Raw genomic sequence first — 56,358 nt, forward strand, 5'->3', positions numbered from 1 at the left:
GAGCACTGAGATACTGCTGTTGAATAATTTCCACAGCATGACAAAAGCGGTCTCCCTGCATTTCACCAAGACATTCCTCCCGCAGATAATCCACCATCGCCTCCCCTATCATAGTGATTATCATTTTGCGATTGTAGAAAGGCAGGCTGCTTGCGTAACCCAGAGCAAACTGCCTGAGCGGATTGACTATGCAGTCATAGGCAGCCCCGCAATAAAACCCCTCCCCGGTCTGAGCATCTGAGGCCATTTCAGCCAAATTACCCACCACTCCCTTAAGATCTTCACGCACATAGACTGGCTCACCAAAATCTTCAATGGTCTCCGCCAAGTCCACCAGGTAGATCCGATCAGATTCCTGGTCATAGATTTCATTATTTCCATTTCGGTCCGGCAAGTGTAAACGAACCATCCGGCGCCACATTTCAGCAATGTTTTTAGCGGGTCGTTTTGGATCAAAATGAGCCAGAGCCAATACCTGCCCGTAACGGTAAAAAGCTTTGCTCAATAAAGCTTTCTGTCTGGTATTCAAGGAATAAGGGGAGGCATGGTAATATTGATAATAGATGTCTCTCAAGTTCATACCCGGAACCAGAGGATAACTCAGGATATAATGCTGCTTGCGATTGAGTATGAAAGTAGCAGCACGATCCGGTAGAACCAGTTCAGCATTCACGCTGAACAACCAAGTGTAGAGCGGAAGCTTCTTTTTCAGCAGCCATTCAGACTCAAAGCGTATCTGTTCACATCCAGAACAATCTTCTCGAAAGATCTTGATAAACCATTGAGTACCATCAAACAAAGCGGTGTAAGCCCGATCAAGCTCGCCACCGGCAGTTCTGATCATTTCAAAGTTTTCACCCTTACCCTGGAACAGCCGGTGTATGGCCTCTTCATGGGTTTGCAACTCTGAGAAGTCCGGCACTTTTGGTAATTCGACGAACTCAGCCTGGACGAGATGACTGAGGACAAGCATCAGGGTCAGAAAGAAAGATCGGAGGACGGTCATTGCAAAAAAGCCTCATATAGCCTAATAACCGTTTTATCGACCTTTAGCCCTGCTATTTAATAAGTCAGGCAAGCCAGAGTAGCAGAATGACACTACTCAGAATCAGAGCCATACCACAATATTCACGAGGCGAATGCTTTTCCCTGAACAGACGACTGGAGATAATCAGCGTGAAGAAGAATTCAACCTGCCCCAAGGTTTTGACCAGGGCCGGGTTTTGCAGACTGAAGGCTGTAAACCAACCGATGGACCCCACCAGACTGAGAAGTCCGACAGAGCCACTTAGCTTCCATTGCTGAATGAGCTTTCCAAGAGTCTGGGGCTCTTTGAACCAGATAAAGCCACCCAAAAGCACCGTTTGCATAAGAATTGTGACGGTAAGTGTATAGGCTGAAGCCACGAGCGGATCATCATCCAGCGACAAACTCGCCTGTCTGACCCAAAGGGTGGTCAAGGCTAAAAGAAACCCTCCGCCGAGGCCAAAAGCAGCGGATACCGAAAACAGGGATCGCCATCCTTGCTGCCCGGGTGGGTTCAAAAAGATCAACCCGACCGTCCCTAGCAGAACACTGACCCAGCCAGCCCAGCTAAGCTCCTGGGAAAAAATAATGGCGCCCAGCACAGCCACCAGAACAGTCTCAGACTTGGAATAAATAACCCCAATCGCAAAGTTTCTCAGGTGGAAGAGCTTGACGATTACAACCGTAGCAGCGATTTGAGCCAATCCTGCACCCAAACTGTAAAGCAGGAACGTGGAAGAGATTTCGGGTAGTTCAGAATCCTGCCAGTGCAGCTGCAGATACAAATAGACCCAAACCAGGGGAAGCGAGAAAGCATATCGTGCAAATGTGGTGCCCCAAATACTGACTCGCTCAGAAAGTGTTTTTTGACCTGCTGTGCGAAATGCCTGAGCAACAGCGGCCATCAAAGTCAGCCAGATCCAGGTAGACACTGTTTTCTCCTCCCTGAAAAAGATAAGGCACACATCATACCCATTAGACTTGGTTTGGGTAAACGACAGACTTGATATGTGCTCCAAAACCCCAGTGTTGATCACTAAAGTTTCGGAACAGAAGAAAACAGAATAGACCTCAGTAGCACAGCTGGTCGAATTGAACCCTTTCTACCAGCAATTCTACCAGGGCCTCCAGACCTTTTTGGTCTTCTTCATCAAAACGGGAAGTGACCGGGCTGTCGATATCCAGAACCGCTTTCACCTCACCCCCTTCAGAAAACGGAATTACGATCTCGCTCTGACTGGCTGAGTCACAGGCAATGTGACCAGGAAATGCATTCACATCATCCACTACCTGGGCGGTTTGCTCCCGGATAGCAGTGCCACAGACACCTCGGCCAAACGGGATGCGAACACAAGCAGGATTACCCATAAAAGGCCCCAGTACCAACTCATTGCCACGAGCGATATAAAACCCGGCCCAGTTTACTTCAGCCATGGTCGTAAACAACAGGCTGGCAACATTGGCGAGATTGGCTACGGCATCAGTTTCACCCTCGGTCAATGCCTTTGCCTGGGCCACCAGTACTCGATAAAAGCTGGCTTTATCTTCCGGCATTTCAACGATTTCAAACATAATTGTACCCATCCAGAAACAGCACGATACAGCCGTATGTTAATAGCATAAGAAGTAATAATCTTGTGAGTGCTGCATTGATGTTCAGTTAGCTGCTCAATCACTGCCTCGGATTCACCCTGAGCCTGCCTGACAGAGCACAAATCTACATCGATATCAGCTGAAGACACTGAAAAATCATCGACTCTTTTTGCGCAATGGGTTGATCAGCAGAGTACGTAGCCACCGCCATTTTTGTCATCATCAAAGCCACTTTATATACGACTTCACAGGCTCCAAGGGGAACTTATGCCTCTAAAGTCACTCTAACTAATTATAAGGCTAACCGTGCACTTTCCCGAAGCCCGTCTAAGCTGGACTAGTGTTAAGGGGGGGGGTGTGTTCAAAAGCACAAAAAACCGAGAGGCTGTAATGTTCAACTTACATCGAATTCTTGAAGAAATGTCGACCACCGGATGGATCGTCATGGCTTTCTGCCTGGTGGCATGGATTGCCGCAACCTACCTGATGGGAGAGGTCTCCGACAAACATTGGGGCGACAGGGAATCCGGCGCTTTGGTAGGCTTCTTCGTACCCGGCATTCTCTTTGTGATCGGTCTTTATATGCTCTGACATTTCTGTCTGGCTGATTCAGTCTGCATCAGGTATCAGACAGCTCACTTGCAGGCTGACCGGCCATGACAAACAGACTAATGAAAAGAATTCTGCACATTTAAAACGGAAGAAGGGAATCGGCGCCAGGGAAAGGAATTATCTGACTGCGATGAGTGATCGAATCACCTTTTCAATCATCTTAAATTGCTCATCACTTGATAGTGGCATCCCGTAGGGGACTCGAACCCCTGTTACTGCCGTGAAAGGGCAGTGTCCTAGGCCACTAGACGAACGGGACAAAATTTTTTGCTAACACCAGGAAGTAGTTAAATTGGTGGAGCTAAGCGGGATCGAACCGCTGACCTCAACACTGCCAGTGTTGCGCTCTCCCAGCTGAGCTATAGCCCCATAATCTGTTGGGTATTATGCAGTTATTTTCTCAACGATCAAGTAGTAGATACTACCGACATCTCCAAAAGCTGATTAAAATTCACAAAGAACTCAATCAAACTTTATGCAGACATGAAAAAACCAGTCGTTTGACTGGTTTTTTATGAACATTATTTTGGTGGAGCTAAGCGGGATCGAACCGCTGACCTCAACACTGCCAGTGTTGCGCTCTCCCAGCTGAGCTATAGCCCCAATATGGCATCCCGTAGGGGACTCGAACCCCTGTTACTGCCGTGAAAGGGCAGTGTCCTAGGCCACTAGACGAACGGGACACAATCTTTTGTGTCTGTATGCTTGTGCATACAGCCTTTAATCTGGAGCGGGAAACGAGACTCGAACTCGCGACCCCAACCTTGGCAAGGTTGTGCTCTACCAACTGAGCTATTCCCGCAATGAAGATTTTTAATGACTTCTTCAAAGTCCGGAGCAGGAAACGAGACTCACTCTTTAACTCTGAGGCGACCCCAACCTTGGCAAGGTTGTGCTCTACCAACTGAGCTATTCCCGCATTTTAAATGGCATCCCGTAGGGGACTCGAACCCCTGTTACTGCCGTGAAAGGGCAGTGTCCTAGGCCACTAGACGAACGGGACACAATCTTTTGTGCCTATATGCTTGCGCATACAGCCTTTAATTTGGAGCGGGAAACGAGACTCGAACTCGCGACCCCAACCTTGGCAAGGTTGTGCTCTACCAACTGAGCTATTCCCGCAATGAAGATTTTAATGACTTCTTCAAAGTCCGGAGCAGGAAACGAGACTCACTCTTTAACTCTGAGGCGACCCCAACCTTGGCAAGGTTGTGCTCTACCAACTGAGCTATTCCCGCAATGAAGATTTTTAATGACTTCTTCAAAGTCCGGAGCAGGAAACGAGACTCACTCTTTAACTCTGAGGCGACCCCAACCTTGGCAAGGTTGTGCTCTACCAACTGAGCTATTCCCGCAATGAAAATTTTTAATGACTTCTTCAAAGTCCGGAGCAGGAAACGAGACTCACTCTTTAACTCTGAGGCGACCCCAACCTTGGCAAGGTTGTGCTCTACCAACTGAGCTATTCCCGCATTTTAAATGGCATCCCGTAGGGGACTCGAACCCCTGTTACTGCCGTGAAAGGGCAGTGTCCTAGGCCACTAGACGAACGGGACACAATCTTTTGTGCCTATATGCTTGCGCATACAGCCTTTAATTTGGAGCGGGAAACGAGACTCGAACTCGCGACCCCAACCTTGGCAAGGTTGTGCTCTACCAACTGAGCTATTCCCGCAATGAAGATTTTTAATGACTTCTTCAAAGTCCGGAGCAGGAAACGAGACTCACTCTTTAACTCTGAGGCGACCCCAACCTTGGCAAGGTTGTGCTCTACCAACTGAGCTATTCCCGCAATGAAGATTTTTAATGACTTCTTCAAAGTCCGGAGCAGGAAACGAGACTCACTCTTTAACTCTGAGGCGACCCCAACCTTGGCAAGGTTGTGCTCTACCAACTGAGCTATTCCCGCAATGAAGATTTTTAATGACTTCTTCAAAGTCCGGAGCAGGAAACGAGACTCACTCTTTAACTCTGAGGCGACCCCAACCTTGGCAAGGTTGTGCTCTGCCCACTGAGCTATTCCCGCTTGATCAGAACATTTGATAGTGAACTGAGCGACGCAGTTTAATGACTTACCCGGTCAGAGTAATCAGTAAAAATACTATTTACTGATCTTGAAAATGGCATCCCGTAGGGGACTCGAACCCCTGTTACTGCCGTGAAAGGGCAGTGTCCTAGGCCACTAGACGAACGGGACACAATCTTTTGTGCCTATATGCTTATGCATACAGCCTTTAATCTGGAGCGGGAAACGAGACTCGAACTCGCGACCCCAACCTTGGCAAGGTTGTGCTCTACCAACTGAGCTATTCCCGCAGTGAAGATAATTTGGGACTTCTTCAAAGTCCGGAGCAGGAAACGAGACTCACTCTTTAACTCCGAGGCGACCCCAACCTTGGCAAGGTTGTGCTCTACCAACTGAGCTATTCCCGCAATGAAGATTTTTAATGACTTCTTCAAAGTCCGGAGCAGGAAACGAGACTCACTCTTTAACCCCGAGGCGACCCCAACCTTGGCAAGGTTGTGCTCTACCCACTGAGCTATTCCCGCAGTGAAGATTTTTAATGACCTCTTCAAGGTCTTAAAATGGCATCCCGTAGGGGACTCGAACCCCTGTTACTGCCGTGAAAGGGCAGTGTCCTAGGCCACTAGACGAACGGGACACAATTTTTGATTCAAAGACTCACCCGAATACAAAACCCGGCTTTGAAAATTTGGTGGAGCTAAGCGGGATCGAACCGCTGACCTCAACACTGCCAGTGTTGCGCTCTCCCAGCTGAGCTATAGCCCCAAAATGCTTCTTACACTCCAGTTCACCCCTGTCTTTCTAAGAAGATGCTTGGCTGCCCCGAAACGCAGGGCGAATGATATGGATGCCCCCCTAACCTGTCAAGCTCACTTATGAAAAAATGTTTAATTGAAGCAGATAGTTATATAGTTTTTGATCGCTGAATGCTTGACCGCTCAGGCTCTTCACAAAGCTTCAACCTCTGATAAAGAAAAAGCCGGAAAAATCCAGCCTTTTCTAAGGGGAGGGATGAGTCAGGTTTACTCAGATCCAGTTCCCAGTAACCTGAACTCTTTTTCAAAACGCTTGGTTTCTTTCTTGGACAATCCACCCAGAACATTGACCGCGTGGCGCAAACGGGCACGAGTCATGTCGGCACCAAGAATGGCCATAGAATCCATTACCGACCAGGAGTTTGGTGTCCCAGCGATGGCGATAAAGATTGGAGGATTAAAATCTCCCAGCTTCAATCCCATCTCCCCGGCAAGGGTTTTCACTTCAGCAAAGATGTTTTCTTTGTTCCAATGCCTGAGCTGTTCCAGTCTCCAAAGGGTGAACTGCAGCACTTTCTTTACCTCAGCAGACTCAAGCTTTTTATGTATAAAGTTTTCTTCTGTCAGCTCTAACATACCGGAGAACATGAAGCTGGCCATGGGAGCAAAGTCAGCCAGAGTTTCGACGCGCCCTTGGGCGAAAGGCAGGAACTTCATAATGTAGTCGCTGTTGAGCAACCACTTATGAAGACGATCGGCAAACTGCTCGGTGCTCAGATCCTCACGAATCCAACTGGCGTTCAGCCACGACAGTTTTTCCTGATCAAAGATCGGTCCACCCGGGGAAACGCGTCGGATGTCGAAGTTTTCAACCATCTCTTCCAGGTTAAACTTCTCACGTTCATCCGGCATCGACCAGCCCATACGAGCCAGGTAATTCAGCAGTGCTTCGGGCAGGTAACCGGCATCCCGATAATAGGTAATACTGGTTGGATTCTTGCGCTTGGATAGTTTGCTCTTGTCCGGATTTCGCAGCAGTGGCATGTGGCAGAGCTTTGGCATATCCCAGTCGAAGTATTGATAAAGCAGCTGGTGCTTTGGTGCAGAATTAATCCACTCTTCACCCCTGATGACATGAGTAATGCCCATCAGGTGATCGTCGACCACATTAGCCAGATGGTAAGTCGGCATACCGTCCGCTTTGACCAGAACCTGCATATCCACCTGAGACCATTCAATCTCGATGGTGCCACGCAACATATCTTCTACTTTACTGCTGCCTTCAGAAGGTACCTTCATGCGAATAACATGGGGCTCGCCTGCGGCCATTTTGCTCTGTACTTCTTCTTCAGACAAATGCAGACAGTGACCATCATAACCTGAGCCCTGTTTGGTTTCAGCCTGTTCTGCTCTCAGGGCATCCAGACGCTCAGCGCTACAGAAGCAACGAAAAGCATGTCCCTTATCAAGCAACGCTTGCGCGTGTTCGTCGTAAATTTCACGTCTTTCACTCTGACGATAAGGACCATGAGGACCACCCACGTCAGGGCCTTCATCCCAGTTCAGCCCCAGCCAGCGCAAAGAGTCCAGAATCTGCTGTTCAGATTCAGCGGTACTTCGCGCCTGATCGGTGTCTTCTATGCGAAGCAGAAACTGCCCACCCTGACTTTTGGCGAAAGCCATATTAAACAGGGCAATATAGGCCGTTCCCACATGGGGATCGCCGGTAGGTGAGGGAGCTACGCGAGTACGAACAGTCATGATCTACTAATGAGTAAAGTTTTAAGTGGCCGCTAGTCTACACCTTGCAGGGCCTCATCGACAACGAATCAACGATCGGTTAAGACTTGAGGCCAACAATCCTTTCATTAACGTTGCTGCTTATTACCGCTTTCACTATTTAAAAGGGTCATCCCCCCAGCTTTTTCATAGCTTCTCTTACAATGATGTAGTTTTGATTAACACCCAGCTTGCTCATCAGCCAGTTGACTGTAGTGCCCTGAATCAGTAGAGAGAACAGAATCACAGCCAGAGTCATGTCCATAATCAGTTTTTTCTCGGGAATACTGTCAGGAATCGACAGCATCAGCGCAACAGGCACTACACCTCTCAAACCACCCCAAAACATAATGGCTTTGATTTTGTTATCCACCGGACGCCCCACTGGCAGGCGGTTAGATATCGGCAGGAGCAGGTAGACGACGACCAAACGACCAATCAGAACAGCTGCAATGGCGATCAACAGATAAGGGTAATAGTACTGTAAGTGGTCCAGATTTCTGAATAACAGGTTTTCTTTCATCCCCAGAAGCAGGAAAATCAGGCTGTTAGCAATAAAAGCCATGAACTCCCAAAAAGGCGTAATAAAGCTGCGCACCTGATCGGACAATACTTTTCCTGACTTGGATCGAGTAACGATACCCGCAGCAATGGTTGACATAACACCGGATACTCCCAGAACGTGATCAGCAATAATAAAGCTGCTGTACGCCAGAATAGTGGTATGAGCAATCTGCACAAAGGGCTCGTTTCTGCCCAGCCTCAATAGCCAGTCCATACAGATACCCATGACTGCACCAACCAGTATTCCGCCAAAGAAGATTTCAATAAATGACCAGACTCCGCCGAACAGAACACCAACGCCGAGACCGCCACCGGCCTGAATAACCGCCAGAACAATACCGAAAATAACGATTGCTGTGGCATCATTAAACAGACTCTCTGCATCCATCAGCATGGACATTCGAGCCGGCGCTCCTACTTCCCTGAACAGGGCAATAACGGCCACAGGGTCCGTTGCAGAAATCAACGCTCCGAACAGCATAGCTCCAGCGAGACTGAGAGGAGTCAGCACATTCATGATGACCCCAATCACCAGCATAGAAACGATTACGCCAAATATGGCCAGATTCAACACCGAAGTCATCTCACGAAACAGATGCGGAGGCTTTATGTTGATAGCCGCATCAAATATCAACACCGGAAGCAGGATATACATGATCAGATCATGAGACAGATCGACCCTCAATAAGGGTTCCAATGCGTCAGTGTATCGCGCCAGAATCCCCAGAGCCATCCCGATTACTACCAGACCAATGGTATAAGGAAACCGCAATTTTTTTAGTAATATGGCTGAGCTGGTCGCAAGTAGCAGCAGACCAGCCAGTATCAGGACCTGTGTAGCAAGGCCGGTTTCATGCATGTCAAAACCTCTGGAAACGATTCAATGAGACATCAGGATTATGTCAATTTGGGTAGACCAGGAAGAACAATTGCGCCTGAGGTACCGACAGAAACATAGCAGCCCACAGAGGAATTGACAGCTCAACCAGGAGAATGGTGCAGAGCTTACATCAGCCCTTAACTCTATGGGTTATAAGAATTTTCACTAAAAGCCATAAGCAAACCTTATCTCTTACTTTTGTTTTAACAAACATGCCAGTCAATCTTGAAATGCTTTGAACGGCCTTGATATTAAACCTGTGGTTCCCTCGTGCTCCGCGGGCGCATCCACTAGAACCACTTCTTAGATGGCGTATTGTTTGCCGCGAGGTTGTTGACGATCTCGACAAGAAGCCGTGTCACAGCAAACAATTGAGGCTGACACAAAGACACCTGACATAGCCAATAAAAACGAAGATAACGCCTTCTGCAAAGGAAAATCGGCTAGCAGCCTGTCGGACTTAAGCGTCCGTAGCGAGGATTGCAAGAAATTGAGGATAAAAATCTCTGTTTCTGAGGAGAATAGCGAGCTATTTGACGAAGAAACAGGGATTTTTAGACCAATTTATTGCAACCGCAGTAGGACAGTCTTAAGTCCGACAGGCTGCTAGCCACTCCAGCCAGGAGGAGGATATTGCCAGCAATTGTTATGCATACTGTCTAATGTGTTATGAACTTTAAACGTGATGATAACTCTAAATAGTACAAATAAAAAAAGGAGCTTCATCATGAGTTCACCGATCAAAAACAGTTCAAATTGTGGATTGCTCTCAACAACAGATATAGCCACAAAAAAGGACACTTGTGATTCGCAAAAGGCTGGAGCAACATACTTCAGCAAGTCAGTGAAATGTGAAGAGCCATCAGTATCTATTAAAATTGATACTTCTATTAAAAGAGAGGTTAAGCTGACTGGTGCACTCCAGAACGGGGTGAAGAAGGTAGCAATATTAAAACATCTTCCATTTAAAATAGATGACACTCTTTTTAATTGTATCGATGGAAATGAAAGAGATAATGATTTAGCCAATAAAATTGGTAACAACATGCCAGGAAAAACCCTATCTTTTAATATTAAAACACAAGATACTCATCGCGAGTACAAACCTTCCAATGAATGGCAAGAACAATTTATAAAATGTGTAAATCAAGGCTTGCAAGATATTTTTGATGACTTAGCACCAGAAACAGCTGTTCCTCTGGCAGGAAATAAAACTATTGGTGAATTTTATAAAAATAAAAAAATTCCAGCAACTTGCGCTCAATTTGTGAGCTTTATAGAAATAAACTCAACCTCATTTTATGATAATCATCTAATTTATCTTACCCCTTTGAAAAGCGCAGAAATCAAGAATCCATTCACCCCTCTTGCAATTATAAAAAACAACAACATTGTTCATATGTTTTTTTATATTGGCAACAATGTTTGTATTGGCAAATTAGGTGGTGATAGTATTTTTTTTCATACTATTGAAGACATATTGAGTCATTATCAGGAGTTTTTTGAAACTCCTCTGAATTTAGCCATTGCACATATAAGACCTTCACAGCACTTGTATGGGACCTGACGACTCTGCAAAAAAGAAGATAAAGCCGCAAAGATGAAGACAATCAGACATCTTAAGATTCAGTATTGTGCCCAACCAGTTTAGAATACAGGCGTTACCCTAATCAGAACCTCAACATGCACATCACACTGAAACAGCTCAAGACATTCCGGGCTGTCGCAAGTCTCGGACAGGTTCGCCTTGCTGCCCAACAGCTTAACCTTTCTCAACCCGCTACCAGCATGGCCCTTGCCGAGCTTGAGAATCAGCTGGGCTGCCAGCTTTTTGACCGCACTGGCAACAAACTCCTGATCAATCACCAGGGCGAGCTGCTGATGCCTCTGGCCTCCGAGTTACTGGATCGGACGTCTGAAATAGAAACTCTGTTCAGAGATCTGCAAAACACCGAATCGGGTCATCTTCGAATCGGTGCAAGTACCACAATTGGCAACTATTTGTTACCCGATATTCTGGTCAGGTTCAGTGCCGACTTTCCCAAGATCAGCTTAAACATGGATATCCGTAATACCGAGACCATCATCAACCGGGTAAACAGTTTTGACCTGGATATTGGCTGTGTAGAGGGCCCCTGCCAACATGAAGATATTGACGTCATCCCCTGGAAAGAAGATGAACTGCTGGTCATCTGCAGCCCTGACAACCCTATAGCTAAACGGGGGGAAATTTCACTGGAGGAACTCAATCAGCAGCAGTGGATTCTCAGGGAACCAGGCTCCGGCACCCGAAATATTTTTGATCAGCAACTGAGCCAAAAGCTGACCGACCTGCGTATCAAGATGGAACTAAACCAGTCAGAAGCCATCAAAAAGCTGGTGCAGTGTGGTCAGGGCATCAGCTGCCTGTCCCGGCTTTGCGTCAGCCATGAACTGGATCTGGGCGAACTGGTTGCTGTCAAAATCTCCGGAATCACCATGAAAAGAACCCTCTCTCTGTTGCTTCACAGAAAAAAGTATCAGAGCCAGATCATTCAACTGATACTGAAAGCTCTTCGCTGGCAGAAACCGGAATATTGACTATTTTGAGTGAGCTACTGATGAACAGGATACAAGGATACTACTTTGCAGCTCATGCCAAAGCATTCACACTCACGACAGCTTTTTGCCAGCAAGACTATCTGGAATATTGTTTTACTGATTCTGGCATTCTGGATGGTGAAAGGTAATGCCTCCGAGTCTGAAGAGACCGAGCCTACATCGAAAATAAGCAATGCAGCGCTGGAAAAGCTGGATGTCAATGAACTGAAAATGACTGTGCTTACAGACATCTCCAGCACAATAATCGGTGACGGAGAGCTCACCAGCAGTATCAAGACCAACATCGCAAGCCTGGTCATCAGCCCCCTGATGCACTCACCTGAAGTTCAGGTTGCCGACAGTGATGAGTTCGCACGCCCAATAGCTGTCAGTTTTCAGAAAACCTTTGAGCAGAGCTTAATGAATATGCTTGATGAAGCCCTCCTCAATCATGCAATAGCGATTATCCACACCCGTAAACCGACCACCCCTCTATGCAATCCTGTAGGCAAAGCACTGAGACAAACCATGTCAGCCTCCATGCAGCACGACCCGCACCGAGTTAAAACCATTCAGGACAGGACTTTCACCCTGCGCAGAATGGCGCAGAAAGGTTCTCCTGTGGAACTTTATGTAGCGTACATTAAAGGCGGTCTGGATAAACGCTCGCCCGAAGAACAGCAGATTTATAAAAAAGAGGTCAACAACACTGCCAATTCCAGCCTCCATGATAAAGAGATGACCTGCACTGAAATGCCCGACGAAATAGTAGGTGCCTCCTATTTACTGACAACTAAACGAGGAAACACGCTCTTCTTTGGCACGAGTGGCACTCAGGCAGCCGATGCTGCTGGCAGTACTGTCTGGAGATTTTGGTTCGGAAGCTTGAAAGATGCTTCCGTCGAAAAGCGTTACAAAGAGGTATTCAAGTACCTCAAAGAAGGTGGTCTGGATATTCCTGTTAAGTAATTGTACCGAAATAGGCCAGTTGCCCCCCCTCACTCCGATGACAAAGCCCTCACAGGTGATTAGAATCCACAGACTGAAATTAGCAAACCTCCCCAGGTAACTTAAGTATTATGCATAAAGTCATTGAGACCCCGGATGCACCACCAGCCATTGGCCCATACTCCCAGGGGATTCAATTTGGCAACCTGATTTTCACCTCCGGCCAGCTGCCCATTGAGCCTGAGACCGGAGAAATGTCTGAAGACACCAAAGAACAGGCTCATCAGTGTCTGAAAAATCTTAAGTCTGTTCTGGAAGCCGCAGGCAGCAGCTTGCATAAAGTCAAGAAAGCGACTGTGTTCGTAAAAGATATGAACGACTTCACTGACATCAATGAAGTTTACAAGCAGTACTTCACTTTCCCTTTCCCTGCTCGCAGTCTGGTAGAAGTGGCTCGCCTGCCCAAAGATGTGAAGGTAGAAATTGAAGTCATTGCCACCACTGAGTAGTCAGTTTCGTCAGTAAGGGGGCCTGAACGCCCCCAGTGCTTCACCACATCAAATCGTCCGGAATTTCATAATCCGCGTACCACTCCTGCTCTTCTTTGGTCAGCTCGCTCTGACTTTCAGACTGGACAACCACAGCAGCAGGCTCACGCTCTTCAATTTTTCTGGCCACTGTTGCGGGAATCACCCTATACTCTTCCTCGTCTGCCTGACTCAGAATACCGATCGCATAAAGCCCCCGACTCAGTCTGTTTTGCATATCTTCAGAGACGTAGATCTTTTTAACCTTGCCATCCACAACAAAGTTGTAACCCACATCACCTTCTTCGCGGGGAATAGTGTTCATCTCAATGAGCTGACAAACCTGTGCAGCAAGCGCCTTTATCTGACGCTCTTCTTCCAGTTTGCGATTGAGTTCACGATCACGTTCAATCTGCTCGGCTTTCTGCTTTTCCAGTTCAATACGGCGCTTTTCCTGATCGGTCAGCTCACCACTCTTGGCAGCCTGTTTCTTCTTTTTCTTATTACTGGTTTTGGCTTTCAATGCCTGTTGTTTGGTAGCCAGACCAGCGCCCATCAGCTGGTCTCTTAATGATTTACTCATGGATTGCTCAAAATAGATGGATCGAAGATAGAAGAAATCTCAAGGGTGATATCTTAGCAGCCGAGTGATTTCGGAACCAGCCAAACTACGGTAGATAAGACACATGTCTTCAACAGAGGACTTGCAGTTGAGCATTCAGGTGTTTGAAAATAGGCCACTAAACTCTGGAAAGCAGTCACGGGTGACGCTAACAATGAAAACCAACATCACACTGATCGGTATGCCAGGCGCAGGAAAAAGCACTATCGGCATTATTCTGGCCAAAGACCTGGCCTTTGGCTTTCTGGATACCGATGTACTGATCCAGATCAGCCAACAGAAAACCCTGCAGGATATTGTTGACGGATCAGGCTATATGTCTCTTCGAAACATTGAAGAAGCAGAGCTGCTCAAAGTTAATCTCAAGCGACACATCATTGCCACCGGGGGCTCAGCCGTTTACAGCGAAGCCGCCATGAAACATCTTGCTAAAGAATCGGTCATCGTCTTTCTGGATCTGGACCTTGAGCAGATTCGTCAGCGCATTCATAACTTTGATACACGGGGTATCGCTCGCGCTAAAGATCAAACCATTGAGGATCTGTTTGAAGAACGGGTGATACTGTACAAGAAATACGCTGATGCGACTATCGATTGTCGAACCCTGTGTCAGGATTCGCTGGCGCTGGAAATCATTGAGCAGGTTAAACCGCTTCTTCAAACTGACTGAGTCATCGCGATTATCCAAGGGAAAACGGCAGGTAACAAAAAGCCCATGACAGGTATTCTGACATGGGCTTTTTTACGCTAACAGACTGTCAATCAGTGAATGTCTTTCCAGTATTCACGCTTGAGCAGCAGAGCAACGATGAACAGCAGGACCAGGAACAGCAGGACGTAGATACCCAGCTGTTGACGTTTTTGCTTCACAGGCTCAGCAGAGTATGACAGGAAGTTGGTCAAGTCATACATCGCCTGATCGTATTCAGCCGGAGTCATGGAGCCTTTGCGCTCAGGATCCACAACCAGACCACAAACCTTCTTACCAGTCAGAGGGTCTCGTTCGGTGGGGCTTGCGCCCTGACAGCTGTCAATCTGAACACCTTGAAGCTCCATCAGCACGTGAGGCATACCCACGTCAGGGAATACCTTGTTATTCACGCCCCACGGACGCTTTGGATCTTCATAGAAAGTACGCAGGTAGGTGTAGACCCAGTCTTCACCTCGTACCCGGGTCACCATGGTCAGATCCGGTGGCGCAGCACCAAACCATACCTTGGCTTCATCCTTGCGCATACCGTTCATCATAAGATCACCGATCTTGGCAGACTTTGGTACCAGATTTTCCATCATCAGATCGTGTGGAATACCGATATCGTCGGCTACACGCTCATAGCGCTGGAACTGAGTCGCATGACAGCCCGCACAAAAGTTCTGATAGTACATGGCACCACGCTGCAGCGATGCCTTATCAGAGTGATCAGTTTCGATCGGATCCAGAGGATAACCCGAACCACCCGCCGCAAATCCAAGCACTGGGACCAGCGAAAACAACAGGGTAATTATTGTTTTTTTCATTATCCGGTCACCCTCTCCGGTACAGGTTTGGTTTTTTCCCATCGTGTATAAAACGGCATTAACAGGAAGAATGCGAAGTAATACAGGGTGCAAAGCTGTGCAATCAGTGTGTAGGTTACTGTCGCCGGCTGAGTCCCCAGCCAGGTCAGCACCGCAAAGACAATAGCAAACAGGAAGATGCCAACCTTGCTGATAATACCCTTGTAGCGCCAGGATCTGACCCGGCTGCGATCCAGCCATGGCAGGACAAACAAAATAGCAATCGCTGCCCCCATCATGATGACACCACCGAGCTTGGAGTCGATCGGACCTATATCAAAGGTGATCGCACGCAGGATGGAGTAGAAGGCTCCAAAGTACCATACCGGTGCAATATGCGCTGGAGTCTTCAGTGCATCGGCCTGTTCAAAGTTGGCGTACTCCAGGAAGAAGCCCCCCATTTCAGGGAAGAAGAACATGACACTACAGAACACAAACAGGAAGACTGCAACCCCTACCAGATCTTTCACGGTGTAGTATGGGTGAAATGGAATACCATCCAGAGGTACGCCGTCCTTGTCTTTCAGCTTCTTGATATCAACACCGTCAGGGTTGTTGGAACCCACTTCGTGCAGGGCAATGATGTGCAGAACTACCAGACCCAGAATAACGATAGGCAGAGCCACAACGTGCAAGGCAAAGAAACGGTTCAGGGTAATGCCAGAGATCAGGAAGTCACCGCGGATCCACTGCTGCAGGTCTGGACCAATAACAGGGATAGCACCGAACAGGGAAATGATAACCTGGGCACCCCAGTATGACATCTGACCCCATGGCAGCAGGTAGCCCATGAAGGCTTCAGCCATCAGCGCCAGATAAATCGCCATACCAAAGATCCACACCAACTCCCTTGGAGCGCGGTAAGAGCCGTAGATCAGACCACGGAACATGTGGAGGTAGACAACGATAAAGAAGAAAGATGCGCCGGTAGAGTGCATATAGCGAATCAGCCAGCCGTATTCCACATCACGCATGATGTACTCAACGGAAGCAAAAGCCTGCTCTGCACTGGGCACGTAACTCATGGTCAGCCAGATACCGGTCAGCAACTGGTTAACCAGAACCAGCAGCGCCAGAGAGCCGAAGAAATACCAGAAGTTAAAGTTCTTTGGTGCGTAGTATTTACTGAGATGATCTTCCCAGACCTGGGTGACAGGTAGCCTGGCATTAAGCCAATCCATGAAGTTGCCCATTACGCATTCTCCTCATCTTGGCCGACAATGATGACTGTGTCGCTCTCAAAGGTATAAGGAGGCACTTCCAGATTGGTGGGCGCAGGCACTCCCTTGAATACACGACCAGCCAGATCGAATTTGGAACCATGACATGGGCAGTGGTAACCACCTTTCCATTCAGGGTCAAATTCCATTGGTTTGACTTCAGGCATGTATTTGGGTGAACACCCGAGGTGGGTGCAAAGACCAACCAGAATCAGGTACTCATCCTTCACGGAACGGTACTCATTTGCTGCGTACGCTGGCTGTTCTGATTTCTCGGACTTGGGGTCTCTCAACTTGTCATCCAGAGACCGGATATTATCTAGCATGGCCTGGGTTCGTCTCACCACAAACACAGGTTTACCGCGCCATTCAACTACAATCTGCTGTCCCGGCTCCAACTTGCTGAGGTTCACCTTCACAGGAGCACCAGCAGCCTTTGCTTTGGCACTGGGATTCCATGACTTGATAAAAGGTGTAGCGACCCCAACGGCCCCGGCGGCCCCCACCACCGAAGTCGCAGCCACGAGAAAGCGGCGCCGGCTGTTATTTACGCCGTTGTCACTCATTTAACCTACTCTCCCCATCCAGGCAAATGCCCAAAAACTTCTTTTAATTCACGGGTGGGATACTAGCAGGGAGTACAAGAGTTACGTCTCTTAATAAGAGAAAAATCTTTAAATGACCTTTCTCTCACCCCCTATCAAAGCTTTGTCTGATTATTTGTCCCACCTAAGCAGCAGAGCGTAATGATACTGGTTTTAGTTTCTATACAAAAGCCTTACATGAAGTTTTCCTGATCCTCGGAATCAAACCCTTACGCCGCAGGAGCTCCAGCACCCGCAATTGTCCACTGGCATAAACTATTACATCCAGCCCGGGTCGCATTTGTCTCTCAACCAGCACTGATTAAGTTTGTTTTTATACAACCGACCTTCGCTAGCGATACAAAACACCAGCGATCGTACAGTTTTCTTTTTTCAGCCAAAAAAAAAACGCCCGCATAAAGCGGGCGTTTTCTGCAGCGTCTGAAAACAGACGCCAGCGACATCAACGCTTGGAGAACTGTGGACGCTTACGCGCTTTGCGCAGACCCACTTTCTTACGTTCAACTTCACGTGCATCACGAGTCACATAGCCAGCTTTACGCAGAGGAGAACGCAGGCTCTCATCGTACTGGATCAGCGCACGAGTGATACCGTGACGGATAGCGCCGGCCTGACCGGAACCACCACCACCGTTAACGGTGATTTTGATGTCGAATTTTTCCAGCAGCTCGGTCAGTTCCAGAGGCTGGCGAACAACCATACGAGCAGTCTCACGACCGAAGTATTCGTCCAGGCTACGGCCATTGACAAAAATATTGCCAGAACCAGATTTCAGGAAAACGCGAGCGGTAGAAGACTTACGACGTCCGGTACCGTAGTATTGAGTCACTGACATGGCTACCCCCGATTAAATGTCCAGTTTCTGTGGCTGTTGAGCGGCATGCGGATGCTCAGTACCAGCGTAAACTTTCAGCTTACGGTACATATCGCGACCCAGAGGGCCTTTTGGCAGCATGCCTTTAACAGCTTTTTCGATGACCATTTCTGGCTTGTGCGCAATCAGCTTTTCAAAACTGGCTGAACGCAGACCACCAGGGAAGCCAGTGTGACGGTAATACATCTTGTCAGACGCTTTACGACCAGTAACATGAACCTTCTCAGCATTAACAACAACGATGTAATCGCCAGTGTCAACGTGAGGAGTGTATTCTGGCTTATGCTTGCCGCGCAGACGGGTTGCAATTTCGGTAGCCAGACGACCCAAGGTCTTGCCTTCAGCGTCGACCACGAACCAGTCACGTTTTACAGTTTCTGGTTTTGCACTAAAAGTTTTCATTAAATTCGCCTCAGTAGTATTGCTCTCGCAATACCTGTTCTTACTTGGCCGCCCTTCACAGGGAACTGATCAGGGATCGAAGCAAGGCTAATAGCTCCGGCAACGACCTGTTCAAACATGGGCGCTCAATTGGGAAACGGGAGCGGTATTATATCGTCTGTTTACAGGAATGAAACCCCCTTCTGATACATTAGAGTGTTCCTACGTACCCGCTGATACAAATAATCTGCAAATACCCTTGTGAACAGTGTAAATCCGGAGTTATTCTGCCATTGAACTGAAATCTTTGGAGCTTGATTTCAATGGAATACAGAAAACTGGGGCGCACCGATATTAACGTCAGTGTCCTTTGTCTCGGCACTATGACCTGGGGCGAGCAAAATACCGAACAGGAAGCATTTGCTCAACTGGATCGAGCTGTGGACTATGGTGTCAATTTTATTGACACTGCAGAAATGTATCCCGTACCGGCCAGGGAAGAAACTTATTCCCTTACAGAATCTATCATTGGTAGCTGGATAAAGCAGCGTGGCAAAAGCAATGATCTGGTCATTGCCACCAAGGTCTGCGGTCCCGGCCTGAAATATATAGACGGTGGCCGGATGATGACACCGAAACACATCCATAAGGCCATTGACGGCAGCCTGAAACGACTGGGCGTTGAAGCCATTGACCTTTATCAGCTGCACTGGCCTGATCGCAACACCAACTTCTTCGGAAAGCTCGGTTACGCTCACCACCACGGTTTCGACGGGACGCCGGTAGAAGAAACGCTTTCAGCCCTGGATGAGTTGGTTAAGGCCGGCAAGATCAAACACTATGGCCTCTCCAATGAAACCCCCTGGGGCGTTATGGAGCACCTCCGTATCAGCGGCGAAAAACACCTGCCAAGAGCCGTCAGTATTCAAAACCCCTATAATCTGCTGAACCGTTCTTTTGAGGTAGGTCTTGCTGAAATAGCCCACCGTGAGCAGGTAGGTCTTCTGGCGTACTCACCACTGGGATTTGGTGCTCTTTCGGGTAAATACATCGGCGGTGCGCGACCCGAAAACGCCCGATTAACGCTATTCCCTCACTACCAGCGCTATGACTCGCCTCAATCTCGCAGGGCCATCGAAGCCTATGTCCAGCTGGCAAAAGATTCAGGTCTGGATCCTGCCCAGATGGCACTGGCATTTGTCACATCCCGCCCTTTCCTGACCAGCAACATTATAGGCGCCACCACTCTGGAGCAACTGGAGAGCAACCTCGCTTCCAGCGATTTGCAGCTATCAGAATCGCTGCTGGAAGAAATTGAAAGCATTCACACCCTGCAGCCTAACCCTGCGCCCTGATTTATAATGCCCTATCCATCGGGTGTCAGTCTCAATGACACCCGACACCCCTGACACAGCCAACCTCTGTCAACAAGCAACAGGTCAAAGCATTTCAAAGCTTCAGGCACTTTCTGAAAGCACGATTCAAGGTAGTCAGTCCTGCGACTTAAAGGCAAATACTTTTTTGGTTAAGAACTGACATCGGCTGGGCAAAAGTCTAAAATCCCCCACATTTCTGATCGGAACTCACCGGAAACCAAAACATGCGTGACTTTATTATCGCCCCCAGCATACTTTCGGCTGACTTTGCCCGTCTTGGAGAAGAGGTAGACAACGTCATTGCTGCCGGAGCTGACTGGGTACACTTTGATGTCATGGATAACCATTACGTGCCCAACCTGACCATTGGCCCCATGGTTTGCAAGGCCCTGAGAAAGCATGGCGTTACAGCTCCCATCGATGTCCACCTGATGGTCAACCCGGTTGACCGCATAATCGGAGATTTTATTGAAGCCGGCGCCAGCATGATCACCTTCCACCCTGAAGCCTCTGATCATATTGATCGCAGCCTGCAGATGATTCGTGAAGGTGGCTGCAAAGCCGGTCTGGTATTGAATCCGGCAACCTCTCCCGATGTGATTGAATATGTGATCGACAAACTGGATATGATTCTGCTGATGTCCGTAAACCCGGGCTTTGGTGGCCAGAAATTCATTCCTTCGACTCTGCGCAAATTGCGCCACGTTCGCAAAATGATTGACGACAGTGGGCTGGACATTCATCTGGAGGTAGACGGCGGCGTTTGTGTACAAAACATTCGCCAGATCGCTGAAGCCGGCGCAGATGCTTTTGTTGCCGGTTCAGCCATCTTCAATGCCGGGGACTATCATGATGTTATCAGCCAAATGCGGACAGAGCTTTCCAAAGCAGAATCCCTCTGAAGCTGACCTCAGGGAGTAGAGTCGCCTGACTCTATTCCCTCTATGAACTCAGCCTCTATTAATCCCACCCTCTGGATATCTGAAAACAATGAAGTTGTTTGAATTGTTGGACAGCCCCGTTCAATTAATCATGTACGATCTGGATGGCACGCTGGTTGACAGTGCCCCCGATCTGGCAACAGCCCTGGATAAAATGCTGATAGAACTCAACCTGCCTGAAGCGGGTAATGAAAAAGCCAGACTCTGGGTAGGCAATGGCATTCCATCCCTGGTCAAAAGGGCTCTGGCTGACGACATGATGGGTGATCAACCCGGTGTTGTCGAAGAAGGTATCTTTGCCAAAGCTCTGGAGCGATTCAAACACCACTACGCCATTGAAGTTGGCCAGCACAGCGCTCTTTACCCCGGCGTATTCACCTTCCTCAGCCAGATTCACAAGGCGGGCATCAGGCAGGCTGTGGTAACCAACAAATCCGAAATCTTCACCAACCCACTGTTGAAGCGTATGGGCATTGATCACTTCTTTGAACTCAGCGTAGGTGGTGACAGCCTGAACGAGCAAAAGCCCCACCCCCTGCCTCTTCAGCACACCATGAAGCACTTTGACTGTAATACGCAGAACAGCCTTATGATCGGGGACTCCAGCAATGACGTAAAAGCGGCCAGAGCTGCAGATGTAAAAGTGGTGGGCCTTCCCTATGGCTATAACCATGGAGAGCCGATTGAGTCTGCACACCCCGACCTTGTTATCGATAGTCTGACGGATTTACTATGAAATCTGACCCTGAGCCCGGCATTCAGCCAAACTGCAAAGGCTCAGTGCAGAGGCAATAAACTACACAATTCAAGAGTCCCAGCGTTTGCATTAACCCTTGCAGTCATATAGTCTTCAAATCTTATTCGTACGACTGCGCCCAAAATAATTGCGGAGCCAGCAGTGATAGCAAGTCATTCAGAGACATACATCAATACAAGAGCCACTGAACTATCAGTGAGACCTTCTACCCCTACCTCAAAGCTTTCCTCCCGGCGATGGCTTGGCTGGCCCTGCGCCTGATTAAAAAGCCCCAACTCAGCCAAAACCCTGCGTTTTTAAGTACTTTTTAAACAGCCTGATAATAAAGAGGCCAGTATGACGCCTGAAGCATTTTCTCGTCTGGCCCGCGAAGGATATAACCGTATTCCTGTAACCCGGGAAATCCTGGCGGATCTGGACACACCCTTGACCACTTACCTGAAGCTGGCCAATGGTCGCTATTCATACCTGCTTGAGTCCGTGGAAGGCGGAGAAAAGTGGGGACGCTACTCCATGATTGGACTACCGTGCAGAACCATACTCCGGGTGTCAGGCTACAGCCCTGACTGCAAGGTCACACTGGAAACCGATGGTCAGATTGTTGAAGAGCATAACCCGGAAGACCCTCTGACCTTTATTAAACAGTTTCAACAAGGCTACAAAGTGGCTGAGCTCCCTGATCTGCCCCGCTTTACCGGCGGACTGGTAGGCTACTTTGCTTACGACACGGTCCGTTATATTGAAGAACGACTGAAACGAACAGCACCAAAAGATGAGCTAAACAACCCGGACATCATGTTGATGGTTTCTGATGAACTGGTGGTATTTGACAACCTCAGTGGCAAGTTGATTCTGGTGACTCATGCTGACCCGTCAGAACCTGCTGCCCTGGAAAAAGCAGAGTTTCGACTGGATGACCTGGTGCGGAGGCTGCAAACGACCAACGTACTGCCACCGGCACAGGCTTCACTGAACCCTGCCCGGGAAAATGATTTCAAATCCGGTTTCGGTCAGGAAGCCTTTGAAGGTGCAGTAGAAACTATCAGAGAATACATTCTGGCTGGAGACGCTATGCAGGTGGTTCCATCCCAGCGCATGACCATTCCTTTTGACAGCTCACCACTCAATCTTTACCGGGCTCTGCGCAGCACTAACCCATCTCCCTATATGTATTACATGGATCTGGGTGATTTTCATGTCGTAGGCTCATCACCTGAGATTCTGGCCCGTCTTGAAGACGGTGAAGTCACCGTCAGACCTATCGCCGGTACTCGTAAACGTGGTGCTACCGAAGAGCGGGATAAGGCACTGGAACAAGAACTGCTGAATGACCCCAAAGAACTGGCAGAACACCTGATGCTCATCGACCTGGGAAGAAACGACGTTGGACGTGTAGCAAAAACGGGCAGTGTTAGCCTGACCGACAAGATGATCATTGAACGTTACTCTCACGTTATGCATATAGTGTCGAATGTCACTTGTCGTTTAAAAGACGGTATGGATGCCATGGATGTGCTCAAAGCAACACTGCCAGCAGGTACTCTCAGTGGCGCACCGAAAGTACGCGCCATGGAAATTATTGATGAACTGGAACCTGTCAAGCGCGGGGTTTACGGCGGAGCAGTGGGTTATCTGGCATGGAACGGCAACATGGATACTGCCATTGCCATTCGCACTGCCGTGATCAAAGATCGCAAACTCCACGTACAGGCTGGTGCAGGCATTGTCGCCGACTCAGTTCCCGAAATGGAATGGAAAGAAACCATGAATAAGGGGCGAGCCCTCTTCAAAGCCGTTGCCATGGCTCAGACAGGTCTGTCTGCTGCTTCCAGCAACCAGAAGCAGACAGGGGAGCGAAACTAAGATGCTTTTAATGATCGACAACTACGATTCGTTCACCTGGAATCTGGTTCAGTACTTTGGCGAACTGGGTCAGGAAGTGGTAGTGCATCGTAACGACCACATAACTCTGGAACAGATCCAAACCCTCAACCCGGAACGTATAATCATTTCACCCGGCCCCTGCACACCCAATGAGGCCGGTATCTCCATGAAAGCCATTGCTCAATTCAGTGGCAAGAAGCCCATTCTTGGTGTCTGCCTGGGACACCAGAGCATAGGTCAGGTCTTTGGTGGCAAAGTAGTCCGAGCCCGGCTAGTCATGCATGGAAAGGTTTCACCTGTTTATCACAAGGGGCTGGGTGTATTCACAGGCCTGCCCAATCCGGTCACAACAACCCGCTACCACTCACTGGTTGTTGAAAAAGAGAGCTTGCCAGACTGTTTTGAAATTACCGCCTGGACTCAGCACGAAGATGGCAGCATGGATGAGATCATGGGGATTCGCCACAAGACCTTACCCCTGGAAGGCGTCCAGTTCCATCCGGAATCCATCATGACCGACCGAGGCCACGACATGCTGGAAAATTTCCTGAAGCAATAAAGACCATGGTCACAGAAGCCATACTTTACAGACAGACATTCAGAAGAACGATTGACAACCCCGACTGGAGCCAGATTACATGAATATTAAAGAGGGCATTTCCCGCGCTGTCAGCCGTCTTGACCTGAGCCGTGACGAGATGATGAGCATCATGCGCGACATCATGACAGGCCAGTGCACCAATGCCCAGATTGGCTCATTCCTGACCGCCATGCGCATGAAAAGCGAAAGCATTGAAGAAATTACCGGGGCCACCCAGGTACTGAGAGAAATGGTTACCGCGGTTGAGGTTAACGCTGACCACCTGGTGGATATTGTCGGCACCGGGGGTGATGGTGCACACCTGTTCAATGTATCAACCGCTTCCTCATTTGTCGCTGCCGCCGCCGGTGCCTCTGTTGCCAAGCACGGCAACCGGGGGGTATCCAGCTCCAGCGGCAGTGCTGACCTGCTGGAAAGAGCAGGCATTCAGCTGGGTATCAGTCCTGAACAGGTAGCACGCTGTACTGAACAAGTGGGGGTGGGCTTCATGTTTGCTCCGGCTCACCACTCCGCCATGAAAAACGTTGTCGGTGTCCGCAAGGAGCTCGGCATCAGAACCTTCTTCAACATCCTGGGCCCCATGTCCAACCCCGCCAGTGTAAAAAACCTTGTCATCGGTGTGTTTACCCGTGAACTCTGCCGCCCTATGGCCGAGGTTCTGCGTGAGCTGGGCAACAAGCACATCATGGTCGTACACTCTATGGATGGTCTGGACGAAATCAGTATCGCCAGCGAAACTTTTGTAGCTGAGCTGAAAGACGGCGAAATTCATGAATACGTGATCAAGCCAGAGAACTTTGGCATTGAATCCCGGAGCCTGATCGGGTTGAGTGTAGAAGGTTCCGGGGACTCACTGGCGCTAATCAGGGACGCCCTGGGTAAATGGGAAGGCGAATACGCCAACAAAGCGGCAGACATGATCGCGCTGAACGCTGGTGCGGCCATTTATGTTTCCGGTGTCGCCAGCAGTCTGCAGGAAGGGATCGCCATGGCACAGGATGCTATTGCCAGCGGGCTGGGCCTGGAAAAAATGCGTGAGCTGGCCAGCTTCACACAAGTGATTGCGGAGGGGTAACAAATGTCTATGCCAACCATCCTCAACACAATTGTTGAGAGAAAACGTGAAGAAGTCGCAGAGCGTCAGGCAGCACTGTCCATGCAGGAAGTTATTACCAGAGCCCGTCACACTGAAGAGACCCGTGGCTTTGCCAAAAGCCTGGAAGCCCGGACAGAAGCCCAGCAGGCAGCCATCATTGCCGAAATCAAAAAAGCGTCTCCCAGCAAAGGGGTGATTCGCGAAAATTTTGATCCGTCCAGCATTGCCCGGAGCTACGAAAAAGCAGGTGCCAGCTGCCTGTCCGTATTGACTGACAAGGACTTTTTCCAGGGTGCCGAAAGCTACCTTCAGGAAGCCCGCTCAGCCTGTGCCCTGCCTGTTTTGCGCAAAGACTTTATGATCGACCCATGGCAGATTTATGAATCCCGCATGATTGGTGCAGACTGTATCCTGCTGATCGCTGCCTGCCTCACAGATGGTGAACTTCAGGAGTTCAGCAGCACTGCCCTGGACCTGGGGATGGATGTTCTGGTAGAGGTCCATGGTGCCGATGAGCTGGAACGTGCTTTACCGCTGGAAGGAACATTACTGGGCATCAATAACCGAAATCTGCATACTTTTGAAGTCACATTGGACAATACGTTCTCTCTGCTCAGTGAGATTCCGGAAGGCAGAAAAGTGATTACAGAAAGCGGCATCCATACAACAGAAGACGTGGATAGTATGTTCTCGAAGGGCGTGAACAGCTTCCTGGTCGGTGAAGCTTTTATGCGTCAGGAAGATCCGGGTGAAGGGTTGAAAAAACTGTTTAGTCAATACCTTTAACACCGCAGATTGAAGACCAGCAGCCAGGAGGCTGTCGCATTGCTGCCTCCAGCCCCTGGCCCGGGTTCCATCCGCTCAAACGCCCAACTATCACTACTTGAAGACCCCGCAGGCAATCCTTGAATCGACACCTTCTGGCGTGTTATTGCCAATGACAGCAGTGCCGGAGTGGATGACCAGCGAGCGTCCTTTCAAATCAGTCAGTTTCAAATTCTTGGCAACCACCGGAACTGTGGAGAAACCCTTGTCGTCTACAGTAAGCCCGGGCAAATCATCGAGAGGCCCTCCGGCTGCCAGGGCTGCCAGCATTAGGTCATTTTTGGAGCCCGGTTCGCAGCTGGGGTTTTCATGAACACGAAAACCATGCTCTCCGGGCGGCAGGTCATAAAGATTAGGTGTGAACTGCACCCCTCCTCCGGAGGCTTCAGAAACAGTCACCGTTCCCAGTTCTGCTCCTACACCGGTAGGAGAAACCTGATTCACCACGACCGTATAGCTTTCATTGGAGGTACATGCAGAAAGCATTGCTGTCACGACTACTATACCCGATAGCGCACTGACTTTATTGAACATGATTGCCAACTCCGGGAGAAATGAGGTTGTAAAACAGCAATATAGCCATGCTTATTCGGGTTTACTTAATACACTGCCTGAAAAAACAGGCTTTTTACGGTTTTGTTCCAAAAAAACTCGTTAACATTCCCGGCCGTTATTATGTTGCTTCCGACTTACCAGTATCACTGCTCTTAGGACCGTGATGGCTCCTGCTCAGAGAGCGTGACATTCACAGGATAATCCCGGTTAGCCTGACATCCTGCTGCTGAGGTAAGATAGCGGCTTGATACCCATTGGATTTGGATAAAAGACGATGGGGATATTTTTCTGGCTGCTCTTATGAAACCTCCATCACAAGCTCCCGACTTCCAAAGCTTGCGGTTTTGAGACTGAGAGCCCTGTTCAAGAAAGGAAATACGCTGTAATGAAAGCACAAGTTAAATGGGTGGATAAGGAACGTTTTCTGGGACTGACTGACAGTAATAACTCTGTTGTCATGGATGCAGATAGAAATGTTAAATCTGCACCGAGCCCGATGGAACTTATTCTGATGGGTCTGGGTGGCTGTTCATCCGTCGATGTGATCGGTATTCTGAAAAAAGCTCGCCAGAAGGTCGTTGACTGCCACGTTGATATTCAGGCTGAACGTGCCGACGCTGTACCTGCTGTCTTCACCAAAATTCACTTGAACTTTGTGGTTAAAGGCACCGCAGTAAAAGAATCCCATGTTGAGCGTGCGATAGAGCTGTCTGCAGACAAGTATTGCTCGGTTGCCAAGATGCTGGGCAAGGGTGATGTAGAAATCACCCACAGCTTTGAGATTATCGAAGCCTGAGTCACAGCCGTGGCTCGTCAGCCCGGTGGCCAGCTCATCTGACGACCACCAATCAGGTGGAGATGAATGTGGTAAACCGACTGACAGCCATGACTATTACAGTTCATCACCGTTCTGTAGCCGTCTTCGGCAAAACCTTCATCTTTAGCGATCTGACTGGCCACCAGCGCCATTTTCCCCAAAACCGCCTGATCTGCCGGAGTGGCATCGTTAAGCGTTGCGATATGCTTCTTGGGAATGACCTGAACATGAACGGGCCCCTGGGGATTGATATCCCTGAACGCAAGAACATCGTCGTCTTCATAGACCTTGTCGACGGGGACCTCCCCTTCGGCGATCTTGCAGAAAAGACAGCTCATTAATTGACCTCCGGGCCTTTGAGTCGAAAAACTGAATTAAGCCTAACACCAGATTCCTTAGCCCGAAAGGCTTCTGCACTACTCAATCCTGTCTTCCCAAAGCAGTGTCGACCCCACGACAGCAGCGGGCATGATCAGTAAGTTGATAAAAGGAATCAGCATAAACAGTGTGACGGCTGTACCAAAGCCCCAGACGTAATTTCGATCCTGCTTTAGACGCTCCAGCATATCATTAAACGACACCCCCCTGTTGTCCGCGGCATAGTCACAGTATTGGATCGACATCATCCAGCTGTTGAACAGAAACCAGAGCACAGGGGTGACGAGGTTCACCACGGGAATAAAGGATAAAATTAACAAAACCACGGCCTTGGGCAGGTAGTAGATGAGTTTTCTGACCTCCCGGCCTATGGCTCTGGGTAACAGGGTCAGCCAGTCTTTCAACTCGTATTCCGGCAGGTCTGTCTTGCCATGAAGGTTCTGAACTTTTTCGGCAAGAAGCCCATTGAAGGGTGCCGCAATAAAATTCCCGACGATGGTAAAAGTAAAAAAGACAACTCCCAGCATGGCCAGGAATAACAGGGGCCAGAGCAGGAATTCAAGGAAAGACAGCCAGTCAGGCAACCAGTTAAGCAGCTGCTCCATCAGCACGCCCATTTGCTGAAGACCGAAATAGATCAGGAATCCAAACACCAGAATATTAACGGTCAGGGGAATCAACACAAACAGGCGGATGGCCGGATCGGGAAGATAGGATATGCCCTTGAAAAAATAACCGGGTCCACTTCCCGGTGCAGGCGTCGGCATGGCAGAGTTCCTTTTATTGATGTTACACAACTGCTGACAATTGGCAGTGAAGTTGATGACGAATACAGACCAATCGCTGAAGAGATTCTGGTTCTCGTCAGCACAAGCCGTTATTATTCACACAGTTTAACGAATTATGAATCCTTTACCGACAGAGATTCTCTTTGTCTCTGACAGTCATTCCTGATCGAGGAGTAAAATGTGAGTGAAGCCAAGCACGTCAAGCTGCTGATTCTGGGTTCCGGTCCTGCAGGATACACAGCTGCGGTTTACGCTGCCCGGGCAAACCTGAAGCCGGTTATGATCACTGGTATGCAACAGGGCGGGCAGTTGACGACTACTACCGACGTGGACAACTGGCCAGGAGGCCCCGAAGGTCTTCAGGGACCCGGCCTGATGGAAGATATGCGCATCCATGCAGAACGCTTTGGTACCGAAATCATCTTTGATCATATCGAAGAAGTCGATCTGGGCAAGAAGCCATACACCCTGAAAGGTAACGATACCTACACCTGTGACTCCCTGATTATCAGCACTGGTGCCAGCGCTCGCTACCTGGGTCTGGACAGTGAAGAAGCCTTCAAGGGCAGAGGTGTTTCTGCCTGTGCCACCTGTGATGGATTCTTCTACAAAAACAAGGACGTCGTGGTAGTGGGTGGCGGTAACACCGCTGTCGAGGAAGCCCTCTATCTTTCCAACATTGCAAAGAAAGTTACACTCATTCACCGCCGCAAGGGCTTCCGTGCAGAAAAAATTCTGCAGGACAAGATGATCGACCGAGTAGAAAACGGCAACATGGAGCTGGCTCTCGATGCCACTCTGAATGAAGTACTGGGAGATAGTATGGGCGTGACAGGCGTTCGCATCAAGGATGTCAATACTGGCGAGACCCGCGAAATCAACGCTGAAGGCTGCTTCATTGCCATCGGCCATACGCCGAACACTGGTATTTTTGAAGGCCAGCTGGAAATGAAAGACGGCTACATTAAAGTCAACAGCGGTTCAGAAGGCAATGCAACACTGACTTCCAGAGAAGGCGTATTCGCTGCGGGTGACGTTATGGATCACGTTTACCGTCAGGCTATTACCTCTGCCGGCACAGGCTGTATGGCAGCTCTGGATGCCGAGAAATACCTCGACTCTCTGTCCTGATCATAGAGCCCCGCCATTGGGGCTGTCGTAAAACTCCGGTTCCCACGCTCCCGGGCCTTTTGGGTCTCGGCCCGGGAGCGGAGTGTTGGAATTTTGCGCTCGCTTCTGTTGCTGGCTTGCAGACTTTTTAAAAGAATCAGGAAGCTTTTTGGCTACTCACCGCCTCTTGAGCTTCAGTTGTTACCCTGAAGTCTTCAGACAGAGTACCTTTCTCATCCGGAGCTGTTGTCTTGGGTGCATAATCCAGTGGCTGCTCCAAAGGCTTCGCACGTTCGCTATGACGCTTGGGAATCTGACCCGACAACAGAGCTGTGCTGCTGATCAGAGAATCACTGAGCTTGTTCTTGACACTGTCATCGTTACACAGTGAATCAGCTCCGTTAGCCATATGCTCATAGACATCTTTATAGCTGTCCGTCAGCTTGTTAATCAGGTGAGCCGTTGTGTTGAAATGATCGGCTACGTTATCCTGATACTGCTTGAAATCAGCTTCCAGTTCGATCAGCTGAGCTTCCATTTTGCCTCGATCCGAACGGGAACCTGCCAGAAGATGATACAAAAGTGCGCCACCGGCCATACCCGCCAGAAATGCCAAACTGCCTAAAAACCAAAGTACATTCACATTTTCCACAGCATCGCCTCATTGGGTGGAACATTTCACGTCCTTTATTGCTGTCAAAGTTATAATCTTTTATGCGCAAAGTATAGAGCGGTTGTGTAACATCGGGATGCCAAAACATACCTTGTCCTGCTGAAGCCGGAAGGATACATTGTGCTCCGTTATTCCAGACTGCGGTAATGGTGGTAGTTCGACTTATGCCTGCCGATACAGGAATGAGCCGGAACGGTTTCAACAACCCTGGATATGACACCCGTAAACAACGGACCTAGTGAAATAACAACTGAATGACTAGCATGACCCCGGAATCTCGTTACCAGCAGGACTTAAAGAAAGACAGCTTCAGCTATGACCCGGCTCAGGAAGCAGCGGTTCAGCATCTTCAGCGTCTTTTTGATCAGCTGACCGCTGAAGCTCCGCGCACCTCCCTGCTCAAACGCATCAACCCTTTTGCAGGCAAAGAACCCCACACTGTTCGTGGACTCTACTTCTGGGGTGGCGTTGGCCGGGGCAAAACCTATCTGATGGACACCTTTTATGACTGCCTCCCGTTCTCCGAGAAAAAACGCATGCACTTTCATCACTTCATGCGCTGGGTTCACGGTGAACTGAAAAAGCTGTCCGGAGAAAAAAACCCTCTGGATAAAGTGGCAGAAATACTGGCTGTAGAAACCCGGGTCATCTGCTTTGACGAGTTCTTTGTCTCAGACATCACCGACGCTATGCTTCTGGGTGGACTCTTTGAGCAACTTTTTCAAAGAGGCATTACACTGGTGGCGACTTCCAACGTGATACCCGATCAACTCTATAAAGACGGCTTGCAAAGAGCCCGATTCCTGCCAGCCATTGCCCAGATAAAAGAACATACCCTGGTGGTCAACGTTGATGGCGGCACCGACTATCGCCTGCGTCTGCTGGAAAAAGCAGACACTTACTTCAACCCCCTGGGAGCGGAAGCTGATCTGCATTTGCAGAAAACATTCAATGACCTTGCACCGGACATCAGCCACTGCAGGGAAGCCGACGTCATTGAGATAGCGGGCCGCTCCATCAACAGCAAACGCACCTGCGAAGACATAGGCTGGTTTAGTTTCGGGGCACTCTGTGACGGTCCAAGAAGCCAGAACGACTACATAGAGCTGGCCTGCCTTTACCAAACCGTCATTCTGGAAAATGTACCCCAGATGGGCGAGAAGAAAGACGATCAGGCCAGACGTTTCATCAATCTGGTTGACGAATTCTATGACCGCAACGTTAAGCTCATTCTGACTGCTGCAACGCCCTTGCCTGAACTCTATACCTCCGGCAAGCTGAACTTTGAATTCCAGCGCACGATCAGTCGCCTGCAAGAGATGCAATCCAAAGAATACCTGTCGCAACCTCACGACCCGATTTTGTCATAAAACAGAAGGCTGGGCTCAAACGGGCCCGCCCCCGGAACCATGGGTTTTGAGCCTGTAAGCTGCCTGATTATGGCGATTCCTGGTGGCGCGGTGCTTACCGCAATAATGGGGTGGATTTCAGATAGGGCGGGGATTGGCTGGGCCTTTATTATTCCGCTGGTCGGATTGACTTACCTCGCATGATTTGGTCTCAAAGGGAGTAAAGCCTGATTTCATAGTGAAAACGTTCTGGCAGATTGCCAAGGCTGCACCTGCCAGTTTGCTGAAGCTCAGCTCAGAGTGACTCTTCGATCCCATATTGTTTTTGCAGCAGGTTCATAAATCTGACAGCGAATATACCTCACAGAACTCCTTACTTGTTTCAACCGTTTCACTGGATAAAAGCAGTAGACCTCGGTACGCTCTCTTTTCAAAACAACCCGGGTCGTGGATGGAATGTGCCAGTACATGAATCGCTGTCTGACAATATTCATGGAAGAATCTCCTGAGAGAGAGAAGGCGTCCCTTCCAATGCAACAGGCATTCCATGTTCTGCGTTTGAGAGAAACATTAGTCCTATCCCTCTCGGGAAAGCTCCTGACTAAATGCTCCCGAATTATTTACTTTTCCGGTGCTCTCGAATCTTCGAGTAGAGCTTACAAGGCAGTCAAAAGGTATCTCATAATATTTCCAATTGACTTATTTAATCGACAGACACTAGCAGCCTGTCGGACTTAAGTCTGCCCTACGCGGCAACTGCTCCTGCGTTGCTCTAGCTCCTGCATCCGTGCAGTCGTGCGGTTGCGATAAATTGGTCTAAAAATTCCTGCCTCTTCGTCAAATAGCCCCGCTATTCTCCTCAGAAGCAGAAATTTTTATCCTCAATTTCTCGCAATCCTCGCTACGGGCGCTTAAGTCCGACAGGCTGCTAGTCCGAACTATCGCAGGTAACGGTCAATTATATTCTGAATCTCACTGGCTTGAATATCTGACTGCTCTGTTTTGCTATAGAGGGTTACCAAAATAATATCTTTTTGGGCTTTCAGATAGTAGATGACTCGATATCCAACGCTTTTGCCTCGCTTCGAATCCTTGTTTCTTAACCTGACTTTATACAAAACGTCGCCGGACACCTGAAGTCTGTCGCCGGGTGTTTGTCCCGCTGCCAACGTATCTAGAAGCGGTTCCAGGTCTTCTCGAATACTGCGGTATTTTTTAAATAACCTGATCAGTGAGCGTTTGAATTCTGGCGTGTATTGAAGCTTTATCAATGCTCAAGACCTTGCCACAGATCCTCTATGGGCTTGAGGTCGTTTTCAGTAATTTCTTTCCAGCCTTTTTCAAACGAATTTTCTGCACTATCGAAGGCAACACTCTCACGAAAGCTATGAACAATAGTCAACAGTGCCGGTAAGAATTCAGGAGGTACTTGCTTTATCTCACTCAGCAACCTCTTTTGCACATCAGTTTCATTTTTACTTTCTTTCATGGTTGACCAACTCAGTGATAAGCACGACACACATTACATAAATGAAAGAATCTCCTGAGAGAGATGGCGTCCCTTCCAATACTAAAGGCAATCCATGCTCTGCACTTGAGAGAAACATTAGCCCTCTCCCTCTCGGGAAAGTTCCCTACAAAAATACACCAGAATTACTTACTTTTCCGGTGCTCTCGAATCTGGTCGTAAGCCGCCTGGATTTCCTGAGTTTTCTGCTTGGCGACTTCCATCATCTCCTCGGGCAGACCTCTGGCCACCAGCTTGTCTGGATGGTGCTGACTCATCAGCTTACGGTAGGCTCTTTTCACTTCACTGTCTGTCGCAGAAGATTCAACCCCCAGCACTTCATAAGCTTTGGAGAGACTTTTTCCGCTGTCTGGACGTGCCCAGCCGCCACCCTGCCCCCCCCCGGCATGATAATAAGCTCTCTGAGCCTGAAACCTTTTGTGAAGCAACTCAAAACTGATCTTACTGACACCCAGTTGATCACATACCTGTTTGAAAACAACCCGCTCAGCCTGAGTCAGGCTGCCATCGGCGTATGCAGCCTGCAGCTGAATTTCAAGGAACAGGGGAAGCAGGGTACTTGAACCTGCAACTCTGCGAAACTCAGCCAAGGCGGCACTAATATCTGCCGAAGGCTGCTTACCCTGGTTAAAAAGATTGATTGCAGCCTCACGCTGATCCGGTGAGAGACGCATCTGATTCATAATGGCCGATGCCATTTCAATCTCATGCTCACTGACTCGCCCGTCAGCCTTGGCCAGCTTGCCCATCACCAGAAAAGTGGCCTGAAAAAATGCACTCTGGGCGCGCTGCCGATTAAAATGCCCCCCGGGACCGCCACCGTAGCGTTGATTGGGATTAATATAATTACGGTTCAACCAGGCGCCCAGTATGCCACCCAAAAACGCCCCGAAAGGTCCTCCAAACATAAAACCGGCGAATACACCGATCAGAATTGCCGTCATGTTGCCCTGCTCTGATTTAAATGTTCTTCCAGACTCTGCAAGCGTTCCACTGTGCCGACATCAGTCCAGAGTCCGCAATAATGTTCTCCCGCCACTTTGCCCGAGGCCATCGCATCAATCAACAGAGGTGCGAGCCTGAAGGCTCCGGATTTACAATCCGCAAAGAGTTCGGGTGACAATACACTCAGCCCACTGAAAGTCAGCTTGTTCTTACCATCTTTATGAACCCGTCCAAGACTGTCCAGGGCAAAATCACCGACTTCCTTGAAGTCAGGATTATCCACCAACACCAGGTGAGCTAACCCCCTGGGTGTATCTGGTAAAGACTGGAAAGCAAAGTCAGTATAAACATCGCCATTGACCAGCAGGAAAGGATCATCCCCCAACAGCGGCAACGCCCTGAACACGCCCCCACCGGTTTCCAGAGGCTCAGACTCCGCTGAATATTCAATATTCAAACCCCAATGGCTGCCATTGCCCAGAGCCGCAACCAGTTTTTCTCCCAGCCAGGCATGATTGATCACTATGTCTGTGAAGCCACTCTCCGAGAGCCTTTCCAGATGATGCACTATCAGTGGCTTACCAGCCACTTCCACCAGTGGCTTGGGTTTTTCCAAAGTCAGCGGCCTGAGTCTTTTTCCCAGACCCGCAGCAAGAATCATTGCTTTCACTGTTCAGTCTCTTTCCGTGTAGCTGCAATACAATCGTTAAGAATCGGTGCCACAGACTGCTTGAGCCATCTGGCATGAAAATCCAGCTCCTGGTAACGTTCACAAACATCCATGACATAAGCAAAGGTCGCTGGTATCTCTGACAGGTACTGAGGCTTGTTATCCCGGAACCAGAGTCGGGAGAATATTCCGAGACACTTGAGGTGTCGCTGTAGTCCAATCCAGTCAAACCATTTAAGGCTGGTTTCAAAGTTCACATCCTTGAGCCGGGGGTGAGACTTGATAAACATCCTCAACCAACTCTCCACCTTGTCTCTGGGCCAGCTGATATAACAATCTTTCAGCAAAGAAACAGCGTCATACAACACGGGACCATGAAGGGCTCCCTGAAAATCAATGACCCCCAGGTTCCCTTTCGAAAGCACCATCAGGTTTCTGGAATGAAAGTCACGGTGAACGACTCCCTTGGGTTGTTGCAAGGCTGTCTCGGTAAGAAGTTCAAACAGCTCGCTGAGTTGCCTGCCGGTGGTACCTTCAATGCCCAACCCCAACAGTTCTTTCAGAAACCAATGGGGGTAGATTTCCAGCTCTGTCATCAACATTTCACGACTATAAGGGGGGAGTGTGTCAGGCTCACACTTCTGGATTTGCAAAATAATATCCAGAGCCTTTTCATAGAACTCGTCAGCAGTGCTATCATTCAGGGCTTGAAGTAACAGGGTGTCGCCAAAGTCATCCACCAGCATAAAGCCTGACTGATAATCAACCGACCGTATGTCTGGCACAGAGACTCCCTGAGACTTGAGCAAACCGGCAATGGAGACAAAAGCACGGGAGTCTTCAGTTTCTGGCGGAGCGTCTACTGCCAACAATGAGCCTTCAGGGAGTTGCAATCGATAATAACTCCTGAAGCCGGCATCACCACCCACAGGTATCATTTGGGCAGCCCGGTCGAGTAAAGCCTGACTCGGCGGTAAGGCCTTGTACACCCACTGCTTTAATTGCTGCAGGCGATCGTTTGGAGAGGGTGTCACTTGCTTTACATATCCTGTATTGATTGAGCGGCCACCTACAGATTCAGAGGCTCCATTGCCTATGTCTCTTTTACTCTTGAATGTCTATGCAATATTCGTACTGAACAACTGAAGGTTTAACATCAAGGTGTTGAAATGTATTGCACTGAAAGACAGAGTAACACAGACTAGTAATAGTGATATAACTGACCCTACTGATTGTTTACTGCATGAGCAATCGGACTCGGTCATAAATTGTCAACAAACCATGGAATGCGGAGTCTTCGGGCAAAATCACGGTCCGCCTGAAACGCTCAGCCGGACAATAGCTCATGGTAAAAGCAGATGTTCGCTCTACGATTTCCAGAGGTCTGCCAGCAATTGACAGAGACTGACCTGAACCTTCATGTTTTCAGAACAGCTGGCGATCATGATAACCACACACAAGACCCGAAACACTGCTATACAGATGCCCTTATTGACAGAAAATACTGCTTCCGACAGCAAGATGAGTAACAAGGTTCTCTGTGCGCATGAAAGGGCAGATTTAAACAGCCATCAACCATGGCACACCATATTGCCTCGCTCCGACATAAACCGGAGTTGTGCAAAAAACCGTCAAACCATGGTAACAAGAACGGCACGGGAAAGTTGAGCTCATGGAGAAATACCCTCTACCTTTCAAACCGGCAACATTAACTCTGGCGATTGCTTCCGTGCTGCTTGCCAGCCAACCGACTGCCCGGGTTTATGCCGAATCCACACTGTCACCTGATGATCATTGGAGCTGCGAAGCCAGCCCGGATGAGTCCGGCTGGCAGTGTACCGCCGAGCCAATGGAGCCAGGTGTTATGAATCGGGCGATGCGCCCTGTTGCGCCGGCTGTGACCAAATCCGCTCGAAAGAAGGCCAGCAGTGAAACGACGACTGTCGTAACCAGCGACAGCCGCGCCAACCTCAGGGAAACGCTTGACTGGGTGCCTAAATCCCAGCTCAGCGAGAATGAACAGAAAGCACTGGATCAGGCAACGCCCTGGTGCACAGGTGACTATTCAGAGCCTTCCCGTCCTGGTAAAAACTTCACAGGCAACTCTGATGCAGCACCCATCATTGCCGAATCAGATGAATCCTCTTTTGGTCAGAATGACATAGGAACTCTCACAGGCAACGTCTCTATCAGACAGGGCAATCGTCAGATCCAGAGTGATACAGCCAGAATGAATCGCGCTACCAACTATGCCGAGTTTGAAGGCAACGTGGTCTACCGTGAACCTGACACCCTGCTGGTAGGTGATTACGCTGATATGCTGCTCGATAGTGGCCGGGTTACCATCAAGAATGCCAGTTACGCCATGCATGGAGCCCATGCCAGAGGAAACTCCGAACAAATCATTCGGAACGAAGACTCTTCACTGGTGCTGGAAGATGCCTCTTACACCACCTGCCGCCCTGGTGATGAAAGCTGGCTGCTGACAGGCAATAATGTCACTCTTGACCCCAATACCGGTTTTGGTACAGCGCGAAATGCTGTTATCCGGGTCGAAGGGCTGCCCATTTTCTATGCCCCTTACATGTACTTCCCCATTGATGATCGTCGTCAATCCGGCTTTCTGTACCCGACAATAGGCTCAGAAAGTGAGAACGGCATTGACTTTACGCTGCCCTATTACTGGAATATTGCCCCGAATTACGATGCCACCATCACGCCTCGCATTTTGTCCAGGCGTGGCCTGCTGCTGGAAAACCAATTCCGCTATATGAATGCAAGCGGAGAAGGTGAAGCAGGTATTGCCGGGCTAACCAATAAGGACAAGCTGGAAAAAGAAAACCCCTATTACGATCAGGAACGCTGGCTGGCCAATGTGCGTTATAAACAGCGTTTTTCTGAACGCTGGACAGCAGAGCTCGATTATGCCGACGCCAGTGACAAAAATTATATTGAAGACTTCGGTACCAATCTTAACCTGTCCAGTTCCGGTCCACTGAATCAAATGGTAGGCACCCGATATCTGGGCGGCAGTACTTACAATAACTGGACCTTCAGTCTCAATGCTCACCAGTTCAAGAACATGAGTCAGACGTCTGATGACCCTTATAACAAACTTCCACAGCTGGTCTTCAGTGGCAACTGGCAAGCGGGTGAAACATTGCAGGTCAATTACCTGGCGGATTACACCCAGTTCAGTCGGGATAAAGACTGGCGTTTTGTCAAAGAGATTCAGCATCCGGACTTTGGTGATCCGGATATCAGAGAAAGCGTTTACGACGAGGGTTATGGTATCAAGAGAGCCGAAGGAGGTCGGGCCTTCGGTCAGGCAGGTGTCAGCTATCCAATGCAGACCATTTGGGGCTTCCTGACACCAGAAGTAAAGGTTCGAAGTGTTAACTACAGCCTTAACAATCTGGTGGCAAGCGAAGTGATCAACGACCTTCAGGGAGCCTATGGTCAGTCTGTCATCGACCCGAATGATTTTACCAAATCTCCGAATACCGCAGCGGCTTCCTTCAGCCTCGATAGCGGCCTCTACTTTGAACGCTTTACCGACCTGTTTGGCACTGACTTTACACACACTCTGGAGCCCAGGGCCAAATATCTTTATGTACCCTATGTCGAGAATCAGGAATTCAACCCGATTTTTGACACCGCCGCCATGGGCTTCACCTACGGCTCTCTGTGGCTCGATAACCGTTTTAGTGGCTATGATCGTATCGGCGATGCCAACCAGCTCTCTCTGGGTGTTACCTCCCGCCTGATTGAAGACGATGGCTTTGAACGGATGCGTTTTGGCATTGGCCAGATTGTCTATTTCCAGGATCGCAAAGTCTACATAGCCAACAATTTAGGTTACGAGAAAGTTCCGGCTGAGGACATTGATGAAAACTTTGTCGCCATGGATGAAAGACTCAGGAATGAGCTAACTGATCCAACATCCCCCCTGGCATCGGAATTCATCTACAATTTCAATCGCACAATGAGTGTGAGACAGGACTTCTCCTGGAATACCAACGACAATCGTCTGGACAACTATGGTCTCTACTATCGTTGGCGGCCTGAACAGCGCAAGACTCTGAACCTCGGTTTCCGTTTCAGGGATCAGGTTGATCGCTATGTTCAAGACAAAGATGGACAAAATATTCAGATCGGCACCGATCAGAATGGCAATCCAATCTTTGAAACTGCTGATAACAACGTGAAGCAGACCGACCTGTCCTTTGCCTGGCCCATCCCTGCAACCACCCACTGGGTAGGTCTGGGTCGCTGGCAATATGATTTAACCAACAAAAGGAACCTGGAGAGTCTTGCGGGTGTCGAATACAACAGTTGCTGTTATCAGGTTCGGTTTTTCTGGCGTTCATGGATCGAAACAGACGATAATATCGACCACCCTGATCCGAAGAGCGGTGTTTTCTTCCAGTTCATCCTTCGTGGACTGGGTAATATAACCGGTAGCTCCGGAACGGAATACTTGCAAGGTATCCAAGGTTACGAGATTCACGAGAAGTAATAATGACGGGATTGAAGAGTCTATTCTTTGCCGCCTGCTGCGCCCTTGCAGTAGTCGGCGGTACGGCTAACGCCAAGCCGTTACCACTTGATCGCATTGTTGCCGTCGTCGACAAAGACGTGGTGATGGAAAGCGAGCTGAACAACCGTATCGAGGCCGTTCAGCGTCAGCTGAGCAGCCGGGATATTCCCATGCCTCCTGACAACATCCTCAAGAAGCAGGTTCTTGACCAGCTGATTCTTGAAAACCTGCAACTGCAGATGGGTCAGCGCGGCGGAATCCGCATTGATGACTGGGCGTTGAATGACGCCATCAGCAAAATCGCCAAGCGTAATGGTATGTCCGTTGAGGCCTTCAGAAAAAATCTTGAATCAGGCGGTCTGTCATACGCCGATGCCCGGGAAGAAATTCGTCGCGAGATGATCATCAACCGGGTGCGTCAGCGCCAGATTGCTGAGCGAATCCAGATTAGCGATCAGGAAGTGGATAACTTCCTCAAGTCGCCGGAAGGACAGGCCAGCATGCAAGTTGAATATCGCCTGGGCCATATTCTGATTGCCACGCCAGATAACCCGACACCTGATCAGGTTCGGGAAGCTGAAAAGAAAGCCAACAATATTGCTATTCAGCTTGATAGAGGTGCCAACTTTTCCGAGATGGCACTCAGCTACTCCAGCGGCCAGAACGCTTTAAATGGTGGCGACCTGGGCTGGCGTTCTGCTGATCAGCTGCCAACACTATTTGCTGAACAGGCGTTGAAGATGACTGACGGAGAAGTATCTGCACCAATCCGCAGCCCTGGTGGCTTTCATATCTTCAAACTGAACGACACTCGTGGTAACGAGAAGCATATGGAACATCAGATACACGTTCGTCATATTCTGATCAAGCCCAACGAAATTCGCAGCAATCTTGAAGCGCAGATGCTCGCCAAAAGCCTCTATGACCGCATTGAGAAAGGTGAAGATTTTTCTGAACTGGCCAAGGCATACTCTGACGACACTGGCTCAGCGCTCAATGGCGGCGATCTGAACTGGGTTTCTCCGAAGACTCTGGTTCCGGAATTCCAGAAAGCCATGAAAGAGACGCCTGAAAAAGTAGTCAGTGAACCCTTCAAGAGTTCATACGGTTGGCACGTACTGCAGGTATTGGGCAAACGTAATTCAGATATCAGCGACAAGGTCCGCAGAAACAAAGTCCGTGAAATTCTGGGCAACCGCAAGTTTGAAGAAGAACTTCAGGTGTGGTTACGTGAAATCAGAGATCAGAGCTACATAGACATTCGTCTCTGAGACATCTCGAAAAGAAAAGAACGCCCCGGTTTTACGGGGCGTTGCTTTTTTATAAACTCGCTTTTCTGGCATACACTTTATTTTTCATAGCTCACGGCTGACTTATGACAAGCAACACATTGCCCAGACTGATCATTACCTCCGGCGAGCCTGCGGGTATCGGACCCGACCTCTGCCTGCAACTGGCTTACCAGAATTTACCAGTGCAAACAGTGGTCGCAGCCGATCCAGAGCTTCTGGCGCAGCGTGCAGACACTCTGGGAATGGATGTCGCCTTTGAATTATTCAACCCTGCTGAAAAAGAACCTGCCAGAGAAGGGACTCTTCTTGTTGCTCCTGTCTCCCTGGCCAAATCCTGCTCAGCCGGAAAGCTGGATGAAGCCAACAGCCCCTACGTTCTGGAAATGCTGAGCTATGCCATTGAAGGTTGTCAAAACGGTTTGTTCGATGCCATGGTCACTGCTCCTATCAGCAAGGAAGTGATCAATAATGCAGGCGTTCCTTTCAGTGGCCATACAGAATTTCTAGCCGAAAAAACCAACACTCAAAAAGTCGTTATGATGCTGGCAACCGAAGGCCTCAGGGTGGCTCTGGCCACCACCCACCTGCCACTTAAGGATGTCTCGTCTGCAATCACACAATATTCTCTGGAAGAAGTCATCAGAATTCTCCACAGGGATATGGTCACAAAATTTGCCATCGAGAATCCAAGAATTCTGGTCTGTGGCCTTAACCCTCACGCTGGCGAAGGGGGCCACCTTGGCATGGAAGAAATAGAAACCATTATTCCGGTACTGGATCAGTTAAACTGCGAAGGTATGAATCTGGTAGGTCCCCTGCCGGCCGACACGCTCTTTAACCCGAAATATCTTGAAACTGCTGACGCTGTTCTGGCGATGTACCATGATCAGGGTCTGCCGGTTCTGAAGTACAAAGGCTTTGGTAATGCCGTCAACATTACCCTGGGGCTTCCCATTATTCGTACCTCTGTCGATCACGGCACTGCTCTGGATCTGGCCGGGACTGGAAAAGCCGATTCGGGCAGCCTGTTTACCGCAATCCGTTATGCTCTCGATATGGTTCACTAGGAGGCTGACCGAGAATAGACTGCCCTACACGGCAACTGCTCCTGCGTTGCTCTAGCTCCTGCATCCATGCAGTCGTCGGCAACTGCTCCTGCGTTGCTCTAGCTCCTGCATCCATGCAGTCGTCGGCAACTGCTCCTGCGTTGCTCTAGCTCCTGCATCCATGCAGTCGTCGGCAACTGCTCCTGCGTTGCTCTAGCTCCTGCATCCATGCAGTCGTACAGCGGCAGCAAATTGGTCTGAAAATCCGTTTTTGTTCGTCAAATAGGGCGCTATTCTCGGTCGGCCTCCTAGCCAAATGGCTTATCTGCCGCTATTATAGCGGCCCCTCTATTGCTGGTTTAGTTTTCCAAAAGCATGGCTGAAATTCCCTACCACAAGGCCCGTAAACGATTTGGTCAGAACTTTCTGCACGATCATGGTGTCATTCAGCGGATTATCCGTTCCATACACCCAAAGGCGGGCGACCGAATTGTGGAAATTGGCCCGGGTCAGGGTGCACTGACCGAATTTCTGCTGGACGCTGCCGGGCAACTGGACGTGGTTGAACTGGACAGGGATCTGATTCCGACTCTGAAGCTCAGGTTTGGCCTGAATCCTGAGTTCAGAATTCACGAAGGAGACGCTCTCAAGTTTGATTTCTCCTCTCTCATTAAAGAGGGTCAAACACTGAGGCTGGTGGGCAACCTGCCCTACAACATATCCACCCCTCTGATTTTCCACCTGCTTGAGTTCCAGGGACTGATCAGCGATATGTACTTCATGTTGCAGAAAGAGGTTGTGGAAAGACTGGCAGCGCAGCCCGGTGAAAAGCACTATGGGCGTCTGGGCATCATGGCCCAGTACTATTGCAAGGTAGACAACCTGTTCGTAGTGGGTCCGGGCTGTTTCAAACCTGCCCCCAAAGTTGACTCGGCTATTGTACGGCTTGAGCCTTATAATGAGTTACCTTATCCGGCGGATGACGTAAACCTGCTGGAAAGGGTTGTTCGGGAAGCTTTCCAGCAACGCCGCAAAACCATGCGAAACACTCTGAAAAAGCTGATCTCTGCCGATGCACTCACTGAACTGGGTATCGACCCTGCGAGTCGTCCTGAAACGGTCACGCTGCCCAAGTTCGTTGCCATCGCCAACTATTTGCATACATCTGCCATGAGCGACTAAAACAATTGCTCATCACCCTCGGGGATGAACAATTTTTCACCCTGAAAAAGCTGCCTTTGAATGATAAACAGCAAGACAACTTGCATGCCCGCTGCTCACTGAGTTACTACTATTAGCAGGGAGATGCAATTTTCAGTACTGTGGAGAAGAACCTTCATCCGGCCAACTAAGAGAAGGACATTTTTTCGCGTCTGTCAGAAACTTATCCTGAAACAGACATCTGATCAGGAAAAGCTTTTGGGCATTTCCACCAGGCATTCCTCTGTTTGATGTTAAAAACCAGGAACCTTTATAAGACCTGTGTTGTGGATGGCTATTCCACATCGAAAGGTTCAGGAGATTATTGTTAATGACCGTTTACGCCGTAGGTGATATCCAGGGATGTTACGAGCCTCTCAGACGCCTGCTTGACAAAGTCCGTTTCAAGCCTGGCCGTGACCAATTGTGGGTAGCGGGAGATATGGTAAACCGTGGCCCCGACTCACTGGCCACGCTCCGCTACCTGAAAAGTCTCGGTAGCCATTGTACTGCTGTTCTGGGGAACCACGACCTGCACTTGCTGGCTGTTGCTGCACGCGTTCGCCGATCTAAAAAGAAAGACACATTAGCCCCTCTGCTCAGCGCGCCTGACCGGGACTCACTGATTGACTGGTTAAGGCACCGCCCGCTGATTCATCATGATAAAAAACGCAAAGTCACCATGGTGCATGCCGGCATTCCCCCGATCTGGACTCTGAAGCAGGCTTGCCTCTATGCAGGCAAGCTGGAAAAAGCCCTTCAGGGAGAAAACTATCAGGAGTTTCTTCAGTTTCTATTCAAATCAGACGCCATCAGCTCCATGGAAGAGGCCTATACCCGTCGAGCCCGACTCAAACTGACCGCAGCCTACCTGACACGGATGCGTTTTTGTGACCAATACGGTCGGCTTGACCTCGATAACAAGACGGCATTTGCCACAGAGACATTTGCTCCCTGGTACAGCTTTCCTGACAGCCCAGTCTACAAGGAACGCATTATTTTTGGTCACTGGGCCGCCCTGGAAGGCAACAGTCAGCGCAAAAAAATACATGCTCTCGATACCGGTTGCGTCTGGGGACGGTCCCTCACGGCCCTGAACCTGGACGACTACAGTACCACCTCAGTAGATTGCTGCTATCAAAATATATGAAGTGTCCGACACAGATTTGTTGAACGCTTTGGATCCTTAGCGCTTTCTTTTGAAGTACTGACTTTGCTCCGATCGCCCACAATTGTGCATTCTTCTCTGGTGCTCCGAAAGAGCCTTATAATTCATGCAGACCACCCCGCATCCACAGGTTACTGGATCGTAGTCGTCTGCCCCCCAAGCATCACCTGTAAAGACTGCCTCTGGATGCAGCGTGCAACTATTTGTTGGGTCATCCATAGTAAACGTAAATTCAAATTTATGGGGTTGCGCAAAGGGTTGTATTTCTGTCATTGCATGATCATGATGAGTGTGACCTGCCGAATTTTCTTCAGGACTCAGCAACCAGTCAGCTGGCTCGCTAATATCGATTATTTGTGGGAGTTTACAGACGCCTGTACAGGAACCGACAAAACAATTTAAACCCAAAGTATGCTGGCGTTGTTCAGGGCCCTGGTTACCGCCGCCGGAGCCGAAAGACCAGAAGCTGGATAAAGGTTGAGTGTTTGTTGCTGCTGAGGCTTGCTGACCGGATGATGATGCTTCTGCTGATTGCGCTTTTTGTTGTTGACTATGACCAGGAAGCATCATAGTGGTGATCGCAAACAAATCACCCTGAGTTGCCTCCAGTTGACCCAACGGGTTATAGAGCGGCGAATCGGCGTTCCAATAGCTTTTCAAAAGCGCGCCCACAGCAGCAAGTGCTTCTGCAGGTAGCCATGAGTAAGGTTTAGAGTCAGGGGTGCCATTGGTGGTCAGAACCAGTTCGTAAGCAACCAGCAGATTAGTAGCGTAAATCAGTTGCCACGAGATCGACTCAATAAAAGACCTTTTTACCCCGAAACCGCCAAGGCTGAATGCTTTGTTATCAGGCGGCAAAATTGATCCTGAAAAGCCGTTTGTGTCGACACCGTATGACGGGTTGTCAGACAATCTATGCTGGCCAGGCTTTATAGAAAAACTATGGCCTGGAAAAACGCCACTCTCTTCAAACTCGACAACAAAACTTCTTTGCAATGATTTGGCCTGACAAATCACAAACAGAGAGAGCATCAGCAACAGCAGTGTCGCAGAGAGTGGTTTTTTCAAAATTTTATCCTTACATATATTCTGTGTTTTGTGTCTTCTGTATTGTGTTTCTGATTTGTTAGATTGGAAAAGTAGACAAAGAAAGTGATAGTGCAAGAAAGCAAGTGTGTTTTTCTGTCAAAAACCAAAGGTATCACAGCTAAAAAAAGCCCGTTGCGACAAAATAGTCACCGGTTTTTTACAACCGTTCTGAGGACTTCTGTCATCTTTTTCTGATTTTGTTTTCTAGTTTCTATCAAGTTTCCCTAAGGTCTCGTACAATATTCGCCGACAAAGCCATTAGCGCTATAATGAATCCCCTATAGCGAACTCCGTCAAGAGCGCTACAACGCCATTGCATCGCAGTGGCTCAACAAGAATGATAAAAGAAGCTACGGAACTGGCTAGATATGGCACGAAAACCAACAAAAACAGCCACATTCGTCTGGGAAGGTAAAGACAAGAGTGGACGGAAGGTCAAGGGAGAAATCCAGAGTGGTAGCATTGCCCTGGTCAAGGCCGAACTCCGTAAGCAGGGAATCAGCGCCACAAAAGTCAGAAAAAAAGGTATGTCGCTGGGCACAAAGGGCGGCAAGATCAGGCCCATGGACATTGCCCTGTTTACCCGCCAGCTCGCTACCATGATGAAAGCAGGTGTCCCCCTGCTTCAGGCTTTTGATATCACCTCTGACGGTATCGAAAAGCCTGCCATGAAAGATCTCATTGGCAAAGTGAAGAATGATGTTGCCGGTGGTTCCACCTTGGCCGACGCCCTGAGAAACCACCCAATTCATTTTGATGACCTCTATTGCAATCTGGTCGCTTCGGGTGAACAGTCAGGCTCTCTGGAGTCACTGCTGGACAGAATCGCCACCTATAAAGAAAAGACCGAGGCCCTCAAGGCAAAAATCAAAAAAGCAATGAAATACCCCATCGCAGTTGTGGGTGTTGCAATGATCGTAACCGGTATTCTGCTGGTTTATGTAGTACCCCAGTTTGAAGAAGTATTCCAGGGCTTCGGAGCCGAACTGCCCGCCTTTACCCAGCTGGTTATCGGTATCTCTGAAGTAGTTCAGAGTTCATGGCATATGGCGATAGCCGCTCTTGTTGCCTTTGGATTCCTATTCAGGAAACTGTTGCAGAAGTCCAAAGCCACCAGAGACAGAATGGATCGAATCACCCTTAAAATCCCGGTGATCGGTGTCATTCTTGATAAATCAGCGGTAGCCCGATTTGCCAGAACTTTATCGACGACGTTTGCCGCCGGTGTCCCCCTGGTGGATGCCCTGGATTCGGTTGCCGGTGCTGCGGGTAACATCGTCTATTTTGATGCTACCCGACAGATCAAGGAAGACGTATCCAACGGTCAGCAACTACAATTTGCCATGAGAAACTCCGGCATATTCCCTGCCATGGCCGTCCAGATGGTGTCGATTGGTGAAGAATCCGGCGCTCTGGATGAAATGCTCGATAAGGTCGCTACCTTTTACGAAGACGAAGTCGACAACATGGTAGATGGACTGACCAGTTTGATGGAACCTTTGATCATGTCGGTTCTTGGTGTGCTGGTTGGTGGTCTTATTATTGCAATGTACTTGCCTATCTTCCAGTTGGGGTCTGTGGTCTAGAAACAGCTGCTATAACTATGAGAAATGGCAAGATTTTGGAGAATAATAATGACAACAGATAGTGAAGCTCATGACGAGCAAGATGATAATTTAACCCCTGAAGAGTTGCGCTCACTTAAGCAGGCCGTCAAAGAACTCAACAATCCAGTTCGCTACGTTGTCTACTCCCAAATTATTCCGGATGATCGGAAGTTTATAAGGTTCCTGGATATAACCAGTAGTACTTATGGACAAGAGTTATCCCACTCCACACTGTTCAAGAAATATGAGGTCGCCAAAGCTGTGGCTGATGTCTATTCGGATAATGGACGTTTGCGGATAGCAAAGGTGACAACAAAAGGAGATAAACTGAGGGTTGTTCGTTACAATTTTGAACCATAGTCAGACAGAATGCGGTCCACAGGTTCTCAAAAACCATTCTCAACACCCCGATGAGTTTCTATTAAATCTGATGTAAAAGCAGTTTTGCAGGCCGGACACCAAATCTGAGTCTTAATCGCTTTTGACACCAATATGGTTACGGTGATTTCATTGCAATACAGACATTCCTTCACAAAGGTTTGGAAGATTATTTTTACGATGGCACAACCAAAGGGGTAACCCCGAAACATAAGAATCGTATAGCCCGATTGCTAGATATTCTTGATCAGGTAAAGAAACCGCATGATATGAGGATTCCAGACTTCAACTTTCACAAGCTGGAGCCAAAAACAGCAGGTCGTTATTCGTTCCGCGTAAACGGGCCTTGGTGCATCACCTTTGAGTTTGAAATGCAGGATGCAATCAGAGTTGATTATGAGCAGTGCTACTGTGGAAAAAACTATGTCCAAGAGAATCAGAAGCAGAAAGCCGACCCATCCCGGACGGATTGTAAAAATGGATGTGCTTGAGCCTTTGAATCTTTCGGTCACTGAAGCGGCAAAAGTTCTGAATGTTTCCAGAAAGCACTTATCTGCTTTCGTGAACGAACGAATACCGTGCAGTAAGGATATGGCCAAGCGGTTGGCTATTGCTTTGGGTACCTCTGTAGATGTATGGCTCGGAATGCAAAATGCTCTGGATATTTGGGAAATGGAAAACAGCAATGATGAGAGTTATCTGGCTGCAGGAAAACTGGCTACCGGCTGAAACAAATTCTGCACAGTCATCCACATTACTACAAACTTCAGCTCTATATTTTACGGGCCAAGTGTTCTGATCCCTGCTGCTTATTCTAAACGGTAAGTGACCCGTAACCGTGTCAAATCTTCATTAAAATCACGTAACTATATTGTTTTACTTGGGAAAAATATAAAATAAGATGTTAATGGCGTAGACAATATTGAATCAAAGCCTGCCGGATGCTTTGTTTTGTGCTCAAAAATAACAATGGGTACACAAACACCCTCTGCCTCAGAAAAGCGATAGATTGTTCGCAATTGGAGTTTTGGATCAAAATAATCGTGATAAGTTGTGAACCCAAGTTCTGCCACCTCTACACACAATGGAGCACTGCCAGGATGTTCATTCACTCTTTTCTCAAATCCAACAATGAAGCCATCAAGAAGCTCCTGAGCCGCTACCTGTCCGATGTGTCGAGCTAAATAATAAAACCTGTCATGAAGCTGACATTGGAAAGCTAGTGAATACTCAAACTTCATCAATAAGCCCTTTCAATCCAGCCCGAAGGTCGGAAGATGATTCGGTTCGGCCTGCCTGAACATCTTTTTCGGCAAAAGATAGCAATCGTAGTAGAGCCATTTGTTCCTGCTGCATCTCAAACTGGACGGGATCTTGAACTACATACAAAGGTTCCCCATTTTGGGTTACAACTACAGGCTCTGATACATCCATAGAAGCCAGCTCTTTCTTGAAGGCCGACACCGTTGTGATGCGAGGTGAGGTTGATAAGCTCATACTTAACTCCAATAATGAAAAAATTTAACAGTCAAAGAATAAGCCCAATTTACAACAAGTCCATATATAGGCATTATATGGACTTGTTGTAAATTGCTAGTCTTTACGCTTTATGAGGGTTGGCCATTAAATCGGAAAAATGCAGCCACATCCGGCACAATTAAGGCTTTTGCAGGCCGAGCCCCAATTACCTGATATTTAAAAGGAAAAGGGCTTTGGCCTGCAAAATTGTACATCTAACTAATTTCAAAACGGATTACCGGCTGGATCTAAACCAAAAGGCACGACCGTCAGGATTTGATATTCTTCCCGAGAGCGATTTTCGTCGTGAAGATAAGACTGTAGCCTAAACTGCTGCTCTTCTGGTGCTATCAAAAAAGATAGGGTCATCCACCTGACCCGCCATCTAATTAAGGTACTTCTTGCTACAGACACGGACCATACTGATGATATTGGTCATCGTTGAATTGCCCTCCAGAGCATAGCTGTAGAATAATGATGTTCCACTGTGAAAAGCCTGCACCAGCTCATCAACCTGCAATCGCTTTACCAAACCTGCCTGTTCATAATGGCTACCATCCAGCACATTCAAAATTGTCCAGCCTCGATTGGCGATAAGGCGAACTGCAAGATCGCTGTTACTGATCATGTGCCTTTGAGGTGAGACCTGCATAATGCGTTTGTCAGTCAGAATCACATCTTCACTTAACCATTGCGGATAACGAGCCAGATCCCTGAGCGATACCTGTTTCTGCAGGGCCAGTGGAGAAGTGGGGTGAACATAGACGCCCAGTTTTGATGCTCCAATGTTCATTACGCCAACACGCTGAGATGGCAGTAAATCAGATAAAGTGGGCATCAGAGCTATCTGCGCCTCACCTTTTTCAAGAAAAGCTAATGCATCATGCCGATTGCGGTGCAACCAATGTACCAGCAAAGACGGATAAGTTTCAGCAATCGTTGCATCAAGCTCAGTCAAAAACGCCATGGGAATTTGTACGTCATAGCAAATTCTGAACTCAGTGATCTTCATGTCCTGAGCAGAAAGTGCCACCTGTTCAAATTCTTTCGCCTGCTTCGCCAGATGATTTGCACGAGGATACAGGTAAAGAGCAAACTCAGTAGGAAGTGCTTTTTTACCCTGAATCACAAAAAGCGATTGCCCTAAAATATCTTCCAGCGCCAGAACCAGTTCTCTGACCGTGGTGCGATCCTTTCCAATAGCACGCCCTCCAGCACTGTAGCTGCCACTCTCCACCACAGACCGAAATGCATTAATCTGCTCTAATGTAATCATTCCCATCTCTGTGAACGTATAATACGTTCATAATGAATATGTTTTGGAAGGATTATAACTTTATTTTATCCCAGTCGAACAATGAGTTTGGAGAGTTCTTCCATGAAAAAAACACTGCTGGCTGCTCTTGGCATGATGTCCTGTTTCACTTATGCAGCAATGGATAATGTTCCAGCAGCACCAGAAGGTCAGGTAACCCTGATGAACTGGACTAAACAACCCTACAATCACTGGGCTTTTCGCAATATGGGTATTCATCCAAGCCTTATGGTTCCCCGTAGCGGTGCGATATCGGTTATTCCGCAAGCACTGGATGCCCGCATTCCCGATCTGGCCTTTGAGTATCAGGGAAAGTCTCATACTGTGAGAGATGCCATGATCAATGATTCAACCGACGGTTTCATTGTGATTCATAGGGGTAAGACTCTGGCAGAAGAGTACTTCAACGGTTTCAGCGAACATGACCACCACTTATGGGCGTCCAGTACTAAGTCCCTGGTAGGCCAGGCAATGGGGATTCTGATTAAACAGGGTGAGGTGGACACTGATGCCAAAGTTGAAACCTATATCCCCGAACTGAAAGGTAAATACATTGGCAAACGCACTGTCAGAGAAGTTCTCAATATGGTTACTGCACTGGATTACAGCGAAGATTATGAGAATTTTACACCGGGTGCAGTGAGTACTGAATATTTCCGTCGTTTGGGTTTCATTCCAGCATTTGATCTGATGGCTACTGACCCTCAGGAGAATAGAACGCCTCGCGGTATTCTCGAATATCTGCCTGAGTTTGAACAAAACAGTGAACTGGAGCCAGGATATCGATATGAGTATCAGTCTCCTAACGTCGACGTAGCCGGCTGGATCATTGCACGGGTGAGCGGGCAGCCGTTACAGACCTTTATTGCTGAAAATTTCTGGAACAAGCTGGGAGTCGAGCACGATGCGTTTTTCATGGCCGACGTTGGTTATTCAGCTGTCGCAACCGGCGGGTTTAATACCACACTGCGTGATTTCGCACGAGTGGGTCTGGCAATGGTCAACAATGGCAAATACGACGGTAAACAGGTGTTTGCAGAGGATTGGGTCAAGGATACATTCACCCTGACCGATAAAGAGCGTGAACACACGGCCAGAAGTATCTACAAAGACAGGTCTTCTGCAGCGTATGACGAGTGGCTGGAAGGGTACAAAAACTTCGTGTGGATTCACGACAGTGAAAAAGGCATCGGCACCTTCCGCGGTATCTTTGGCCAGCACCTTTATATTAACCGGGAAAAGGACCTGGTCATCGCGACCTTCTCTTCAGCAGCCAGCGCTTCGAATTCTTCTCGCGAAACCAACAAAACACGTTTTGCGGCATTTGAAGCGATTGCTGCTGAATTGTAGACAAATCCGCGCTTGCTGAGATGGGTGCCGGGAACTGGAAACAGTTTCTGGCATCAGTCAGTGTTTTTGATACATCATAGCCATTTTGAAATCGATATGGACAACCTGACAGACCAATCGAGTTTGTCTATAGGAATGCACAGACTCCAAAAATCAAGTAGAGTAAACCCAGAAACAGCCATGAGCCAGAGTGTCGCTGCTATCAAATTAAAATGTGTCTCAGTACCTGGACGAGCGGCACTTTCATATTAAGAAAACCGGATTTATTGACTAATGGCACTCATAGAATTACTGCAATCTTCGCCCACTTACTTCTACCTAACCCTGACTCTGGTCGGCCTTCTGGTCGGTAGCTTTCTCAATGTTGTTATTCTGCGACTGCCAGTGATGATGGAACGTCAGTGGAAGCTGGAGTGTCTGGAATCACTTCACCCGGACAAGGTTCCCACTGAGATGGAGCCTTATAACCTGATCAAGCCTGACTCCACCTGTCCGAGCTGTGGTCACAAGATCCGGGCCTGGGAAAATATTCCGGTGATCAGCTACCTGTTTTTGAAAGGTCGTTGTTCTTCCTGCAAAACCTCAATTTCTGCCCGCTATCCGATCATTGAGATGATCACTGCCCTGCTGACCGTTTCTATTGGTATCTACTTTGGCGCCACTTTCCAGACAGTTTTACTCTGCTTTTTAGTCTGGTCCCTGGTGGCATTGACCGTGATTGATCTGGACACCCAACTGCTGCCAGACAGCATTACCCTGCCCTTACTTTGGCTGGGCTTACTGGCCAACAGCTTTGAGTTATTTATTCCGTTGAAGGACGCGGTGCTGGGTGCTGCTGCCGGTTATCTTTCGCTCTGGTCTGTTTACTGGTTATTCAAACTGCTGACGGGCAAAGAAGGTATGGGCTACGGCGACTTTAAACTACTCGGTGCGCTCGGTGCCTGGATAGGTTGGCAAATGCTGCCACTGATTATTCTGCTGTCTTCACTGGTAGGAACGATTGTCGCAGTGGTGCTGATCATTCTGAAAAAGCAGGAACGGAGTAACCCTATCCCTTTTGGACCTTACCTGGCCGCTGCCGGTTTTATTGCCCTGCTTTGGGGGGAAACACTGGTTCAATCTTATCTGCAGATTATGGGGCTGTGAGCTAAGCATGAGTAAGTTGGTTATTGGCGTAACAGGCGGCATCGGCAGTGGTAAAACAGCCGTTACCGACTACTTTTCCAGTCTCGGTATTACCGTGGTGGACGCGGACCAGGCTTCAAGAGAAGTGGTGGAACCCGGTCGGCCAGCTCTGCAAAAAATTGCAGAACGACATGGTCAGGATATTCTTACTGATGAAGGCACTCTGGATCGAAGAAAACTCAGGGATATTATTTTCAATGACGACAGCGAACGTGTATGGCTGGAACGGCTGCTGCACCCTTTGATCCGTGACCAGATTATTCAGGAACTGGCAGCGTCCGAGTCTCCCTACACCATCATGGTTTCACCGCTTCTGGTGGAAACCGATCAACAGTTACTCACCCATCGCATTCTGGTTGTTGACGTCCCTGAAGACATTCAGTTGGCAAGAACCATGAGCCGCGATGGCATGAGCAAAGAACAAACCCGGGCCATTATGGCCAGGCAGGCTTCCCGGCAACAAAGACTGGAGAAAGCCAGCGACGTGGTTGATAACAGCGGCTCCATGGAGCAGCTGTTTCAGCAGCTGGATGAGGTTCACCAGACTTACATGGCTTTGGCAAACGCATAAGCCCTATTGGGGAAGCCTGGTTTTGCCCGGACCCTCAAATGCCCGGACGCCAACCGTTGGTAATCGGGTATCGGCGGTCTCGCCCAAAACCACGGGGAGTAATGCGAACCCCGACCACCGCCTGCCGACGTTTGAACTCATTAACATCGATCAGGCGCAGCACCCGATAGACAGTATCCCGGTCAAAACCGGATTCGATAATGGCTTCCGCGCTTTTATCTTCTTCCACATACATCTCGATGATTCGATCCAGTTCATCGTAGGAAGGCAGGCTGTCTTCGTCCACCTGATCCGGTGCCAGTTCGGCAGAAGGCGGACGATCGATCACCCGTTGCGGAATCACATAGCCTAGCGAGTTACGGTACTCGGACAATTCAAAAACAAGGGTTTTTGGCACGTCTTTCAGGGCATTGTAACCACCGCACATGTCACCATAGAGCGTGGCATAACCTACCGCCATTTCACTCTTGTTACCGGTAGTGAGGACCATATAACCTTTTTTGTTGGAAATAGCCATCAGCATAACGCCCCGGCAACGGGACTGAAGGTTTTCTTCTGTGGTGTCCTTTTGGGTATTCTCAAACTGGGCACTCAGCGTTTCCATAAACGCATCAAACATCGGTTCAATGGGCATGACGGAGTAATCGACACCCAGAATATCGGCTTCTTCCCGGGCATCTTCCAGACTCATGTTTGAGGTATAACGGAATGGCATCATAACCGCCTGCACGCGCTCAGCGCCCAAAGCGTCAGTGGCAATGGCCAGTGTCAAAGCGGAATCAATACCACCGGATAAACCTAAAACAACGCCTTTGAAGCCATTTTTATTCACATAATCACGAACACCTGTCACCAGAGCTTTATAGACCCGTTCATGAAAGCCGGGCAGTTCTGCAACGTCTTCCTGATCAAACGCCTTGTCTAGTGTGTCGAAACGGGTTTTGTAGAGACCTTCAGCAAAGTAATCGGCCCTGGCAGCGATCTGCCCATTGCCGTTCATGGCAAAAGAGCCTCCGTCAAACACCAGTTCATCCTGACCACCCAGAAGGTTGACATAAAGCACAGGAAGGCCGGTTTCCAGACAACGGCTGCGGATAGTTTGGTAACGAATAGATTGCTTATCTTTATGAAAGGGAGACGCATTGAGACTCAAAATCAGCTCGGCCCCGGCATCCGAAGCCTGCTGGGCTGAAGAGGGATACCAGAGATCTTCACAGACAGTCAGAGCCAGTATTACCCCTTTACACTCAAAGACGCAGGGCTTCTGTCCCGGCATGAAATAGCGTTTTTCATCGAAAACCTGATAATTCGGCAGATGTTGTTTGGCGTATCGGGCCACCACCTGACCGTCTCTCAACACCACGGCCTGATTTTCCAGACCATGTGCCCCCATGGCGGGCAGTCCAATCACCAGGTCAATGCCTTTAATCACACTGAGCTTGCTGACGGCCTGCTCAATTCTCAACACCATACTGGGCCTGAGTAAGAGATCCTCAGGAGGATACCCACAAAGTGTCAATTCAGGAAAAACCACCAGATCGGCCTGATGCTGATCACGGGCTTCTTCAGCCGATTCGATCACCCGTTGGGTGTTGCCGTCGATGTCGCCCACCTTGAGGTTAAGCTGAGCCATGACGATGTTGAGCTTTGCTGACATTGAAAAGCCTGATGTCTTAATCTTGAATCTGAGAGCAGGCTATTTTCGACGATGTTGCAGCCAGTGTAAAACTCAAAATGATCCATGATTATGAGGACTAGAAATCGCCCTCAAAATCAAAGTCCATATGTTCTGCAGGCTCCTGAAGAAAGTCGCCCTGAATGAAATCAACTCCGGTATGCCACAGTGGTGCCATCTCAATAGCACTCTGAACCTGGGGAACAATCACTTTCTGACCCTTTCGCGACAGCGCCTGAACCATTTTCTTGAGTTCTTCGCCCCGATTTTCACTGGTCAGATCTTTGGTGAAAGACGGATCAACCTTGACATAGTCCACGGTCATTGAGGCAATAGTTTCCATAGGCTTCAAACTACAACCAAACTCACTCACTCCGGTGCTGCAACCCAGCTCCTTGACCGCCTTGAAAAAGTCCGGTGCCTGTTTATTGAAGCGGACAATATTCTGCTCACTGATTTCCACAACCACGGATGACGCAGGAATACCTGCTGCCTTGAGTGCAACACCCATCCAGGGCAGAAACTCCTTCTCAAGGATGGCGTTACCGCCGAGGTGCATGAAGAGTCGGATTTTATCCTTTGTGCGGGTTCTGTTCAGAAGCGCTTTTCCTGCTTCTATAACCTGCCAACGATCGACTTTGCTCCAGAGCGCATTTTTATCGAGTTTTTTTCGGAATGACACTGAGTCATGTTCACGACCTCTGGCATCCACCATACGCAGCTGAACTTCAAAGTGCTTTTCAGAAGAACCTTTCAGACTGACCACAGGCTGGTACTTCAATTTGAAATTGTCATTTTTCAACGCCTGACTGACCATGCCGGCCAGATGCTTCTCCACAGAACTGACCGGATTAACCTTACGTTTCTGGTAGAAACAAAGCTTTCTGCCCCCTTCTTTTTGGGCCTGCGTGGCAGCATGGCGGGCTCTGACCAGCTGGGTGTTAAGGTCGCTGCTGGAATCGGTCAGTATGATACTCCCCAGACTCAGTTTGACGGGAAGCTCGTGGCTTCCCAGTGTCACGGTCTCTTTTGTAACACTCTTAACAACCTGATCGGCCAACTCCCGCACTGCCTTTTCATCACTGGCCTTAACCAGAGCCATAATACAGTCGCCGCCCCAACTGGCAGCCTGGTGTTCTATCAACTCCAACCCGATACGTGAACTAACTTCCTTGTAGTAAGGCTGACTGACTCTTTTGCCTCCTTTGGCATGAAGTGCCCGCAGTGAATCGAGCGTAATGCAGAGCAAGGCAAATTTGTCTTTACCTGCAACCACTCTCTGCATGGCAACATCCATCTGCTCCTTGAAAGCTTCTTTATCATAAAGATGGGTTTCACTGTCGGGACGGGCGACTTCAACGTCTTTCTGCCCAATTTCCGAAGTTCCTTCGGATTCCTGGGTTCTCACCAGAAGGCTCAGTGTATAACGCCCTTCATAGGAAGTAGGACTGACTATGACCCTGACAGGCACTTCGTTATCCTGATCAGCCAGCAGTGGACATTGAATGGCTGCCAGTGCCCGACCACTGTCTTCAATACTGTTCAGGAAGTCACCCACATCCCTGCGATCTTTTCCTGCAAC

Annotated in this window: 54 protein-coding genes and 22 tRNA genes (2 of these 76 only partly in view); 28 read left to right on the forward strand and 48 right to left on the reverse strand. The window is 48.8% G+C overall.

Annotated elements, in window-relative coordinates; all coding sequences use genetic code 11:
* From P6910_RS17550 to P6910_RS17560, 3 genes are all read right to left on the reverse strand, one after another.
* Positions 1–1,006, reverse strand: partial view of a hypothetical protein gene (locus P6910_RS17550; RefSeq protein WP_317142567.1) — the 5' portion only. The gene continues 8 nt to the left of window position 1, outside the view; the window shows 1,006 of its 1,014 coding nt (coding positions 1–1,006); it begins with the start codon at positions 1,004–1,006; the stop codon falls past the left edge of the window.
* A gap of 64 nt (positions 1,007–1,070) precedes the next feature.
* Positions 1,071–1,958: an EamA family transporter gene (locus P6910_RS17555; RefSeq protein WP_317142568.1), complete on the reverse strand. Its 888-nt coding sequence runs from the start codon at positions 1,956–1,958 to the stop codon at positions 1,071–1,073.
* Between the two features lie 139 nt (positions 1,959–2,097).
* A complete protein-coding gene (locus P6910_RS17560; protein WP_317142569.1) occupies positions 2,098–2,610 on the reverse strand; it encodes a GAF domain-containing protein in 513 nt (170 codons plus the stop codon).
* A gap of 399 nt (positions 2,611–3,009) precedes the next feature.
* Here P6910_RS17560 and P6910_RS17565 point away from each other — a divergent pair, with 399 nt between their 5' ends.
* The gene (locus P6910_RS17565) at positions 3,010–3,210 is read left to right on the forward strand and encodes a hypothetical protein (RefSeq protein ID WP_317142570.1); all 201 of its coding nucleotides are present in this window, start codon (positions 3,010–3,012) and stop codon (positions 3,208–3,210) included.
* Positions 3,211–3,414: 204 nt separating this feature from the next.
* Here the strand turns inward: P6910_RS17565 and P6910_RS17570 are convergent.
* The 24 genes from P6910_RS17570 to P6910_RS17685 all read right to left on the reverse strand — a co-directional run bounded on the left by P6910_RS17570 (position 3,415) and on the right by P6910_RS17685 (position 9,214).
* Positions 3,415–3,490: transfer RNA gene (locus P6910_RS17570), tRNA-Glu, on the reverse strand.
* 34 nt (positions 3,491–3,524) lie between these two features.
* Positions 3,525–3,600, reverse strand: a tRNA-Ala gene (locus P6910_RS17575).
* Between the two features lie 158 nt (positions 3,601–3,758).
* Positions 3,759–3,834: transfer RNA gene (locus P6910_RS17580), tRNA-Ala, on the reverse strand.
* Between the two features lie 4 nt (positions 3,835–3,838).
* A tRNA-Glu gene (locus P6910_RS17585) sits at positions 3,839–3,914 on the reverse strand.
* Positions 3,915–3,957: 43 nt separating this feature from the next.
* Positions 3,958–4,033, reverse strand: a tRNA-Gly gene (locus P6910_RS17590).
* Positions 4,034–4,067: 34 nt separating this feature from the next.
* Positions 4,068–4,150: transfer RNA gene (locus P6910_RS17595), tRNA-Gly, on the reverse strand.
* 8 nt (positions 4,151–4,158) lie between these two features.
* Positions 4,159–4,234: transfer RNA gene (locus P6910_RS17600), tRNA-Glu, on the reverse strand.
* A 43-nt stretch (positions 4,235–4,277) separates the two neighbouring features.
* Positions 4,278–4,353: transfer RNA gene (locus P6910_RS17605), tRNA-Gly, on the reverse strand.
* A 33-nt stretch (positions 4,354–4,386) separates the two neighbouring features.
* Positions 4,387–4,469 (reverse strand) — tRNA-Gly (locus P6910_RS17610).
* 34 nt (positions 4,470–4,503) lie between these two features.
* Positions 4,504–4,586, reverse strand: a tRNA-Gly gene (locus tag P6910_RS17615).
* Positions 4,587–4,620: 34 nt separating this feature from the next.
* A tRNA-Gly gene (locus P6910_RS17620) sits at positions 4,621–4,703 on the reverse strand.
* A gap of 8 nt (positions 4,704–4,711) precedes the next feature.
* Positions 4,712–4,787 (reverse strand) — tRNA-Glu (locus P6910_RS17625).
* A 43-nt stretch (positions 4,788–4,830) separates the two neighbouring features.
* Positions 4,831–4,906 (reverse strand) — tRNA-Gly (locus P6910_RS17630).
* A 34-nt stretch (positions 4,907–4,940) separates the two neighbouring features.
* A tRNA-Gly gene (locus P6910_RS17635) sits at positions 4,941–5,023 on the reverse strand.
* 34 nt (positions 5,024–5,057) lie between these two features.
* A tRNA-Gly gene (locus P6910_RS17640) sits at positions 5,058–5,140 on the reverse strand.
* A 34-nt stretch (positions 5,141–5,174) separates the two neighbouring features.
* Positions 5,175–5,257, reverse strand: a tRNA-Gly gene (locus tag P6910_RS17645).
* 95 nt (positions 5,258–5,352) lie between these two features.
* Positions 5,353–5,428, reverse strand: a tRNA-Glu gene (locus P6910_RS17650).
* Between the two features lie 43 nt (positions 5,429–5,471).
* Positions 5,472–5,547: transfer RNA gene (locus P6910_RS17655), tRNA-Gly, on the reverse strand.
* Between the two features lie 34 nt (positions 5,548–5,581).
* Positions 5,582–5,664, reverse strand: a tRNA-Gly gene (locus P6910_RS17660).
* A 34-nt stretch (positions 5,665–5,698) separates the two neighbouring features.
* Positions 5,699–5,781, reverse strand: a tRNA-Gly gene (locus P6910_RS17665).
* 37 nt (positions 5,782–5,818) lie between these two features.
* A tRNA-Glu gene (locus P6910_RS17670) sits at positions 5,819–5,894 on the reverse strand.
* Positions 5,895–5,946: 52 nt separating this feature from the next.
* Positions 5,947–6,022 (reverse strand) — tRNA-Ala (locus P6910_RS17675).
* A 257-nt stretch (positions 6,023–6,279) separates the two neighbouring features.
* Positions 6,280–7,773, reverse strand: a complete 1,494-nt coding sequence (gene gltX / locus P6910_RS17680) for a glutamate--tRNA ligase (protein ID WP_317142571.1) — start codon at positions 7,771–7,773, stop codon at positions 6,280–6,282.
* Between the two features lie 148 nt (positions 7,774–7,921).
* The gene (locus P6910_RS17685; RefSeq protein WP_317142572.1) at positions 7,922–9,214 is read right to left on the reverse strand and encodes a sodium:proton antiporter; all 1,293 of its coding nucleotides are present in this window, start codon (positions 9,212–9,214) and stop codon (positions 7,922–7,924) included.
* Between the two features lie 748 nt (positions 9,215–9,962).
* Here P6910_RS17685 and P6910_RS17690 point away from each other — a divergent pair.
* The 4 genes from P6910_RS17690 to P6910_RS17705 all read left to right on the forward strand — a co-directional run bounded on the left by P6910_RS17690 (position 9,963) and on the right by P6910_RS17705 (position 13,272).
* Complete coding sequence (locus P6910_RS17690; RefSeq protein ID WP_317142573.1) at positions 9,963–10,802, forward strand: hypothetical protein; 840 nt, start codon at positions 9,963–9,965, stop codon at positions 10,800–10,802.
* 116 nt (positions 10,803–10,918) lie between these two features.
* On the forward strand, positions 10,919–11,815 hold the full coding sequence (locus tag P6910_RS17695) for a LysR family transcriptional regulator (protein WP_317142574.1): 897 nt from the start codon (positions 10,919–10,921) through the stop codon (positions 11,813–11,815).
* A 54-nt stretch (positions 11,816–11,869) separates the two neighbouring features.
* Positions 11,870–12,784 (forward strand): hypothetical protein, encoded by a 915-nt coding sequence (locus tag P6910_RS17700; protein ID WP_317142575.1) that lies wholly within the window; start codon positions 11,870–11,872, stop codon positions 12,782–12,784.
* A 110-nt stretch (positions 12,785–12,894) separates the two neighbouring features.
* Positions 12,895–13,272, forward strand: a complete 378-nt coding sequence (locus P6910_RS17705; RefSeq protein ID WP_317142576.1) for a RidA family protein — start codon at positions 12,895–12,897, stop codon at positions 13,270–13,272.
* A 40-nt stretch (positions 13,273–13,312) separates the two neighbouring features.
* Here P6910_RS17705 and P6910_RS17710 read toward each other — a convergent pair whose 3' ends face one another.
* The gene (locus P6910_RS17710; protein WP_317142577.1) at positions 13,313–13,873 is read right to left on the reverse strand and encodes a DUF2058 domain-containing protein; all 561 of its coding nucleotides are present in this window, start codon (positions 13,871–13,873) and stop codon (positions 13,313–13,315) included.
* A gap of 193 nt (positions 13,874–14,066) precedes the next feature.
* Between P6910_RS17710 and P6910_RS17715 the strand changes: the two genes are divergently transcribed.
* Positions 14,067–14,582, forward strand: coding sequence for a shikimate kinase (locus P6910_RS17715; protein WP_317142578.1), 516 nt, complete (start codon positions 14,067–14,069; stop codon positions 14,580–14,582).
* Between the two features lie 92 nt (positions 14,583–14,674).
* On the opposite strand, the gene P6910_RS17720 is transcribed toward P6910_RS17715, so the two are convergent.
* From P6910_RS17720 to rplM, 5 genes are all read right to left on the reverse strand, one after another.
* Positions 14,675–15,430, reverse strand: coding sequence for a cytochrome c1 (locus P6910_RS17720; protein WP_317142579.1), 756 nt, complete (start codon positions 15,428–15,430; stop codon positions 14,675–14,677).
* Positions 15,430–16,662 carry a cytochrome b gene (locus P6910_RS17725; RefSeq protein ID WP_317142580.1) on the reverse strand — a complete coding sequence of 411 codons (1,233 nt, stop codon included), beginning with the start codon at positions 16,660–16,662 and terminating at the stop codon, positions 15,430–15,432. The genes P6910_RS17720 and P6910_RS17725 overlap by 1 nt, the downstream gene beginning before the upstream one ends.
* A complete protein-coding gene (petA, locus tag P6910_RS17730; protein ID WP_317142581.1) occupies positions 16,662–17,255 on the reverse strand; it encodes a ubiquinol-cytochrome c reductase iron-sulfur subunit in 594 nt (197 codons plus the stop codon). Before petA ends, P6910_RS17725 begins: the two co-directional genes overlap by 1 nt.
* A gap of 481 nt (positions 17,256–17,736) precedes the next feature.
* Positions 17,737–18,129: a 30S ribosomal protein S9 gene (rpsI, locus tag P6910_RS17735; RefSeq protein WP_317142582.1), complete on the reverse strand. Its 393-nt coding sequence runs from the start codon at positions 18,127–18,129 to the stop codon at positions 17,737–17,739.
* Between the two features lie 12 nt (positions 18,130–18,141).
* The gene (gene rplM / locus P6910_RS17740; RefSeq protein WP_252176280.1) at positions 18,142–18,570 is read right to left on the reverse strand and encodes a 50S ribosomal protein L13; all 429 of its coding nucleotides are present in this window, start codon (positions 18,568–18,570) and stop codon (positions 18,142–18,144) included.
* A gap of 302 nt (positions 18,571–18,872) precedes the next feature.
* Between rplM and P6910_RS17745 the strand changes: the two genes are divergently transcribed.
* The 7 genes from P6910_RS17745 to trpC all read left to right on the forward strand — a co-directional run bounded on the left by P6910_RS17745 (position 18,873) and on the right by trpC (position 25,990).
* Complete coding sequence (locus P6910_RS17745; protein ID WP_317142583.1) at positions 18,873–19,904, forward strand: NADP(H)-dependent aldo-keto reductase; 1,032 nt, start codon at positions 18,873–18,875, stop codon at positions 19,902–19,904.
* A 245-nt stretch (positions 19,905–20,149) separates the two neighbouring features.
* Positions 20,150–20,827 carry a ribulose-phosphate 3-epimerase gene (rpe, locus tag P6910_RS17750; RefSeq protein ID WP_317142584.1) on the forward strand — a complete coding sequence of 226 codons (678 nt, stop codon included), beginning with the start codon at positions 20,150–20,152 and terminating at the stop codon, positions 20,825–20,827.
* Between the two features lie 88 nt (positions 20,828–20,915).
* Positions 20,916–21,602 (forward strand): phosphoglycolate phosphatase, encoded by a 687-nt coding sequence (locus tag P6910_RS17755; protein WP_317142585.1) that lies wholly within the window; start codon positions 20,916–20,918, stop codon positions 21,600–21,602.
* A gap of 357 nt (positions 21,603–21,959) precedes the next feature.
* Complete coding sequence (gene trpE / locus P6910_RS17760; RefSeq protein WP_317142586.1) at positions 21,960–23,486, forward strand: anthranilate synthase component I; 1,527 nt, start codon at positions 21,960–21,962, stop codon at positions 23,484–23,486.
* A 1-nt stretch (position 23,487) separates the two neighbouring features.
* Positions 23,488–24,066 carry an aminodeoxychorismate/anthranilate synthase component II gene (locus P6910_RS17765; RefSeq protein ID WP_317142587.1) on the forward strand — a complete coding sequence of 193 codons (579 nt, stop codon included), beginning with the start codon at positions 23,488–23,490 and terminating at the stop codon, positions 24,064–24,066.
* Between the two features lie 79 nt (positions 24,067–24,145).
* Complete coding sequence (gene trpD / locus P6910_RS17770) at positions 24,146–25,183, forward strand: anthranilate phosphoribosyltransferase (RefSeq protein ID WP_317142588.1); 1,038 nt, start codon at positions 24,146–24,148, stop codon at positions 25,181–25,183.
* A 3-nt stretch (positions 25,184–25,186) separates the two neighbouring features.
* Positions 25,187–25,990, forward strand: a complete 804-nt coding sequence (gene trpC, locus P6910_RS17775; protein ID WP_317142589.1) for an indole-3-glycerol phosphate synthase TrpC — start codon at positions 25,187–25,189, stop codon at positions 25,988–25,990.
* A 93-nt stretch (positions 25,991–26,083) separates the two neighbouring features.
* On the opposite strand, the gene P6910_RS17780 is transcribed toward trpC, so the two are convergent.
* Complete coding sequence (locus P6910_RS17780) at positions 26,084–26,563, reverse strand: superoxide dismutase family protein (RefSeq protein ID WP_317142590.1); 480 nt, start codon at positions 26,561–26,563, stop codon at positions 26,084–26,086.
* Between the two features lie 406 nt (positions 26,564–26,969).
* Between P6910_RS17780 and P6910_RS17785 the strand changes: the two genes are divergently transcribed.
* Positions 26,970–27,380 (forward strand): OsmC family protein, encoded by a 411-nt coding sequence (locus tag P6910_RS17785; protein WP_317142591.1) that lies wholly within the window; start codon positions 26,970–26,972, stop codon positions 27,378–27,380.
* A 17-nt stretch (positions 27,381–27,397) separates the two neighbouring features.
* Here the strand turns inward: P6910_RS17785 and P6910_RS17790 are convergent, their stop codons facing one another.
* Together P6910_RS17790 and cysZ are read right to left on the reverse strand one after the other, a co-directional pair.
* Positions 27,398–27,739 (reverse strand): histidine triad nucleotide-binding protein, encoded by a 342-nt coding sequence (locus P6910_RS17790; RefSeq protein ID WP_317142592.1) that lies wholly within the window; start codon positions 27,737–27,739, stop codon positions 27,398–27,400.
* Between the two features lie 78 nt (positions 27,740–27,817).
* Complete coding sequence (gene cysZ, locus P6910_RS17795) at positions 27,818–28,546, reverse strand: sulfate transporter CysZ (RefSeq protein ID WP_317142593.1); 729 nt, start codon at positions 28,544–28,546, stop codon at positions 27,818–27,820.
* 201 nt (positions 28,547–28,747) lie between these two features.
* Between cysZ and trxB the strand changes: the two genes are divergently transcribed.
* Positions 28,748–29,698, forward strand: a complete 951-nt coding sequence (gene trxB / locus P6910_RS17800) for a thioredoxin-disulfide reductase (protein ID WP_317142594.1) — start codon at positions 28,748–28,750, stop codon at positions 29,696–29,698.
* Positions 29,699–29,834: 136 nt separating this feature from the next.
* Here trxB and P6910_RS17805 read toward each other — a convergent pair whose 3' ends face one another.
* Positions 29,835–30,329 (reverse strand): YhcB family protein, encoded by a 495-nt coding sequence (locus tag P6910_RS17805; protein WP_317142595.1) that lies wholly within the window; start codon positions 30,327–30,329, stop codon positions 29,835–29,837.
* Between the two features lie 284 nt (positions 30,330–30,613).
* Here P6910_RS17805 and zapE point away from each other — a divergent pair, with 284 nt between their 5' ends.
* The gene (gene zapE, locus P6910_RS17810; RefSeq protein ID WP_317142596.1) at positions 30,614–31,720 is read left to right on the forward strand and encodes a cell division protein ZapE; all 1,107 of its coding nucleotides are present in this window, start codon (positions 30,614–30,616) and stop codon (positions 31,718–31,720) included.
* Between the two features lie 917 nt (positions 31,721–32,637).
* Here zapE and P6910_RS17815 read toward each other — a convergent pair.
* The 5 genes from P6910_RS17815 to P6910_RS17835 all read right to left on the reverse strand — a co-directional run bounded on the left by P6910_RS17815 (position 32,638) and on the right by P6910_RS17835 (position 35,876).
* A complete protein-coding gene (locus P6910_RS17815) occupies positions 32,638–32,970 on the reverse strand; it encodes a type II toxin-antitoxin system RelE/ParE family toxin (RefSeq protein WP_317142597.1) in 333 nt (110 codons plus the stop codon).
* Positions 32,967–33,188, reverse strand: a complete 222-nt coding sequence (locus tag P6910_RS17820) for a hypothetical protein (protein ID WP_317142598.1) — start codon at positions 33,186–33,188, stop codon at positions 32,967–32,969. Before P6910_RS17820 ends, P6910_RS17815 begins: the two co-directional genes overlap by 4 nt.
* Positions 33,189–33,352: 164 nt before the next feature.
* Complete coding sequence (djlA, locus tag P6910_RS17825) at positions 33,353–34,171, reverse strand: co-chaperone DjlA (RefSeq protein WP_317142599.1); 819 nt, start codon at positions 34,169–34,171, stop codon at positions 33,353–33,355.
* Positions 34,168–34,833: an N-acetylmuramate alpha-1-phosphate uridylyltransferase MurU gene (gene murU, locus P6910_RS17830; RefSeq protein ID WP_317146568.1), complete on the reverse strand. Its 666-nt coding sequence runs from the start codon at positions 34,831–34,833 to the stop codon at positions 34,168–34,170. Before murU ends, djlA begins: the two co-directional genes overlap by 4 nt.
* Before the next feature lie 5 nt (positions 34,834–34,838).
* Entirely contained in the window at positions 34,839–35,876 is a 1,038-nt protein-coding gene (locus tag P6910_RS17835; RefSeq protein ID WP_317142600.1) for an aminoglycoside phosphotransferase family protein, read from the reverse strand.
* 638 nt (positions 35,877–36,514) lie between these two features.
* Here P6910_RS17835 and P6910_RS17840 point away from each other — a divergent pair.
* The 5 genes from P6910_RS17840 (at position 36,515) to P6910_RS17860 (ending at position 44,070) form a co-directional block, all read left to right on the forward strand.
* Positions 36,515–39,361 (forward strand): LPS-assembly protein LptD, encoded by a 2,847-nt coding sequence (locus P6910_RS17840; protein WP_317142601.1) that lies wholly within the window; start codon positions 36,515–36,517, stop codon positions 39,359–39,361.
* 2 nt (positions 39,362–39,363) lie between these two features.
* Positions 39,364–40,653, forward strand: a complete 1,290-nt coding sequence (locus P6910_RS17845; RefSeq protein WP_317142602.1) for a peptidylprolyl isomerase — start codon at positions 39,364–39,366, stop codon at positions 40,651–40,653.
* 104 nt (positions 40,654–40,757) lie between these two features.
* Complete coding sequence (gene pdxA / locus P6910_RS17850; RefSeq protein WP_317142603.1) at positions 40,758–41,741, forward strand: 4-hydroxythreonine-4-phosphate dehydrogenase PdxA; 984 nt, start codon at positions 40,758–40,760, stop codon at positions 41,739–41,741.
* A 354-nt stretch (positions 41,742–42,095) separates the two neighbouring features.
* Complete coding sequence (rsmA, locus tag P6910_RS17855; protein WP_317142604.1) at positions 42,096–42,902, forward strand: 16S rRNA (adenine(1518)-N(6)/adenine(1519)-N(6))-dimethyltransferase RsmA; 807 nt, start codon at positions 42,096–42,098, stop codon at positions 42,900–42,902.
* 349 nt (positions 42,903–43,251) lie between these two features.
* Positions 43,252–44,070, forward strand: coding sequence for a symmetrical bis(5'-nucleosyl)-tetraphosphatase (locus tag P6910_RS17860; RefSeq protein ID WP_317142605.1), 819 nt, complete (start codon positions 43,252–43,254; stop codon positions 44,068–44,070).
* A 36-nt stretch (positions 44,071–44,106) separates the two neighbouring features.
* Here P6910_RS17860 and P6910_RS17865 read toward each other — a convergent pair whose 3' ends face one another.
* The gene (locus P6910_RS17865; RefSeq protein ID WP_317142606.1) at positions 44,107–45,156 is read right to left on the reverse strand and encodes a hypothetical protein; all 1,050 of its coding nucleotides are present in this window, start codon (positions 45,154–45,156) and stop codon (positions 44,107–44,109) included.
* A 389-nt stretch (positions 45,157–45,545) separates the two neighbouring features.
* On the opposite strand from P6910_RS17865, the gene P6910_RS17870 reads away from it, so the two are divergent.
* The 4 genes from P6910_RS17870 to P6910_RS17880 all read left to right on the forward strand — a co-directional run bounded on the left by P6910_RS17870 (position 45,546) and on the right by P6910_RS17880 (position 47,891).
* Positions 45,546–46,763: a type II secretion system F family protein gene (locus P6910_RS17870; protein ID WP_317142607.1), complete on the forward strand. Its 1,218-nt coding sequence runs from the start codon at positions 45,546–45,548 to the stop codon at positions 46,761–46,763.
* A 48-nt stretch (positions 46,764–46,811) separates the two neighbouring features.
* Positions 46,812–47,144, forward strand: a complete 333-nt coding sequence (locus tag P6910_RS17875; RefSeq protein WP_317142608.1) for a hypothetical protein — start codon at positions 46,812–46,814, stop codon at positions 47,142–47,144.
* A 155-nt stretch (positions 47,145–47,299) separates the two neighbouring features.
* On the forward strand, positions 47,300–47,653 hold the full coding sequence (locus P6910_RS26900; protein WP_410493941.1) for a type II toxin-antitoxin system RelE/ParE family toxin: 354 nt from the start codon (positions 47,300–47,302) through the stop codon (positions 47,651–47,653).
* Positions 47,586–47,891: a HigA family addiction module antitoxin gene (locus P6910_RS17880; RefSeq protein ID WP_317142609.1), complete on the forward strand. Its 306-nt coding sequence runs from the start codon at positions 47,586–47,588 to the stop codon at positions 47,889–47,891. Before P6910_RS26900 ends, P6910_RS17880 begins: the two co-directional genes overlap by 68 nt.
* 137 nt (positions 47,892–48,028) lie before the next feature.
* Here the strand turns inward: P6910_RS17880 and P6910_RS17885 are convergent, their stop codons facing one another.
* The 3 genes from P6910_RS17885 to P6910_RS17895 form a co-directional block, all read right to left on the reverse strand.
* Complete coding sequence (locus P6910_RS17885; protein ID WP_317142610.1) at positions 48,029–48,403, reverse strand: hypothetical protein; 375 nt, start codon at positions 48,401–48,403, stop codon at positions 48,029–48,031.
* Positions 48,393–48,659: a type II toxin-antitoxin system Phd/YefM family antitoxin gene (locus tag P6910_RS17890; RefSeq protein WP_317142611.1), complete on the reverse strand. Its 267-nt coding sequence runs from the start codon at positions 48,657–48,659 to the stop codon at positions 48,393–48,395. Before P6910_RS17890 ends, P6910_RS17885 begins: the two co-directional genes overlap by 11 nt.
* 406 nt (positions 48,660–49,065) lie before the next feature.
* Positions 49,066–49,956 (reverse strand): LysR family transcriptional regulator, encoded by an 891-nt coding sequence (locus P6910_RS17895; RefSeq protein ID WP_317142612.1) that lies wholly within the window; start codon positions 49,954–49,956, stop codon positions 49,066–49,068.
* 102 nt (positions 49,957–50,058) lie between these two features.
* On the opposite strand from P6910_RS17895, the gene P6910_RS17900 reads away from it, so the two are divergent.
* The 3 genes from P6910_RS17900 (at position 50,059) to coaE (ending at position 53,101) form a co-directional block, all read left to right on the forward strand.
* A complete protein-coding gene (locus P6910_RS17900; RefSeq protein WP_317142613.1) occupies positions 50,059–51,345 on the forward strand; it encodes a serine hydrolase in 1,287 nt (428 codons plus the stop codon).
* Between the two features lie 273 nt (positions 51,346–51,618).
* Positions 51,619–52,491, forward strand: a complete 873-nt coding sequence (locus P6910_RS17905) for an A24 family peptidase (protein WP_317142614.1) — start codon at positions 51,619–51,621, stop codon at positions 52,489–52,491.
* Positions 52,492–52,498: 7 nt separating this feature from the next.
* Complete coding sequence (coaE, locus tag P6910_RS17910; RefSeq protein WP_317142615.1) at positions 52,499–53,101, forward strand: dephospho-CoA kinase; 603 nt, start codon at positions 52,499–52,501, stop codon at positions 53,099–53,101.
* Between the two features lie 34 nt (positions 53,102–53,135).
* Here coaE and P6910_RS17915 read toward each other — a convergent pair whose 3' ends face one another.
* A complete protein-coding gene (locus P6910_RS17915) occupies positions 53,136–54,758 on the reverse strand; it encodes an NAD+ synthase (protein WP_317142616.1) in 1,623 nt (540 codons plus the stop codon).
* A 97-nt stretch (positions 54,759–54,855) separates the two neighbouring features.
* Positions 54,856–56,358 carry the 3' portion of an EAL domain-containing protein gene (locus P6910_RS17920; protein ID WP_317142617.1) on the reverse strand. It continues 609 nt past the right edge of the window, so the window shows 1,503 of its 2,112 coding nt (coding positions 610–2,112); the start codon falls outside the window, past its right edge; its stop codon occupies positions 54,856–54,858.

Source organism: Endozoicomonas sp. 8E, assembly GCF_032883915.1.
Classification (GTDB): Bacteria; Pseudomonadota; Gammaproteobacteria; order Pseudomonadales; family Endozoicomonadaceae; genus Endozoicomonas_A.

What these genes read in the sequence shown, in the direction of transcription:
- P6910_RS17560 (WP_317142569.1), bottom strand. Translation starts at nt 2,610, where the DNA reads ATGGGTACAATTATGTTTGAAATCGTTGAAATGCCGGAAGATAAAGCC.
- P6910_RS17565 (WP_317142570.1), top strand. Translation starts at nt 3,010, where the DNA reads ATGTTCAACTTACATCGAATTCTTGAAGAAATGTCGACCACCGGATGG.
- gltX (WP_317142571.1), bottom strand. Translation starts at nt 7,773, where the DNA reads ATGACTGTTCGTACTCGCGTAGCTCCCTCACCTACCGGCGATCCCCAT.
- P6910_RS17685 (WP_317142572.1), bottom strand. Translation starts at nt 9,214, where the DNA reads ATGCATGAAACCGGCCTTGCTACACAGGTCCTGATACTGGCTGGTCTG.
- P6910_RS17690 (WP_317142573.1), top strand. Translation starts at nt 9,963, where the DNA reads ATGAGTTCACCGATCAAAAACAGTTCAAATTGTGGATTGCTCTCAACA.
- P6910_RS17695 (WP_317142574.1), top strand. Translation starts at nt 10,919, where the DNA reads ATGCACATCACACTGAAACAGCTCAAGACATTCCGGGCTGTCGCAAGT.
- P6910_RS17700 (WP_317142575.1), top strand. Translation starts at nt 11,870, where the DNA reads ATGCCAAAGCATTCACACTCACGACAGCTTTTTGCCAGCAAGACTATC.
- P6910_RS17705 (WP_317142576.1), top strand. Translation starts at nt 12,895, where the DNA reads ATGCATAAAGTCATTGAGACCCCGGATGCACCACCAGCCATTGGCCCA.
- P6910_RS17710 (WP_317142577.1), bottom strand. Translation starts at nt 13,873, where the DNA reads ATGAGTAAATCATTAAGAGACCAGCTGATGGGCGCTGGTCTGGCTACC.
- P6910_RS17715 (WP_317142578.1), top strand. Translation starts at nt 14,067, where the DNA reads ATGAAAACCAACATCACACTGATCGGTATGCCAGGCGCAGGAAAAAGC.
- P6910_RS17720 (WP_317142579.1), bottom strand. Translation starts at nt 15,430, where the DNA reads ATGAAAAAAACAATAATTACCCTGTTGTTTTCGCTGGTCCCAGTGCTT.
- P6910_RS17725 (WP_317142580.1), bottom strand. Translation starts at nt 16,662, where the DNA reads ATGGGCAACTTCATGGATTGGCTTAATGCCAGGCTACCTGTCACCCAG.
- petA (WP_317142581.1), bottom strand. Translation starts at nt 17,255, where the DNA reads ATGAGTGACAACGGCGTAAATAACAGCCGGCGCCGCTTTCTCGTGGCT.
- rpsI (WP_317142582.1), bottom strand. Translation starts at nt 18,129, where the DNA reads ATGTCAGTGACTCAATACTACGGTACCGGACGTCGTAAGTCTTCTACC.
- rplM (WP_252176280.1), bottom strand. Translation starts at nt 18,570, where the DNA reads ATGAAAACTTTTAGTGCAAAACCAGAAACTGTAAAACGTGACTGGTTC.
- P6910_RS17745 (WP_317142583.1), top strand. Translation starts at nt 18,873, where the DNA reads ATGGAATACAGAAAACTGGGGCGCACCGATATTAACGTCAGTGTCCTT.
- rpe (WP_317142584.1), top strand. Translation starts at nt 20,150, where the DNA reads ATGCGTGACTTTATTATCGCCCCCAGCATACTTTCGGCTGACTTTGCC.
- P6910_RS17755 (WP_317142585.1), top strand. Translation starts at nt 20,916, where the DNA reads ATGAAGTTGTTTGAATTGTTGGACAGCCCCGTTCAATTAATCATGTAC.
- trpE (WP_317142586.1), top strand. Translation starts at nt 21,960, where the DNA reads ATGACGCCTGAAGCATTTTCTCGTCTGGCCCGCGAAGGATATAACCGT.
- P6910_RS17765 (WP_317142587.1), top strand. Translation starts at nt 23,488, where the DNA reads ATGCTTTTAATGATCGACAACTACGATTCGTTCACCTGGAATCTGGTT.
- trpD (WP_317142588.1), top strand. Translation starts at nt 24,146, where the DNA reads ATGAATATTAAAGAGGGCATTTCCCGCGCTGTCAGCCGTCTTGACCTG.
- trpC (WP_317142589.1), top strand. Translation starts at nt 25,187, where the DNA reads ATGTCTATGCCAACCATCCTCAACACAATTGTTGAGAGAAAACGTGAA.
- P6910_RS17780 (WP_317142590.1), bottom strand. Translation starts at nt 26,563, where the DNA reads ATGTTCAATAAAGTCAGTGCGCTATCGGGTATAGTAGTCGTGACAGCA.
- P6910_RS17785 (WP_317142591.1), top strand. Translation starts at nt 26,970, where the DNA reads ATGAAAGCACAAGTTAAATGGGTGGATAAGGAACGTTTTCTGGGACTG.
- P6910_RS17790 (WP_317142592.1), bottom strand. Translation starts at nt 27,739, where the DNA reads ATGAGCTGTCTTTTCTGCAAGATCGCCGAAGGGGAGGTCCCCGTCGAC.
- cysZ (WP_317142593.1), bottom strand. Translation starts at nt 28,546, where the DNA reads ATGCCGACGCCTGCACCGGGAAGTGGACCCGGTTATTTTTTCAAGGGC.
- zapE (WP_317142596.1), top strand. Translation starts at nt 30,614, where the DNA reads ATGACCCCGGAATCTCGTTACCAGCAGGACTTAAAGAAAGACAGCTTC.
- P6910_RS17820 (WP_317142598.1), bottom strand. Translation starts at nt 33,188, where the DNA reads ATGAAAGAAAGTAAAAATGAAACTGATGTGCAAAAGAGGTTGCTGAGT.
- djlA (WP_317142599.1), bottom strand. Translation starts at nt 34,171, where the DNA reads ATGACGGCAATTCTGATCGGTGTATTCGCCGGTTTTATGTTTGGAGGA.
- murU (WP_317146568.1), bottom strand. Translation starts at nt 34,833, where the DNA reads ATGATTCTTGCTGCGGGTCTGGGAAAAAGACTCAGGCCGCTGACTTTG.
- P6910_RS17840 (WP_317142601.1), top strand. Translation starts at nt 36,515, where the DNA reads ATGGAGAAATACCCTCTACCTTTCAAACCGGCAACATTAACTCTGGCG.
- P6910_RS17845 (WP_317142602.1), top strand. Translation starts at nt 39,364, where the DNA reads ATGACGGGATTGAAGAGTCTATTCTTTGCCGCCTGCTGCGCCCTTGCA.
- pdxA (WP_317142603.1), top strand. Translation starts at nt 40,758, where the DNA reads ATGACAAGCAACACATTGCCCAGACTGATCATTACCTCCGGCGAGCCT.
- rsmA (WP_317142604.1), top strand. Translation starts at nt 42,096, where the DNA reads ATGGCTGAAATTCCCTACCACAAGGCCCGTAAACGATTTGGTCAGAAC.
- P6910_RS17860 (WP_317142605.1), top strand. Translation starts at nt 43,252, where the DNA reads ATGACCGTTTACGCCGTAGGTGATATCCAGGGATGTTACGAGCCTCTC.
- P6910_RS17870 (WP_317142607.1), top strand. Translation starts at nt 45,546, where the DNA reads ATGGCACGAAAACCAACAAAAACAGCCACATTCGTCTGGGAAGGTAAA.
- P6910_RS17875 (WP_317142608.1), top strand. Translation starts at nt 46,812, where the DNA reads ATGACAACAGATAGTGAAGCTCATGACGAGCAAGATGATAATTTAACC.
- P6910_RS17880 (WP_317142609.1), top strand. Translation starts at nt 47,586, where the DNA reads ATGTCCAAGAGAATCAGAAGCAGAAAGCCGACCCATCCCGGACGGATT.
- P6910_RS17885 (WP_317142610.1), bottom strand. Translation starts at nt 48,403, where the DNA reads ATGAAGTTTGAGTATTCACTAGCTTTCCAATGTCAGCTTCATGACAGG.
- P6910_RS17890 (WP_317142611.1), bottom strand. Translation starts at nt 48,659, where the DNA reads ATGAGCTTATCAACCTCACCTCGCATCACAACGGTGTCGGCCTTCAAG.
- P6910_RS17895 (WP_317142612.1), bottom strand. Translation starts at nt 49,956, where the DNA reads ATGATTACATTAGAGCAGATTAATGCATTTCGGTCTGTGGTGGAGAGT.
- P6910_RS17900 (WP_317142613.1), top strand. Translation starts at nt 50,059, where the DNA reads ATGAAAAAAACACTGCTGGCTGCTCTTGGCATGATGTCCTGTTTCACT.
- P6910_RS17905 (WP_317142614.1), top strand. Translation starts at nt 51,619, where the DNA reads ATGGCACTCATAGAATTACTGCAATCTTCGCCCACTTACTTCTACCTA.
- coaE (WP_317142615.1), top strand. Translation starts at nt 52,499, where the DNA reads ATGAGTAAGTTGGTTATTGGCGTAACAGGCGGCATCGGCAGTGGTAAA.
- P6910_RS17915 (WP_317142616.1), bottom strand. Translation starts at nt 54,758, where the DNA reads ATGTCAGCAAAGCTCAACATCGTCATGGCTCAGCTTAACCTCAAGGTG.